General features: G+C 61.5%; 51 protein-coding genes, 1 tRNA gene and 1 pseudogene (2 of these 53 running past the window's edge). 21 read left to right on the plus strand and 32 right to left on the minus strand.

Features of this window, described 5'->3' with window-relative positions; all coding sequences use genetic code 11:
- On the plus strand, nt 1-948 hold the 3' portion of the coding sequence (locus WNY80_RS19715; protein WP_342889115.1) for a thiamine pyrophosphate-binding protein. It extends 717 nt beyond the left edge of the window; only the last 948 of its 1,665 coding nucleotides appear in the window; its start codon lies beyond the left edge, outside the window; it ends in the stop codon at nt 946-948.
- Nucleotides 949-1,004: 56 nt separating this feature from the next.
- Complete coding sequence (locus WNY80_RS19720; protein ID WP_342889116.1) at nt 1,005-1,400, plus strand: DUF393 domain-containing protein; 396 nt, start codon at nt 1,005-1,007, stop codon at nt 1,398-1,400.
- Between the two features lie 5 nt (nt 1,401-1,405).
- On the opposite strand, the gene WNY80_RS19725 is transcribed toward WNY80_RS19720, so the two are convergent.
- The 3 genes and pseudogenes from WNY80_RS19725 to WNY80_RS19735 form a co-directional block, all read right to left on the minus strand.
- Nucleotides 1,406-2,131, minus strand: coding sequence for an LssY C-terminal domain-containing protein (locus WNY80_RS19725; RefSeq protein ID WP_342889117.1), 726 nt, complete (start codon nt 2,129-2,131; stop codon nt 1,406-1,408).
- A gap of 98 nt (nt 2,132-2,229) precedes the next feature.
- On the minus strand, nt 2,230-2,568 hold the full coding sequence (locus tag WNY80_RS19730) for a TIGR01244 family sulfur transferase (protein WP_342889118.1): 339 nt from the start codon (nt 2,566-2,568) through the stop codon (nt 2,230-2,232).
- Nucleotides 2,569-2,716: 148 nt separating this feature from the next.
- Nucleotides 2,717-2,902 (minus strand): annotated as a pseudogene (locus WNY80_RS19735) ((2Fe-2S)-binding protein); the annotation flags it as partial.
- A 175-nt stretch (nt 2,903-3,077) separates the two neighbouring features.
- Here WNY80_RS19735 and WNY80_RS19740 point away from each other — a divergent pair.
- Entirely contained in the window at nt 3,078-4,763 is a 1,686-nt protein-coding gene (locus WNY80_RS19740; RefSeq protein ID WP_342889119.1) for an iron ABC transporter permease, read from the plus strand.
- Between the two features lie 23 nt (nt 4,764-4,786).
- On the opposite strand, the gene WNY80_RS19745 is transcribed toward WNY80_RS19740, so the two are convergent.
- The 3 genes from WNY80_RS19745 to WNY80_RS19755 all read right to left on the minus strand — a co-directional run bounded on the left by WNY80_RS19745 (nt 4,787) and on the right by WNY80_RS19755 (nt 7,766).
- Nucleotides 4,787-5,239: a MarR family transcriptional regulator gene (locus WNY80_RS19745; RefSeq protein WP_342889120.1), complete on the minus strand. Its 453-nt coding sequence runs from the start codon at nt 5,237-5,239 to the stop codon at nt 4,787-4,789.
- Nucleotides 5,236-6,396, minus strand: a complete 1,161-nt coding sequence (locus WNY80_RS19750; protein ID WP_342889121.1) for a twin-arginine translocation pathway signal protein — start codon at nt 6,394-6,396, stop codon at nt 5,236-5,238. The genes WNY80_RS19745 and WNY80_RS19750 overlap by 4 nt, the downstream gene beginning before the upstream one ends.
- Nucleotides 6,397-6,584: 188 nt before the next feature.
- A complete protein-coding gene (locus WNY80_RS19755; protein ID WP_342889122.1) occupies nt 6,585-7,766 on the minus strand; it encodes an MFS transporter in 1,182 nt (393 codons plus the stop codon).
- A 139-nt stretch (nt 7,767-7,905) separates the two neighbouring features.
- Between WNY80_RS19755 and WNY80_RS19760 the strand changes: the two genes are divergently transcribed.
- Nucleotides 7,906-8,781, plus strand: a complete 876-nt coding sequence (locus WNY80_RS19760) for a LysR substrate-binding domain-containing protein (protein WP_342889123.1) — start codon at nt 7,906-7,908, stop codon at nt 8,779-8,781.
- Between the two features lie 157 nt (nt 8,782-8,938).
- On the opposite strand, the gene WNY80_RS19765 is transcribed toward WNY80_RS19760, so the two are convergent.
- Nucleotides 8,939-9,970, minus strand: a complete 1,032-nt coding sequence (locus tag WNY80_RS19765; protein WP_342889124.1) for a Fe(3+) ABC transporter substrate-binding protein — start codon at nt 9,968-9,970, stop codon at nt 8,939-8,941.
- 369 nt (nt 9,971-10,339) lie between these two features.
- On the opposite strand from WNY80_RS19765, the gene WNY80_RS19770 reads away from it, so the two are divergent.
- Both WNY80_RS19770 and WNY80_RS19775 read left to right on the plus strand, forming a co-directional pair.
- The gene (locus WNY80_RS19770) at nt 10,340-10,927 is read left to right on the plus strand and encodes a TetR family transcriptional regulator C-terminal domain-containing protein (RefSeq protein WP_342889125.1); all 588 of its coding nucleotides are present in this window, start codon (nt 10,340-10,342) and stop codon (nt 10,925-10,927) included.
- Between the two features lie 63 nt (nt 10,928-10,990).
- The gene (locus tag WNY80_RS19775; protein WP_342889126.1) at nt 10,991-11,968 is read left to right on the plus strand and encodes a zinc-binding dehydrogenase; all 978 of its coding nucleotides are present in this window, start codon (nt 10,991-10,993) and stop codon (nt 11,966-11,968) included.
- A 93-nt stretch (nt 11,969-12,061) separates the two neighbouring features.
- Here the strand turns inward: WNY80_RS19775 and WNY80_RS19780 are convergent, their stop codons facing one another.
- Together WNY80_RS19780 and allE are read right to left on the minus strand one after the other, a co-directional pair.
- A complete protein-coding gene (locus WNY80_RS19780; protein WP_342889127.1) occupies nt 12,062-13,033 on the minus strand; it encodes an aldo/keto reductase in 972 nt (323 codons plus the stop codon).
- Between the two features lie 22 nt (nt 13,034-13,055).
- Complete coding sequence (gene allE, locus WNY80_RS19785; protein WP_342889128.1) at nt 13,056-13,802, minus strand: (S)-ureidoglycine aminohydrolase; 747 nt, start codon at nt 13,800-13,802, stop codon at nt 13,056-13,058.
- Between the two features lie 267 nt (nt 13,803-14,069).
- Between allE and WNY80_RS19790 the strand changes: the two genes are divergently transcribed.
- Complete coding sequence (locus WNY80_RS19790) at nt 14,070-14,963, plus strand: NAD(P)-dependent oxidoreductase (protein WP_342889129.1); 894 nt, start codon at nt 14,070-14,072, stop codon at nt 14,961-14,963.
- A 62-nt stretch (nt 14,964-15,025) separates the two neighbouring features.
- Here the strand turns inward: WNY80_RS19790 and WNY80_RS19795 are convergent, their stop codons facing one another.
- On the minus strand, nt 15,026-15,751 hold the full coding sequence (locus WNY80_RS19795; RefSeq protein WP_342889130.1) for an alpha/beta hydrolase: 726 nt from the start codon (nt 15,749-15,751) through the stop codon (nt 15,026-15,028).
- 60 nt (nt 15,752-15,811) lie between these two features.
- Between WNY80_RS19795 and WNY80_RS19800 the strand changes: the two genes are divergently transcribed.
- Nucleotides 15,812-16,849 carry a helix-turn-helix domain-containing protein gene (locus WNY80_RS19800; RefSeq protein WP_342889131.1) on the plus strand — a complete coding sequence of 346 codons (1,038 nt, stop codon included), beginning with the start codon at nt 15,812-15,814 and terminating at the stop codon, nt 16,847-16,849.
- Between the two features lie 182 nt (nt 16,850-17,031).
- Here WNY80_RS19800 and WNY80_RS19805 read toward each other — a convergent pair whose 3' ends face one another.
- Together WNY80_RS19805 and WNY80_RS19810 are read right to left on the minus strand one after the other, a co-directional pair.
- Nucleotides 17,032-17,448, minus strand: coding sequence for a hypothetical protein (locus WNY80_RS19805; RefSeq protein ID WP_342889132.1), 417 nt, complete (start codon nt 17,446-17,448; stop codon nt 17,032-17,034).
- Between the two features lie 364 nt (nt 17,449-17,812).
- Nucleotides 17,813-17,889 (minus strand) — tRNA-Ile (locus WNY80_RS19810).
- Nucleotides 17,890-18,213: 324 nt separating this feature from the next.
- Between WNY80_RS19810 and WNY80_RS19815 the strand changes: the two genes are divergently transcribed.
- Complete coding sequence (locus WNY80_RS19815; RefSeq protein ID WP_342889133.1) at nt 18,214-18,969, plus strand: SIMPL domain-containing protein; 756 nt, start codon at nt 18,214-18,216, stop codon at nt 18,967-18,969.
- A gap of 110 nt (nt 18,970-19,079) precedes the next feature.
- Here the strand turns inward: WNY80_RS19815 and WNY80_RS19820 are convergent, their stop codons facing one another.
- From WNY80_RS19820 to WNY80_RS19835, 4 genes are all read right to left on the minus strand, one after another.
- Nucleotides 19,080-19,454 carry a hypothetical protein gene (locus WNY80_RS19820; RefSeq protein ID WP_342889134.1) on the minus strand — a complete coding sequence of 125 codons (375 nt, stop codon included), beginning with the start codon at nt 19,452-19,454 and terminating at the stop codon, nt 19,080-19,082.
- A 215-nt stretch (nt 19,455-19,669) separates the two neighbouring features.
- Nucleotides 19,670-20,272, minus strand: coding sequence for a GNAT family N-acetyltransferase (locus WNY80_RS19825; RefSeq protein ID WP_342889135.1), 603 nt, complete (start codon nt 20,270-20,272; stop codon nt 19,670-19,672).
- Nucleotides 20,273-20,283: 11 nt separating this feature from the next.
- Entirely contained in the window at nt 20,284-20,697 is a 414-nt protein-coding gene (locus WNY80_RS19830) for a ketosteroid isomerase-related protein (protein WP_342889136.1), read from the minus strand.
- Between the two features lie 867 nt (nt 20,698-21,564).
- Nucleotides 21,565-22,683, minus strand: coding sequence for a DUF930 domain-containing protein (locus WNY80_RS19835; protein WP_342889137.1), 1,119 nt, complete (start codon nt 22,681-22,683; stop codon nt 21,565-21,567).
- A gap of 238 nt (nt 22,684-22,921) precedes the next feature.
- Here WNY80_RS19835 and WNY80_RS19840 point away from each other — a divergent pair, with 238 nt between their 5' ends.
- Together WNY80_RS19840 and WNY80_RS19845 are read left to right on the plus strand one after the other, a co-directional pair.
- Nucleotides 22,922-23,596 carry an SDR family oxidoreductase gene (locus WNY80_RS19840; RefSeq protein WP_342889138.1) on the plus strand — a complete coding sequence of 225 codons (675 nt, stop codon included), beginning with the start codon at nt 22,922-22,924 and terminating at the stop codon, nt 23,594-23,596.
- A 114-nt stretch (nt 23,597-23,710) separates the two neighbouring features.
- Complete coding sequence (locus tag WNY80_RS19845) at nt 23,711-24,343, plus strand: glutathione S-transferase family protein (protein WP_342889139.1); 633 nt, start codon at nt 23,711-23,713, stop codon at nt 24,341-24,343.
- 15 nt (nt 24,344-24,358) lie between these two features.
- Here WNY80_RS19845 and WNY80_RS19850 read toward each other — a convergent pair whose 3' ends face one another.
- Nucleotides 24,359-24,685, minus strand: coding sequence for a helix-turn-helix domain-containing protein (locus tag WNY80_RS19850; protein WP_342889140.1), 327 nt, complete (start codon nt 24,683-24,685; stop codon nt 24,359-24,361).
- A gap of 99 nt (nt 24,686-24,784) precedes the next feature.
- On the opposite strand from WNY80_RS19850, the gene WNY80_RS19855 reads away from it, so the two are divergent.
- Nucleotides 24,785-25,180, plus strand: coding sequence for a hypothetical protein (locus WNY80_RS19855; RefSeq protein ID WP_342889141.1), 396 nt, complete (start codon nt 24,785-24,787; stop codon nt 25,178-25,180).
- Between the two features lie 87 nt (nt 25,181-25,267).
- Here WNY80_RS19855 and WNY80_RS19860 read toward each other — a convergent pair whose 3' ends face one another.
- The 6 genes from WNY80_RS19860 to WNY80_RS19885 all read right to left on the minus strand — a co-directional run bounded on the left by WNY80_RS19860 (nt 25,268) and on the right by WNY80_RS19885 (nt 32,291).
- Nucleotides 25,268-25,501 (minus strand): hypothetical protein, encoded by a 234-nt coding sequence (locus WNY80_RS19860; protein ID WP_342889142.1) that lies wholly within the window; start codon nt 25,499-25,501, stop codon nt 25,268-25,270.
- A 186-nt stretch (nt 25,502-25,687) separates the two neighbouring features.
- On the minus strand, nt 25,688-27,730 hold the full coding sequence (gene rpoD / locus WNY80_RS19865) for an RNA polymerase sigma factor RpoD (RefSeq protein WP_342889143.1): 2,043 nt from the start codon (nt 27,728-27,730) through the stop codon (nt 25,688-25,690).
- 432 nt (nt 27,731-28,162) lie between these two features.
- Nucleotides 28,163-30,178 carry a DNA primase gene (dnaG, locus tag WNY80_RS19870; protein ID WP_342889144.1) on the minus strand — a complete coding sequence of 672 codons (2,016 nt, stop codon included), beginning with the start codon at nt 30,176-30,178 and terminating at the stop codon, nt 28,163-28,165.
- A gap of 251 nt (nt 30,179-30,429) precedes the next feature.
- On the minus strand, nt 30,430-31,170 hold the full coding sequence (locus tag WNY80_RS19875; RefSeq protein WP_342889145.1) for a LuxR family transcriptional regulator: 741 nt from the start codon (nt 31,168-31,170) through the stop codon (nt 30,430-30,432).
- A gap of 3 nt (nt 31,171-31,173) precedes the next feature.
- On the minus strand, nt 31,174-31,635 hold the full coding sequence (locus tag WNY80_RS19880; protein ID WP_342889146.1) for a hypothetical protein: 462 nt from the start codon (nt 31,633-31,635) through the stop codon (nt 31,174-31,176).
- Between the two features lie 206 nt (nt 31,636-31,841).
- Nucleotides 31,842-32,291: a GatB/YqeY domain-containing protein gene (locus tag WNY80_RS19885; protein ID WP_342889173.1), complete on the minus strand. Its 450-nt coding sequence runs from the start codon at nt 32,289-32,291 to the stop codon at nt 31,842-31,844.
- Nucleotides 32,292-32,598: 307 nt separating this feature from the next.
- Here WNY80_RS19885 and carA point away from each other — a divergent pair, with 307 nt between their 5' ends.
- Together carA and WNY80_RS19895 are read left to right on the plus strand one after the other, a co-directional pair.
- A complete protein-coding gene (carA, locus tag WNY80_RS19890; protein ID WP_342889147.1) occupies nt 32,599-33,795 on the plus strand; it encodes a glutamine-hydrolyzing carbamoyl-phosphate synthase small subunit in 1,197 nt (398 codons plus the stop codon).
- Between the two features lie 168 nt (nt 33,796-33,963).
- Nucleotides 33,964-34,494 carry an NADPH-dependent FMN reductase gene (locus tag WNY80_RS19895; protein WP_342889148.1) on the plus strand — a complete coding sequence of 177 codons (531 nt, stop codon included), beginning with the start codon at nt 33,964-33,966 and terminating at the stop codon, nt 34,492-34,494.
- 102 nt (nt 34,495-34,596) lie between these two features.
- On the opposite strand, the gene WNY80_RS19900 is transcribed toward WNY80_RS19895, so the two are convergent.
- Nucleotides 34,597-35,973 carry an MATE family efflux transporter gene (locus WNY80_RS19900; RefSeq protein WP_342889149.1) on the minus strand — a complete coding sequence of 459 codons (1,377 nt, stop codon included), beginning with the start codon at nt 35,971-35,973 and terminating at the stop codon, nt 34,597-34,599.
- A 235-nt stretch (nt 35,974-36,208) separates the two neighbouring features.
- Here WNY80_RS19900 and WNY80_RS19905 point away from each other — a divergent pair, with 235 nt between their 5' ends.
- On the plus strand, nt 36,209-37,522 hold the full coding sequence (locus WNY80_RS19905) for a mechanosensitive ion channel domain-containing protein (protein ID WP_342889174.1): 1,314 nt from the start codon (nt 36,209-36,211) through the stop codon (nt 37,520-37,522).
- Nucleotides 37,523-37,650: 128 nt separating this feature from the next.
- Here the strand turns inward: WNY80_RS19905 and WNY80_RS19910 are convergent, their stop codons facing one another.
- From WNY80_RS19910 to WNY80_RS19925, 4 genes are all read right to left on the minus strand, one after another.
- Nucleotides 37,651-40,098, minus strand: a complete 2,448-nt coding sequence (locus WNY80_RS19910; protein WP_342889150.1) for a methyl-accepting chemotaxis protein — start codon at nt 40,096-40,098, stop codon at nt 37,651-37,653.
- Nucleotides 40,099-40,181: 83 nt separating this feature from the next.
- Nucleotides 40,182-41,162 (minus strand): 6-bladed beta-propeller, encoded by a 981-nt coding sequence (locus WNY80_RS19915; RefSeq protein WP_342889151.1) that lies wholly within the window; start codon nt 41,160-41,162, stop codon nt 40,182-40,184.
- 451 nt (nt 41,163-41,613) lie between these two features.
- Nucleotides 41,614-42,525, minus strand: a complete 912-nt coding sequence (locus WNY80_RS19920; RefSeq protein WP_342889152.1) for a neutral zinc metallopeptidase — start codon at nt 42,523-42,525, stop codon at nt 41,614-41,616.
- Between the two features lie 56 nt (nt 42,526-42,581).
- Nucleotides 42,582-43,538, minus strand: coding sequence for a DUF6622 family protein (locus WNY80_RS19925; protein WP_342889153.1), 957 nt, complete (start codon nt 43,536-43,538; stop codon nt 42,582-42,584).
- 137 nt (nt 43,539-43,675) lie between these two features.
- Here WNY80_RS19925 and WNY80_RS19930 point away from each other — a divergent pair, with 137 nt between their 5' ends.
- The gene (locus WNY80_RS19930) at nt 43,676-44,557 is read left to right on the plus strand and encodes a LytTR family DNA-binding domain-containing protein (RefSeq protein ID WP_342889154.1); all 882 of its coding nucleotides are present in this window, start codon (nt 43,676-43,678) and stop codon (nt 44,555-44,557) included.
- A 77-nt stretch (nt 44,558-44,634) separates the two neighbouring features.
- A complete protein-coding gene (locus WNY80_RS19935) occupies nt 44,635-45,003 on the plus strand; it encodes a hypothetical protein (RefSeq protein ID WP_342889155.1) in 369 nt (122 codons plus the stop codon).
- A gap of 69 nt (nt 45,004-45,072) precedes the next feature.
- On the opposite strand, the gene WNY80_RS19940 is transcribed toward WNY80_RS19935, so the two are convergent.
- Both WNY80_RS19940 and WNY80_RS19945 read right to left on the minus strand, forming a co-directional pair.
- Entirely contained in the window at nt 45,073-46,248 is a 1,176-nt protein-coding gene (locus WNY80_RS19940; protein ID WP_342889156.1) for a glycosyltransferase family 87 protein, read from the minus strand.
- A gap of 256 nt (nt 46,249-46,504) precedes the next feature.
- Entirely contained in the window at nt 46,505-47,596 is a 1,092-nt protein-coding gene (locus tag WNY80_RS19945) for a phosphatase PAP2 family protein (protein WP_342889157.1), read from the minus strand.
- A gap of 545 nt (nt 47,597-48,141) precedes the next feature.
- Here WNY80_RS19945 and carB point away from each other — a divergent pair.
- Nucleotides 48,142-51,624: a carbamoyl-phosphate synthase large subunit gene (gene carB / locus WNY80_RS19950; protein WP_342889158.1), complete on the plus strand. Its 3,483-nt coding sequence runs from the start codon at nt 48,142-48,144 to the stop codon at nt 51,622-51,624.
- A 23-nt stretch (nt 51,625-51,647) separates the two neighbouring features.
- On the opposite strand, the gene WNY80_RS19955 is transcribed toward carB, so the two are convergent.
- The gene (locus WNY80_RS19955) at nt 51,648-54,389 is read right to left on the minus strand and encodes a hypothetical protein (protein WP_342889159.1); all 2,742 of its coding nucleotides are present in this window, start codon (nt 54,387-54,389) and stop codon (nt 51,648-51,650) included.
- Between the two features lie 125 nt (nt 54,390-54,514).
- Nucleotides 54,515-55,576, minus strand: coding sequence for an endonuclease/exonuclease/phosphatase family protein (locus WNY80_RS19960; RefSeq protein ID WP_342889160.1), 1,062 nt, complete (start codon nt 55,574-55,576; stop codon nt 54,515-54,517).
- Between the two features lie 260 nt (nt 55,577-55,836).
- On the opposite strand from WNY80_RS19960, the gene greA reads away from it, so the two are divergent.
- The 3 genes in view from greA to WNY80_RS19975 are tightly spaced (at most 37 nt apart) and all read left to right on the plus strand, a layout consistent with a single transcriptional unit that may run on beyond the window.
- Entirely contained in the window at nt 55,837-56,313 is a 477-nt protein-coding gene (greA, locus tag WNY80_RS19965) for a transcription elongation factor GreA (RefSeq protein ID WP_342889161.1), read from the plus strand.
- A 37-nt stretch (nt 56,314-56,350) separates the two neighbouring features.
- Complete coding sequence (locus WNY80_RS19970) at nt 56,351-57,421, plus strand: glycosyltransferase family 4 protein (RefSeq protein ID WP_342889162.1); 1,071 nt, start codon at nt 56,351-56,353, stop codon at nt 57,419-57,421.
- A protein-coding gene (locus WNY80_RS19975; protein WP_342889163.1) for a glycosyltransferase crosses the window boundary here: on the plus strand, nt 57,414-57,453 show its start. It continues 908 nt past the right edge of the window; 40 of the gene's 948 nt are visible here — the first part of the coding sequence; the start codon lies at nt 57,414-57,416; its stop codon lies off the right edge, out of view. The genes WNY80_RS19970 and WNY80_RS19975 overlap by 8 nt, the downstream gene beginning before the upstream one ends.

Here is a 57,453-nt window from a genome sequence, read left to right on the forward strand (position 1 = left end):
TTTGACCACACCCATGACTGCTACGCCGGCGATGTCGGCATCGGTATCAATCCGGCGCTGGCAGAAGAGATCAGGAAGTCCGATCTGGTGATGCTGATCGGCGGCCGCTTCTCCGAAATGCCGTCTTCGGGCTACACCCTTCTCGACGTGCCCTTCCCGGCCCAGCCGCTGGTTCATGTTCACGCCGATGCCGATGAACTCGGCCGGGTCTACCGCCCGTCGCTTGCCATCAACGCCGACCCCGCCTCTTTTGCCGAGGCCCTGTCCGCACTCGATGTCGAGACCACACCCGCGCGCGCCGAGCGGACAAGGCAGATGCATCAGGCCTATCTCGATTGGTCGACCCCGCCCGAAACAGGCCCCGGCGATGTGCACATGGGCCCGATCATCGACTGGCTGCGCGACGAGCTGCCCGACGACGCGATCCTGACCAATGGCGCGGGCAACTACGCCACCTGGGTGCACCGCTATGTCCGCTTCAGAAAATTCGCCACACAGGCCGCCCCTGCCTGCGGCTCAATGGGCTATGGCGTGCCCGCCGCCGTGGCCGCCAAGCAAGCCTACCCCGAGCGCCTGGTGGTCGCCTTTGCCGGCGACGGCTGTTTCATGATGCACGGACAGGAATTTGCCACCGCTGTGCAGCACAAGCTGCCGATCATCGTCATCGTCGTCAACAACTCGATGTACGGCACCATCCGGATGCATCAGGAGCGCGATTACCCCGGCCGCGTAAGTGCCACCGAACTGACCAACCCGGATTTCGCCGCCCTTGCCCGCGCCTATGGCGGCCATGGCGAGACGGTGGAGAAAACCGAAGACTTCGCTCCCGCCTTCAAGCGCGCCCGCGCCATCGGCAAGCCGGCAATCATCGAGGTCAAGCTCGACCAGCAGGCCATCACACCGACCCGGACATTGGACCAGATCTCGGGCACCGGCGTGAAGAAATAGCCCAAGGCGCGTTTCAAGGGCTTGCCGCGGCATCAGCGAACGCCACTTTGCTGGCTATGAACAGCTCACAGCCAGCAATTCCACTTTCTGTCTGGTACGACGGCGATTGTCCGGTCTGCCGTCAGGAAGTGGCGCTCTACAGCCGCATCGACCGGAACCGTGCGATCGAGTGGATCGATATTGTTGCCCTCGCCGACAGCGCGTTGCCCGCCGGCAAGACCCGTGACGATCTGCTTGGCCGGTTTCATGCGCGGCAGGCCAACGGCCCCTGGCGCACCGGTGTCGATGCCTTCACCGCCATATGGGATCAGCTCCCGGTGCTCAGACGCCTGGCCTTCCTCTTCCGCACCCCCGGCATCCGCCAACTGGTGGAGCTTGGCTATCGCGGCTTTCTCAAATGGCAGCGCCACCACCGCGCCCGGCGCAACCTTTCCAAGCTACCCGTCGCGTGATGCACTCAGGGCCGTTCGCCCAGAACCCCGACCCAGAGGCTGCCATCGGTTGACCATGGATCACCTCCACCATTGACGCCGCTGTGCACCGTGTGAAAATCGGGCATCATGTAGCTGTCTTTCAGCCGGCCGGCCTTTTTCAAATCTGCCCTGAGCTTGTCGCGCTCGAGATCCACGTCGGGCGCAATGTGGTGGGTCAATTGTCCGGTTTCGTGGCTGAGGCCAATGCCGCGGTCAAATGAAGCCGCGCCGATATAGAGTGGCGCCGGCAGCTCCGAACTGGTTGAAAGCAGCCACAGCCGCACGTGATGCCGGGTGTCGGGATCAGGACCTGCGGGCTTTTCGAAGGCCAGATCCTCGCTTCGCCCGAACAGAAACAACCGGCTGACCGGCGCGGTCACGTAGGTCCGGTCGAGCACGATGTCAGCGGCAATGTCCAGGCTGCTTCTCAAGCCCAGCGAATCGGCGGGAAACCAGCCCGCGGCTGCCATGGCCGATTTGACCGCGGCTTCGTCGCCGACCAGCGCCACATTGAGCGGATCGCCCGGTCGGTGCTCGGCAGCCTCGGTCAGGCGCGGTTCGCTGCCATCCAATGGCGCCCGCGGATCGAAGAACACGTCCCACGCCAGCGGCGCGATCAGATAGGCCAGCGCCGTGTAGACCACGGCGGCAGCGGCAACAACAACGGCTGTGCGCCGAAGCCGTCCGGCGTTTTTTCTGCTGCCTGGCACGTGCGGATGATCCTTGGCGTCACGGGAATTCTCTGCACATTACATGCCGCATGCCCGGACACTTGTCCACAGATCCCCAGCCCCTGGCCAGAGTGGTGTCAGCCGCGCAGGTGAGCCGTCTGCTGGAAAACCGCGGTTGAGCGCGCACCGGAACGGCAATAGCCGAGCATCGGCGACGGCAATTCCTCGATCGCATCGACCATTTCGCGCACCGCATCAGCCGTCACGCCCATCGGGCCGATCGGGATATGCCGCATCTCGAGACCCAGAGCTTCTGCCGCCTGCTTGATGCTGTCGAAGCTCGGCTGGTCCGGGGCTTCGCCATCGGGCCGGTGGCAGACGATCGAGCGGAAGCCCGCGGCCTTGATTTCGGCGAGATCCTCGACGGAAATCTGTCCTGCGACGGAATAGGTTGGGGTGACTTGGCGAAGATCCATGACGTCAATTGCCTTTGAAGTGAGGCGCGCATCTGAAAGGCACGCCAGAGTTCGGACTGCCCGAATGACTTAAGCAATGGCTGCGAAGCCGTCAATCGGCGCTGGTGCCGCAGGTTGCGGCCAATTGGCTGTTCCTGTTGTTTCTCGCCCGCTCGGAGACCTCGCCGATAATTTTCACCACATCGGGAAAACAGCCGCAGCAGCGGCCGCGGATCCGCATGAAATGATAGACCTTCGACGGCACGATCAGTTGCCAGGGATCTTCATCGAGCAGTTTTTCGACGGCAGCCTCGATCTCGCCTTGCGACAGAAGGTTGCACTGGCAGACAATCATGGAAGTTCTCAACACTCACGCGACGCTGCCAGTCCGGCTGCCAGTTGACGCTAAAACCTGTATGAATTACTCCACAATCTTTGACCGACCCGCCATCCGCTGTCAAACACCGGATGGTCAAGATGCCGGAAATATGGCCGACTTTCCACTCGCGGGATCAGGCCGGATGCAAAGGATGAACCCGCCAGTGGGCGAACGCGCACTCAAATCTGCCGCCTGGATCGTCTCCCTGCTTTGCCTCGCGCCGATTGTCGCGGTGGCTTTCGCAGCCGTATCGGGCACGCTTGATACTTGGAACAGCCTGATGGCAACGGTGCTGCCGCGCTATGCCTGGACCACGGTCGAACTGGTGGTTCTGGTCGGCATCGGTACCGCGATCGTCGGCACCTCGACGGCCTGGCTGGTCACCACCTGCAGCTTCCCCTTCCGCCGCACCTTCGAGATCGTGCTGGCGCTGCCGCTGGCCTTCCCGGCCTATGTGCTGGCTTATGCCTATACCGACCTGCTCGACCATCCCGGCGCGGTGCAGACGGCGCTGCGCAACATCACCGGCTGGGGCCCGAAGGATTACTGGTTCCCCGAAGTCCGCTCGCTCGGCGGAGCGGCAGCGATGCTGATCTTCGTGCTCTACCCCTATGTCTACCTGCTCGCTCGCGCGGCCTTCCTCAAGCAGTCGCCAACCGCCTATTTCGCCGCCCGCACGCTGGGCCACACGCCCTGGTCGGCCTTCTGGCGCGTCAGCCTGCCGATGGCCCGTCCGGCCATTGCCGGCGGGGTGATCCTGGCGCTGATGGAAACCATCGCGGATTTCGGCACCGTGGCGCATTTCGGCGTGCAGACCTTCGCCACCGGCATCTACTCGGCCTGGTTCTCGATGGGCGACCGCATGGCCGCCTCGCAACTGGCCCTTTGCCTGCTGGTTGTTGCCCTGACCTTCGCGCTGCTCGAACGCGCCCAGCGCGGTGCTGCCAAACGCTTTCCCGCCGGCTCCCGCGTCGAGACCATGGAGCGGCACCATCTCCGCGGCTGGCATGCCGCGGCTGCCTTCACCGCCTGCGTGCTGCCGGTCGCCATCGGCTTTGCCATTCCGCTTGCCGTGCTGACAGACATGGCGATCGGTGCGGGAAAATCACCCTTCTCGCCGCGCTATCTCGGCTATGTCGAGAACTCGCTGACGCTGGCCTCGATCACCGCCTTTGTTACCGTGACCGCCGCCATCATCATCGGCTTCTGCGCCCGCATCGCCCCGAGCCTGGCATCCCGCTTTTCCGCCGCAGCCGCCGGCATTGGCTACGCCGTGCCCGGCGGTGTCATCGCGGTCGGGCTGCTGGTGCCGTTTGCAGCCCTCGACAACGCGATCGACGCCTGGGCACGGGCGAATTTCGATGTCTCCACCGGCCTGTTCTTCACCGGTTCCATCGGGCTATTGATCGTGGCTTACATGGTGCGCTTCATCGCCGCCGCCCTTGGCGCCTTCGACACCGGCATCTCGGCGATCAAGCCCAATATCGATGCCGCAGCGCGCACGCTTGGCCGCACCTCGGGCCGCATGCTCATCGAAATCCACCTGCCTTTGCTGCGTCCCAGCCTGCTCACCGCACTGTTGATCGTCTTTGTCGACGTGATGAAGGAACTTCCCGCCACCCTGATCATGCGGCCATTCAACTATGACACGCTCGCCGTGCAGGCCTACCGGCTTGCCTCCGACGAGCGCCTCAACCAGGCCGCCCTGCCCTCGCTGATGATCGTCGGATTCGGGCTGCTGCCGGTGATCCTGCTTTGCCACACCATCGGCAAGTCTGGCCGCCAGCAAAACCGGGTGGTTAGCCCGAAAGTGGATGCGCTGCTGCCGAGCGCCTGACAGGCAGGGCCCGCACGCCCGTTTCAGGTGCGCCGTTCGTCAAGCCAGGCCCGCACTGCCGCAAGCACCGGCACGGTCTTTGCTATCTCTCCCGCCGGGAAATCCTGCTGCAATGCCTGCATCATCGGCGCTATTGTCGCGACGCAGGCGTCACACATGGCACGTCCCTCGTCGGTGATGTTGACGCGCTTGGCGCGGCCGTCGGTCGCGTCGGGGGTAATCACAACCAGCCCCTTGCCTTCCAGATGCTTCAGCGTGCCGGTCATGGCGCCCTTTGTCACCTGCATGGCCCGCGCAATCCGGTGCGGCGTCCAGCCATCGCCCACCCGGCCGAGGTGATTGAGCACCGAAAACTGCGCCAGCGTCATGCCTTCCGGCATCGCCTTTTCAAAGGCGTTGCCGGACAGCTGCGAGATGATGCCGATCTCGTTGAAGAAGCCGAAAAGGGCTTCCATGTCGTTGGGGTTTGCGCTCATGCACTCCGGATCCGGGTTTCCAGCGGCCAGCGCGGCGCCGGCTTGGTATCGGGACCATAGCCCAGCCTGACAAACATTTGCAGCGTCTCGTTTTCACCGATCCCCAGCGCAGTGCGCATGTCACCATATTTGCCGGTCATCTCGTCATATTCCTGCAGCGCCTGGCTGAACGGCTGCAGCGCAAGTCCGGCACCGGTGACAGCGAGATGCATGCGCACATGGTCACGCCCGGCGGCAATCTGGTCGGCCCTGGTATTGCCCGGTGTCGTCAGCCAGAGAAATGCCATCGCGGTGTCGAACTGGACCTTCTGTGCCGCCATGCTCCGGGAAAACATCGTCGAACTGGGGTCCAGCATCTCTTCCCTGTTCATCATGCCGAGAAGGCTCAACCCCTCCATCAGCGGCCCGCCCAGGCTTATGCCGTCGGGATTGGCTTCGATTTCGGCCTTGCCGATGCGCATCAGGTCAACGCTCTCCTTCATCGTGCGGCGGGTGCGCAACTCGATCTCCATCGCCGACCAGGAAAGCGCCCGGAGCGCGACCACGTCTTCGGCCCCGGTCGCATGGGCAATACGCGCGGTCCGCGCAGCACCGGCAATGCCGTCCAGCGTCTGGGCAGAAACCGGCCGGGCAATGTCATAGGCTTCACGGTTGGTGTGGCGCGCAAACACCTGCGCAAACAACGGATCACGCGGAACCGTATCGTCGGCCACCAGACGGATGCGCGCCACCGGACGGTCATCCAGAACCGGTTGCGGCTCGCCGTCCGGGAACAGTGTCACTTCAGCGCGATGGCCGATCTCCGCAGCCGCCATAGCAAGCACCTCGATGAAACAGCCAAGGCCGATCGTCAGTTGCCGGTCATAGGGATCGGTTTCCGGCAGCCGTCGCGCGGTGTCGAAATACAGCGTTATCTCCCCCGGCGTCGAAAGCTCCGCCACCCAGGGTTGGCGGTTGTGCGGATTGGGCGCAAGGATCGCATGCGACAGCGCAAAGATCCGCGGATCGCTGCTTGTACCTGCCTGCAGCGCTTTTGCTGCCTGCCAGGGCTCACGCCCGGCTGCGGGATCGCGGGTTGCGGCCCAGGCTCCAATTCCGCCCGCGGCGACAATTACCCCGCCACCAAGGATCGTCATGAATTTCCGTCTGCTGGTCATATCTGGCTCCATTTCGTTTAGCGTTAAACCATATAGTTTACCACTAAACGACATGTCAATCCCCAAGAACGGGGCTGCCCCGCAAGCCGCTCCTGATCACCCGCGCCGTACCCGGACCGGGCTGCAACTCACATACGCGTCGCACAACGGTGACAAAGCCGAATGGCGAAGAAGATGCGCCCCGCGTACTAATCGGTGTCCGGGAGGTGGAAGGTCAGCAATCCCAGGGCCAACAGGACAGGGAGAAAGTTGAACACCTGCTGTATTCCGACCTGGTCGGCCACAGCCCCCAGCGCTGCGGCCCCAAGAGCGCCAATTCCGAAGGCAAAACCGAAGACGAAACCGGACACCATCCCGATTTTCTGCGGCAGAAGTTCCTGCGCATAGACGACAATTGCCGAAAAGGCGGAGGCCAGGACCAGCCCGACAACAATGCTCAACGCGATTGTTCCCGGCAGGTTCGTGTACGGCAGCATGAGCGAGAAAGGCAAAGCGCCCAATATCGACCCCCAGATCACCTTCCTGCGCCCGATCCGGTCCCCGACGGGGCCGCCAACGAACGTGCCAACCGCAACGGCCGCCAGGAAGACAAACAGGATGGTCTGCGCGCTCCGGATCTCCAGCCCGAATTTCTCGATGAGGAAGAAAGTGTAGTAGCTCTTGAACGTCTCGATGTAGACGAATTTGCTCAACAGCAGCGCACCGATGATCGCGAATGAAATCATCAGCCGCTTTTTCGGCAATTGCGGGAAGGAAAGCTGCGGCGCGGCAACGGTGTTCATGATCCGCTGATGATTTGCAAACCACCGCGCAACCCAGGTGAGGATGACGACCGACAACACGGCCAAAAGCCCGAACCAGACCGTACTGAACTGCCCCAGGGGGAGAACGAACAAGGCAGCAGCAAGCGGCCCGAGGGCTGTCCCGGTGTTGCCGCCAACCTGAAAGCTCGACTGCGCAAAGCCCCGTTGGCCACCCGATGCCATGCGGCACACCCGCGATGCTTCCGGGTGAAACAGGGCCGAGCCCACCCCCAGAACAGTCGCGGCCGCCAGCAACAGCACGAACGAATTCGCCGTTGCGAGCATGACCACACCAAGCGCCACGACCGTCATAGAAACAGCAAGCGTGTAGGGCCTGGGTTTCAGGTCCCCGTAAAGTCCCATGATGGGCTGCAACAGGCAGGCCGTGATCTGTTGCGCAAGAGTAAGCAGACCCAGTTGAAAATAGTTGAGCGCATACTCTGACTTGAAAACCGGATAGAGCGCGGGCAGCAGGAACTGGATCAGGTCATTGATCAGATGGGCGCCACTGACGGCGAAGATAACCGAATACGACGTCGGCATCAGGGTTGTTTTCTGGATGGTCACTTATGGTCTCGTTGCTGGGGTGGAGTACCCGCGCGTGGGGTCTCCGCCGAAAGGGTTTGGAGGCCACAATGGCGCATTCGCAGTGGACTTTCTAACCAGAAGGGAATCTACTATCCTGTAGAAAATCTACAGGATAACAATGTCGACGCCGCGCCGCTCCCTCCCCCCGCTGAATGCATTGCGTGCTTTTGAAGTTGCCGGCCGGCAGCTGAATTTTCGCGCAGCATCCGAAGAACTCGGCGTCTCCCAAGGTGCCGTCGCGCAGCAGGTGCGGCTTCTCGAGGACCATCTGGGCATTTCTCTGTTTAAGCGCATGCCGCGAGGCGTCGCGCTTACGCCGCAGGGGGCGAACTATCTTTCCGAAATGACCCGCGCCTTTGACACGCTCTGCAAGGCAACAGCACAGCTTCACGATCGTGCCGATGCGGTGACCATCAGCGTCACGCCGACATTTGCGACAAAAATCCTGATCCCGCAGCTGTCCGAACTCAAATTGGCCTTGCCGTGGGTGGAGCTGCGTACGATCGCAACCGAGTCTGTCTCCGACTTTGATCGCGACCAGGTCGATATAGCCGTGCGCCAGACCCGGCCGCCCTTTGCCGCGTCTCAGGAAGCGCAACTGCTTTTCCGTCACGACCTCGTTCTGGTTGCCAGTCCGCATTTGCTGGGTAACGACAAACGGCCGCTGACGCGGGAACAGATCAGCCGCCTGCCGCTCCTGCATGATGCACAAAACCATTGGCCAAAGTTCTTTGGCAGCGTTGGAACGCTGCCAGGCGCGGTGTTCAACCAGACAACACTTGCGCTGGATGCGGCTCTTGCCGGACAGGGTGTTGCAATTGCCTGCCGCGCCCTGATGCAAGCCGATCTCGATGCTGCGCGTCTGGTCGAAATCTGCCCGGCGGGGTTCTCGGCCGGGTCTGATTTCTATCTCGTGCGAAAGCGCTCGCCGCATCCGCGAAACTCGGTTGATGCCGTCTGGTCATGGGCCCTGGACCATTGGGCGGTTGGCTGAAGGCCGGGAACTTCACTGGGCCTCGAAGCAGCCGATAGGCAGCACAGGGCCGAAACTTCGCCCCCTGAACGAAAAAGACCCGGACGCCAAATGTCCGGGCCTTTTCATAAGCCGGGGTAACGGTCATTGCCCCGGCGGTATGTGATGTCGGGTTGGCTTACTTGTAGCCGACCTCGTTGTAGATTTCCTGGGCACGGGCCTGGTTCTTGCCGAGCTCGTTGAGGTTGAGCGTGTCGGCCTTGAAGCTGCCTAGACCCTCGACCACCGACGATGCCGCAACGCCCTCAACCACCGGGTACTCGTTGTTGCCGTTGGCGAAATAGGCCTGGGCCTGATCCGAGGTGAAGTATTCGAGCAGCTTGACCGCGTTGTCGCGGTTGGGCGCATGCGCCGTCACGCCGGCGCCGGAGATGTTGACATGGGTGCCGTTGCCGTCCTGATCGGGGAACACGACGCCGATCTTGTCGATGCCCTCTGTCAGACCGTCAACCTGGCCGGCCAGGCCGCGGGCGAAGTAATAGGTGTTGGCAATGGCGATGCCGCATTCACCCGAAACGATGCCGCGGAGCTGATCGGTATCACCACCCTGCGGATCGCGCGCCAGATTGTCCTTGAGCCCCTGTGCCCAGGCCTTTGCAGCCTCGTCGCCATTGTGGGCGATATAGGCGCCGAGCAGCGACAGCATGTAGATGTTCGAGCTCGAGCGGGCGCACAGCAGGCCCTTGTATTTCGGATCGGCCAGCGCCGCATAGGTCATCGGCGGTTCGCTCACCTTGTCCTTGTCGTAGAAGATGACGCGGGCGCGCTTGGAAATGCCGAACCAGTGCCCTTCGGGATGGCGCAGGCTTTCGGGAACCCGTTCGTTGAGCACCTCGGAATCGACGGACGAGAACAGGCCTGCCTGATCGGCACGCCACAAACGGCCTGCATCGGCGGTGATGAACACGTCGGCCGGGCTGTTGGCGCCTTCTGCCTTCATCCGTTCGATCAGCTCGTCTTCCTTGCCTTCGATCAGGTTGATCTCGATGCCGGTGGCCTCGGTGAAATCGCTGTAGAGCCGCTCGTCGGTGTCATAATGGCGCGATGAATAGATGTTGACCTCGCCATCTGCATAAGCAGGTGCGGCGACGGCTGCAAAGGCAGCGACAGAGGCAAGAAGCGCGAGCACGCGAGGTGCGGAAATGGCCATTGGAGATCTCCATAGGGTTTGGATGAATAAACCTGACATTTGTAATCATGTTTATTCAGCAGCCGATTTGCTGTCAACCGGTCCGCCCGCAATAAGTTGAGCATTTGCCGAAGGTTTTTTTGAGATGGATTGGCCTGCGTTGAAACTCCACGCGCAGGTCTCGTCTCCGAATGCCCCCACCCTGATTTCAGGCCAGGCTTCAGCCTCGCCACCCTCCCCCGGCTTTCAAGCGTCAGTAGCCCGGACGGGCCGCCAGAACGCCCACCCATGAAGCCGGTTCAAAGCAGCCGGGGGCAGCGCAATCAGGCCATGGACCGTCTCACGGCTTTGTTACTAGACGACCGGTCTATTATTTTCTATATCGCCGTCATGACATCACCGAAGAAATCAGAACTGACCCGCTCCCGCATTCTCTGCGAAGGCCGCGCCCTTGTGCTGGCCCAGGGCTTTGGCGGCCTTGGATTGACCGAGCTGCTCACCGCCGCGGGGGTGCCGAAGGGCTCGTTCTATTACTACTTCGCCTCCAAGGAGGCCTTCGGCTGCGACATGCTCAATGCCTATGTCGGAGACTATATCGCCGCACTCGACGCCATCATCGCCCGGCCCCTGCCGGCCAATGAGCGCCTCGACAGTTTCTTCCGCGCCGCGCTTGAAGGCGATGCCGGGTCGATGGCCGACCGCTGCCTTGTGGTCAAGCTTGCCGCCGAAATCGCCGACCTGTCCGAAGATATGCGCCAGATCCTCGATGAGGGCGTGACTGCCGTGTGTGACCGCCTCGCGCGGTTGCTGCGGGAGGGCGCCGACGACGGCTCCATCGTTCCGCAAGACGACCCCGGCAGCGCCGCCGCCCTGCTCTATAGCCAATGGCTCGGAGCTGCGATCATCGCCAAACTGTCAAGGCGTCCGCAGCCTCTCGAACAGGCGCTTGCCGACACGCGGCGCCGGTTCTTCGCCTGACACTTCAACCCTTTCCGTCACCTCGAAATCCTGCGCATCGCAGGCACAACAAAGGACATCATTATGAAAGCTGCAACTTACACAAAATTCGGCGAACCCGCAGACGTGCTCGTCGTCAAGGACGTCCCCCGGCCCGAACCCAAGGCCGGTGAAGTCCTCATCCGCACCATCCTGTCGCCGATCCACAACCACGATCTCTGGACCATCCGCGGCACCTATGGCTACAAGCCCGAGCTCCCGGCCCTTGGCGGTTCCGAAGCCGTCGGCACCATCGAGGCGGTCGGCGAAGGCGTCGATGCCGCAATGGTCGGCAAGCGCGTCGTCAATGCCGGCAAGATCGGCACCTGGGCCGAGTATTTCACCGCCCCCGCCGCCGGCGTCCTGCCGCTTCCCGACGTGATTTCGGACGAAGCCGGCGCACAACTGGTCGCCATGCCGTTCAGCGCCATCTCGCTGCTCGAATTCCTCAACGTCAAGGAAGGCGACACGGTCATCCAGACCGCCGCCAATGGCGCTGTCGGCAAGATCTTCGCCGATCTCGCCCGGGCCCGCGGCATCAAGACCGTCAACCTCGTGCGCCGCGCCGAAGCCGTTGCCGAGCTTGAAGCGCTGGGCATGGAAAACGTGCTGTCGACCGACCAGGATGGCTGGCAGAAGCGTGCCCGCGAGATCGTCGGCAAGGACGGAGCACAAGCAGCCATCGATTCCGTCGGCGGCCCGATCGTCGCCGACATCGCCGACCTGCTCGGCCTCAACGGCCTGCTGGTCGTCTTCGGCACCGCAACCGGCGTACCGCTCGAACTGCGCGCCGGTTCGATGATCACCAACCACCTCACCGTCAAGGGCTTCTGGGGCTCGCGGGTCTCCAGCGAGATGGCAGCCGATGAAAAGGTCCGCCTGATCACCGAACTGGTCACGCTGGCAGCCCACGGCAAGCTCAAGCTGCCTTCGGGCGGTGAATTCAGCCTCGACAACGTCGCCGACGCGGTCAAGGCATCGCTGACGCCCGGCAAGTCAGGCAAGATCCTCATTCGTCCCTGACCCGGCCCTGACGCGGATTTAAGAGACAAACAGGCCCGCGCCGGATCACTCCGGCGCGGGCCGTTTCATGTCCGTTTCACGCACAAATTGCTTCTAGAGCTGGTCTTCCAGCCGGTCTGTCGCAGGAGCCGGGGTGCGCGACAATGCTGCGATCCGGGCATGCAGGTCCGGCGTCATATCGATCTTGATCGAATCCAGTGAAGGCTGCAATTGCTCGAGGTTGCGCGCACCGATGATCGGACAGGTGACAGCCGGATTGGCTGCAGCCCAGGCAACGGCCAGCGACACCGGGTGCACGCCCATCTCGCGGGCGAACTCGGTGAACGCCTCGGCGACATCGAACACCCAGTCCTCGCTGTAGCGCTTGGCATAGTCCGGATTGGCCATGATGCGGCCGCTGTCCGGGCGCGTGCCCTTGCCGTACTTGCCGCTGAGCAACCCGCCACCAACCGCCGAGTAACTGATCACGCCGAGATTTTCGGACAACGCCAGCGGGAAGATTTCGGATTCCGCCTGGCGTTTGACCAGCGAATACATCGGCTCGATCACATCGAACCGAGGCCAGCCGTGCCTTTCGGAAATGCCAAGTCCCTTGGCGATTTGCCAGGCCGAATAGTTGCTGGCGCCGAGATAGAGAACCTTGCCGTCGGCCACCAGCGTCTCCAGCGCCCGCAAGGTTTCCTCCAGCGGCACGGTCGCGTCCCAGCGGTGCATGAACAACACGTCGAGCCGGTCGGTGCCAAGCCGTCGCAAACTCGCTTCAACCGCCTGCAGGATGTGGCGGCGATTGCCGCCCCGCGCATTCACGTCATCCCGCATCGGAGAAAAGCATTTGGACGTGATGACCAGATCGTCACGTTCGCCCTTGATCAGTTTGCCGAGGATGGTTTCAGCCGCCCCCTTGCCGTAGCCGTCTGCGCAATCGAAGAAATTGATCCCGGCATCGCGGCAGGCTGAAAACATCCGCGCCGATTCCGCTTCATCGGCATCGCCGCCAAACGACATGGTGCCAAAGCACAATTCAGAGACCTGGACCCCGGTCTGGCCAAGTTGCTTGTATTTCATGATGGTTGTTTTCCTTTTCCGTTCAACCCGCCAGCGGGTCCCGGTTCCAGTTCTTGTAGATCAGATAGCGCGCCGGCGTAGCTCCCAGCGCTCCAAACCATTGCGGGCAATAGGGGCCCATCCAGATCACGTCCCCTTGCGCCACCGAGTACCAGTCATCGTCGAGCCGGTAGACCCCGCCACCATTTAGCATCAGCAACCCGTGCTCGACAAAATGCGTCTCGACATACGGCAGGCTGCCGCCGGGCTGAAACTCCATCACATTGACTTCACAGTCAAACCGTTCTTCCAGCGGAAGGAGCTTGCGCACCGCCAGCAACCCGTCATCCGACATCGGCCGCCGTGGTTGCGCTTCAACAGAGCCTACGACCGGTTCCGGATGCTCCGCGCCGTCAAGCGGCATGAACGCCTTCTCCAGCACCACCAGTCTTGATGCCTTCGTCGCCCTGATCTCGTGCGCCACCCCGGCAGGAACCAGCGCATAGCCCTCTGGCAACAGCTGATGCACCGCACCATCAAGATCCAGTGTAACAGCCCCTTCCAGCACGAGGACAAACCGTTCGATCACATCCGCCGGCGCCAGGGCCTTTGCACCTTCAGGCATCTCGGCAAGGAACTGCGAGAACCCCGCTCCCATCTGAGGCGAAATCACCACCACGATCCGCGAGCCCGGCCAGTTCGGCATCGGGGTAACCTCGTGACTGTCAGCCGAAATCAGCGCATGTCGCTGCGCAATCACCGAGCGTGTTTCACCAAACTGTCGTCTCATGGCATATCCTTTCGCGGGCAGCTGCGTTGACCGGGCACGGGTCAGTGCGCATTTGATCCGGGTCGCCCCGATACAATCATGGACCGGCTGAAATGGCGACATGCCGCCATGATACTCCCCCGGAATAATCGGCATTTGGCCAACACCGCTTTGCTGGCCAAAAACCACCGCTGCTTGCAACATCTCCACCAAGCTGCAAAAATCGGCGCCCGGGCCGGACCGGCAGGTTACACCCGGCCTTTCCCGCCCCCAATCCGGAGATCTGGCATGACGCAAGCGAATGAAACCGTGGGCTTTGTCGGCGTCGGCCTGATGGGGCACGGCATGGCCAGGAACATCGTCGAGAAGGGCTATCCGCTGACCGTGATCGCCCACCGCAACCGCGCTCCGGTCGAGGACCTGGTAACCCGCGGTGCGACCGAGGCCAAGTCGATGGAAGAGCTGGCAAGCGCCTGCTCCGTCATCTTCCTGTGCCTGACCGGCTCGCCGCAGGTCGAGGCCACGATCGCCGCCCTCAAGCCGGGTCTGGCCAAGGGAAGCGTCATCGTCGATTGCTCGACCAGCGACCCGACGGTGACCGAAAGAATTGCCACGGAGCTGGCCGAAATCGGCGTCGATTTTGCCGATGCACCGCTCAGCCGCACCCCGAAGGAAGCCTGGGAAGGCACGCTCGACTGCATGGTCGGCGCCAGTGAGACGGTGTTTGCCCGCATCGAACCGGTGATCGCCACCTGGGCCACCAAGATCGTCCATCTCGGCGGCGTCGGTGACGGCCACAAGATGAAACTGCTCAACAATTTCATCTCGCTCGGCTATGCGGCGCTCTATTCCGAAGCGCTTGCCATGTCGCGCAAGGTCGGCATTCCGGTCACCGCGTTCGACAAGGTGATCCGCGGCAGCCGGATGGATTGCGGCTTCTACCAGACCTTCATGGGCTATGCGCTCGAGGGCAATCGCGAATCGCACAAGTTCACCCTGACAAACGCCTACAAGGACATCCGTTACGTCGAATCCATGGCCAATGCCGCAACCGTCGCCACCCCGATGACCAGCGCCATCAAGAACTCCTTTGCCCTCGCCGTAAACACCGGCGGCAACGGACCCGAGGATTACCTGCCGCATGTCGCAGATTTTGTTGCCAGGGCAAACGGGATTGAGTGAGGGGGAGTTGCCTGATATCAGGGAGCGATTGCCCGCCCCCTGAATGACAGCCGGCTATCGCTTCAGTCGCGTCCGGCATTCATGATTGCCGCCGCCAGGGCTTTGGGATCGGTAAAGCAGAGTTCGTGGCTACCCGGGATCTGCACCAGCCGGAACAGGCCGAGTTTCTCCGACAGCCGCGGGTGCCAGCCGAGGCTTTGCGGCAGCGCCGTGTCCTCGGTGCAATTGATATAGGACTTAGCGATCTCCATCTCTGCCGGGCTTTTCGTGAGCCTGATCGGGTCGGTGAAGGTCGCATAGGGGTGCGGGTTGAGCTTGCTGAATGCAGCCTCGGCGGCTTCAACGCTGGCGTCATTCATGAACGCCTCGCGCCAGACCGGGAATGGCAGCATCACGCTGTTGTCACGGCTGCCGGAGCTGATCGCATCGAACAGGCCGACATAATGCGGCGGAACCATATCGTTGAGGCATTCGCCGTCATTGGGCACAAAGGCGTTCCAGTAGACCAGCCGGCGGATACGGCCGGCCACCCGGTCGGCAGCCCCGGTGATCACCATGCCGCCATAGGAATGGCCAAGCAGGATGATGTCGGTCAGGTCATTGTCCTCGAGATAGCTGACCAGCGACGCGATCGCAGCCTCAAGCCCGGTGCTGCGCGGATCGCTGGGGCGGTTTCCCGCAAGCGTCGGGCAATGCACGGTGTGGCCCTCGGCCCGGATCGGGGCTGCGACGTCCTCGAACAGCTCTCCGGTGTGCCACGCGCCATGAACAAGTACATATGTCGCCATTTTCAAATCCTCCCGTTGGCGTTAAGCTCGGAACGCTACCGGGGCGGGAAATTCTGAACAATGGATCAGGGTGAACAGACATGGTCTGAGGCTGCACAGGTGACCGGGCCGCGCATCTGGCGCACCACGGAAGTCGATCCCGGTGAAGCCTTCGACTATTACCACGAGGGCATCTGCTCGGCCTTCATGCCGTTGCGCCCCGAGCTTGAGCGCTCATTGAGGCGCGGGTTTCAGGCAACCCATTACGCCTATGGCATTGGCGCCAGCACGCTCAATATGGTCTCCGCACAATCCCACCTGGTCCAACGCGGACCGGCAGAGATCGCCGCCTCGTCGGAGGACTGCTACTACCTCAATTTCCAACTCGCCGGCGACTGCCACATCACCCAGAACGGCACTGACATTGTTCTGCTGCCCGGCGATGTCGGCCTGTTCGACAGCTCGCAAAACTTCGGTCTGCACCACGACACCTTCCCCGAATTGAAGGTCGCCTCGCTGATGCTGCCCAAGCACAGCATCGGCGCGAACGGCGCGGACCAGCCGGCACGGACACCGCAGCTATTGTCCCGTCACCCGGTCTATGGCCGGTTGATCACGGAGGCGATGCAGACGCTGGTCGAAACCATCACCGCCGGAAACCATGCCGACATTGCTGGCCTGCAATCGCTGGTCATCTCGCTGCTGGAATTGACCGGCCGGCCGGACCGCGGGCATTCAGATGCCGGCGCAAGCGCCCTCACAGACAGCGGCGCCATCACCACAGACAGCGCCCGCGGCGCGGCCCAGTTGCTCAGGGTCAAACGCATCATCCGCGCCCGCTGCACAACGCCGGGCTATTCGGTCGCCGCCTGCGCCCGTGAGACAGCTCTGTCCGAACGCTACATCCACCGCCTGTTCGAAGGTGATGAAGACAGCTTCGGCACGTTCCTGATCCGCGAACGTCTCACCGCCGCAACCCGAATGCTGCGCCACCCCAACACCGCCCACCTGCCAACCTCAACAATCGCCACCGAGTCAGGCTTCTCCGACCCCTCCCACTTCCACCGCGCCTTCCGCAGCCGCTACGGTATGACACCGGGATACTGGCGGCGACGGTAGGGGGCGGTCGTCAACGGGCTCTGTGGGTATTTTGAAAAATTTTGAGCGTCGCCCCAACAGGCGGATTCAGGCTCTTTGATTTTATTGGATAATTAGCCTGTTGCCTCATTTAGTTCCCGGACTCGTCGTCACATAAGTCCGGATTCAAGGTCCTCATCGTCAGATAAGTGCGGACTCTCCAATTATTTCCTTCTTCCAGATACCGATGAGCACGATGAGAAAAGTTCTTGGATTTCCGATGCTGAACCAGTGGCCGTCATAAAAACCCCTGTCTCCTGGATTCCCACGACGGAGATTTTTTGTGATGCAGTTGGATCAAACCAGCGGCCGACTTTCGCGACGTCGTTGGGGTCGAGGGGCGGTGTCACAATTGTGTCTGTTTCCCCGATATCCTCGTCAGCGAACAGCTGCTCGTACCATACTAGGTCACGACCTCTGTCAACGAGGTCCACGACGAGCGGCAATTCGTGTTCAATACCGTCAACGAAGAGCGAGACATGATCATCGCGCCCCTTGCGAACGGACCATCGCGGCGAGGGCAACCTGGTCGACAGCACGATATGCAGATTGCCATTTGCTGAACACAGCAGATACAACAAGGCTGGGCGCTTCCCTTCTGTATGACGGGCTACCTCCATGCCGCTTCGCACTTCGAATGGGATACCTCTGACTGATCGCCACGCGACTTCGGTGGCGGTACTCGGCGAAACAGAAAGAACGGTACACGCACTTCCAATGAGGAGCAGCCACAATCGATTCTTCAGTGTTGTCCCCATCCCATCCCGTCCATTCCGATGCCTCAATCCTGCGCTTTGTAGCATGATCCGCAATTGGCGCAGAAATGCGTTTACAGTCCCCAGCGGGAGTCTGGCTCTTCCCGTCACAAATCGAGTCCGAACTTATGTGACGACAAGTCCGGACTTATGCTGTCTGAATCCGCCCTGTTGTGACGATGAACAAATTTGGTGGGCCCGGAGGGACTCGAACCCCCAACCAATCCGTTATGAGCGGACGGCTCTAACCAGTTGAGCTACAGGCCCGGAGGGTCACGGCAGCGCCTGGTGCTGCCCGTTGGCCGCAATTCTGAAATTGCCAGCCATCTCCCCGGCCGGACTGGACGTCCGGACGTTGGCGGTTTAGCCCAAAATATCTGCCTTCACAAGCCGTTGCCGTGGCGCCTTCAAAGCGGCGGTGGCCAATCAAACCGGGTTCCCGGGCACGTCGGCCAGAGACGCGGCGAAATGCAATCTGGCGGCTTGCGCAGCTGCTGCCTGGCTGGCACATCTGTGCGCGCCGCAATGCCTCCACATTCGCGCGCCAGACAGGGCGCATAGGGACAATCGACCTCTTACCGGAGACTTTTCATGACCTCAGCTTTCACCGCCCGCCGCCGCATGATCCTTGCCGGAGCGCTGTCCGCCCTCATGTTTTCCGCGGCCGCACCGGCCTTTGCCGATGACGCCAAGCGGCCCGAACCGGGCGTGATTTCCGTGTCCGGCGAAGGCGTGTCCGCGGTCGCACCCGACATGGCGGTGATCTCGCTCACCGTGTTGCGCCAGGCCGAGACCGCGCGCGAGGCACTCGACGCCAACAACGAGGCGATGGCCGATGTTCTCGCCGCGATGAAGGCCGAAGGCATTGCCGAGCGCGACCTGCAGACCGGCGCCTTCTCGGTGCAGCCGCGCTGGGTCTACCCGAAGAACGACGACAGCGAGAACCGGGAGCCGCGGATTGTCGGCTACACCGTCAACAACACGCTGACCGTGCGCATCCGCGATTTGAGCCGGCTCGGCGACATTCTCGACACCTCCGTCAGCCTCGGCGTCAACCAGGGCGGCAACATCGTCTTCACCAATGACGACCAAGACAAGATCCGCGAGGCAGCCCGCCTCGATGCCGTCGCCCAGGCCAAAGCCAAGGCCGAAGCCATGACCGGCGCGCTGGGCGTCTCGCTTGGCCGGATCACCCAGATATCGGAGAATTCCTACTCCGCCCCGCCGGCGCCGATGGCGCGCGCCGAAATGGTGATGATGGCCAAATCGGCCGATTCGGTTCCGGTCGCCTCCGGCGAGAACGAGTACCGCGTCACCGTCAACGTCACCTGGGAAATCGCCCAGTAGGCTGAGGCTACCCTCTATCCGCTGTCCGGGGACAAACCGGATCGCAGACAGCACAAAACCCCGGGAGGGAGGCGCCCCCGGGGTTTTGCGTGTCCGGATATGTGCCCGGACTAGCGACGGTAGCTGATCACCGGGCAGTTGCGCTGATTGGCAAAGACCACCCGGACAGTGCGGTGATGGCGCACGCCCTGGACGACAACCCGCCGGTTGTTGGCACGAACGACATCGGCGCGGCGGACGCCCATGTGGCGGGCTTTCTGTACCGCGCGCTGCGGCTTGCAGGCGCTGCGGCCATGGCCACGATGGCCTTCAAACCGGTTCCAGCCGCCGCGACGGTCATGATCGCGGATGACGATGCCGCCGCCATGGCCGCCGATCGAGAGTTCAAATCCGACGCCGCCGGCATTGGCGGCAGGAGCGGAAGCGGCGACGCCGGCAGTGGCGACAACGAGGGCGGCGAGGGCATTGCGAATGAAAGTGTTCATGACTGTTCTCCAGATTTGGTGGCGCTTTGCGCCTTGAGTGGGTGTCCCTGACTTCAATCTTGTCTCGACCGGTTGTCCCGTTCGATTGACCCCACACTAGCCCCGCCTGCCTGAACCGAATTGGAACCGGCCGTTCATCTCGCGTTCATGAAAGATTGCCCCGCCCGGCAGCCGCAATCAGCGGTCAAATGGCCGGATTGCCATGCACCGGATGCTCACAGATCCCGGCCCCAGACCTGCAGCCGCTTGACGCTCTCGTCCGTCTCGCCAAGGTCGCGCCAGGAAAATTCTGCCTGCAAGCCGTCGAGCGGCCGGTAGCCGAGCCGCCGCCAGAAACTCTCAAGCGGCACATAATCACGAGGCTTGGCCGGATGATCGGCAGGCCGGATCACCGAGGCGAAGACCGCGTGCGCAAACCCTTGCGCCCTGCCCGCCGCCTCGCGCATTTCGAAGAATTTCCGGCCCGCACCCTGCCCGCGAAAGCCAGGCAGCAGCACCGACTCGGCCAGGTAGAAGAAGTTCTTCGGATCGAGCCCGGCGCGGGCGAACGGCGCGGCGAACTCGTCGGCGTGATCGGCCAGCGGTGCGGCTGTCGCCGCCCCCACCATCCGCCCATTCGTATCCCGCGCCGCCACCACCAAGGCACCCGGCGAAGCGGCAAAGCGGCTCAGATAGCCCGCCTCGTAGGCCGCATCGCCGTCATAGAGATAGGGCCAGCCGGCAAACACCGCGATCCGCAGCCGGGCCAGGTCATCAAGCGCCAGCGCGATATCGTCAGCTGAAAGAACCGAGAAGCCAAGATCAGGTTTTGACGCCACCACCGGACACCTCAGCCGGCGGTGACCTGCGCGATCCAGTCGGTCAGGTTGTAGCTCATCGTCACCCGGCTGATGAGGCCGTCGTCGATCTCGAAGAAGATACCCGCGGGCAGCGTGTAGCGCTGGCCATTGGCTTCGGGCAGGCCCTCGTCGGTGGCCAGATAGGTGCCGCGAACGGTAAATTCCGCGGCGGCATGGGTTCCGCTCTCGTCGGCCATGATGACGATATCGCCAAGCTGCTCGTCGTAATGCCGGCTCATCTTCGCGTTGAACCAGCGGAATTTTTCCTTGCCGATCTCGCGTTCGCCCTGGTTGATGTCATGCGCCACGTCATCCGACAGGCACTCCAGCATGGCTTCCGAGCTCTTGGCGTTGAAAGCGTCGAGATAGCGGCGAATCAGGGCGATGGTGGTGTCTCTGCTCATGATGATCTCCAAGGGTAAAAGCGGGTTGCACACAGGTGCCACAGGCAAGCGGGATGGGGCAAGGGCAAGTGAGACGACCGGTTCATCCGCTCCCGGACTTAACGCCGTAACCGCTTCCCCGGTTCCACTGCTTCGGCGCCGCCGCGTCCGGGCACGCCAAATCCCCCGCGCGCGTCAACGCCGGAGTTTGAACAGGCTGGAGTCCGGAGGGCCGCACGCAGGCTGTGCCGTTCGGAATTGGGTTTGGTGGGCATGTCCCGCCTGAAGCGGAGACATGCGGGGTGGCGCAGCTTGCGCGCGGCCCGAGCTTCGCCGGATGGTGTCCACACCCGGCAGGCAGTTGCTTGCCGCTTTTTCGCCGCCCGGACACGGGCGACCGTAAGCGACGGGTGGCTTCGTCCGGCACGGGCTGGGCCTTGCGTTGACGATCCGGGCACGCCAGGGCGACGGCGATTGAACGCCACGCCTATCCCGCATCCGCAAGACGGCCCGCCACAGGCCCGTCTCCACCCTCACCCTGACAGCCGGCCGGCGCTGGCCGGGCACAAGGGGCAAGGATGACTCCGGTGGCTGGCTTGGCCGATCATCCCGTTCGGGGGTAACCCGTCCAGGCTGATCCTGCTGCCAGCGGAACCCGCCGGTGCACCGCCTCCTCCCTCGTCCCGCCGCACGTTACCGCAGGCTTCCGGAGGCCTTCCTCCCGCCTGGACCGACACGTTCGCGGGTCCATCCGGCAGCGGGAGCGGCATGAGTGTGACACGAGGTTTGGAGGGTGTGGACAAAATGGGGGGATTTTTGGTTTGTACTACCCGGTTATCGTCATCCCGGGCCGATCCACTCGTCATCCTCGCCACCGGTCCGAGGCCCTCAAAACTCCGGAAAGCCCCTTTGCCGCCACTGGGTACGCGGGACTGGCGTGCCGACCTTGAAGGTGAATGCGGTGACGCGGAGCGCGTCGGCGTCGACGGTGCAGCGGAAGCTCAGATTGTACCAGGCGCCGCCGGCGCGGAAGGCGGCGTTGGGCACGTTGAGCACAGTACCGCCGGGCAGCCGGTAGTTTGGCAGCAGTTCGACGCGGTAGGATTCGGGCGCGCGGCGCAGCTGCTCGCGCAACTCGGATGTGCAGAGCTGGCTGCCGCGAGCGTCGCGCGGCAGCGCCCCCATGGCCGTGGTCGCGACTGCATGACCGGTGTCGACGCTTGAAGACAGCGCCCGCACCCCGGGCAGGCCGTTGTCGACGGCAGGCGCGGCGTCCTGGGAACGCGGCGGCTCGGCCCTGGGCGGATCAGGCTTCCGCGGCGATGGCGCCGGGACGGCAGGCTTTTCCGGCAGCAGCGCGGTTTCGGTCTGTTCGGCCGTTTCCGGCTGGTCGGCAGGCAGGTCGCCTGACTGCTCCGCGTCGGCCACGGCGTTCTCGGCCGGCAGTGCCGGCGCCGGTTGCTCCACGGGCGCTTCGGCCGGATCTTCGGCCACGGTTTCCGGAGGGCTCTCGGCCACAGGCTCTACCGGTTCTTCAACCGGGGCGTCGGCCTCCGGCGGGACCTCGGCGGCAGTTTCGGGCTCAGGCTCCGGCTCGGACTCCGGCTCTGCGGCGGGCTCATCCGGTTGCGTCTCCGCCGGCTCTGCGGCAGGCGCTTGCGCCGCGCCGCCATCGAGCGCGATCTCCGGCCCCCCGTCCTCCTCGCCGAACTGGAACACCGGGCGCAGCACCGGGATCGGCACGCCCTCTCCCTCGTCTTCCGGCTCTCCCGGTGCAGGCAGGGCTTCGGCGGCCTGCTCTGGCTCCGGCTCTTCAGCGGGTTCGGGCGGGGCTTCGGCTTGCGGCTCAGGCGCGGGCTCGGGTTCCGGTGCAGGCTCCGGTTCCGGCGGCGGCACGATCGTCACCGCCACCACCTCTTCCTCGGGTTCGGCAGCCTCCATCGGATCGGGCAGGTCAAACAGCAGAACGGCCACGATCAGCGCGTGCAGAAACAGCGACAGCGCCAAGCCCCCGCCCAAACCGTTCAACCTGATTTCACGCCACCGCATCATGGAGCGAGCAATAGCAGAAAATCAGGCGAAACAAGGGACATGACAGGGCGGGTCACCAAATTGTGTGCAAGCGGCGACTGTCTTCCCGGATGCCTGGCGCCAAGGCCTCGGCCCGAGAGAAGCGCGGCGATGGAACGGCTCGGGGGCCTGTGCGTTGGCAAACCGACACGATTGCGATCAAGGAGCCTGTTTCATGACCACAAAGACCCTCTTCATCACCGGCGCATCCAGCGGCATCGGCGCCGCCACCGCCCGGGCGGCACGGCTGGCGGGCTGGAATGTCGGGCTGTTTGCCCGCTCTGAGGACAAGCTCGACGCGCTGGTCGAGGAACTCGGCGACCGCGCCATGGCCCTGCCCGGCGACGTAACCAGCCTGGACGAGCTGAACCAGGCGATGGCCAGGTTGCGGCACACCTATGGTGGCGTCGACGCGGCCTTTGCCAATGCCGGGATGGGAGTCGAAGCCGCAGGCACCGAGAACGGCGACCCCGACGAATGGGACACTCTGGTGGACGTCAACATCAAGGGCCTGCTCTACACCGCCAAGGCGGCAATGCCGCATCTGCGCCTGCGCAAGGGCCACATGGTGATGACCGGATCGGCCGCCGGACGGGTGCATATTTCCGGCTCCGTCTACGGCGCCTCGAAATGGTTCGTGCACGGCTATGCCGGCAACCTGGCCGAGGAGATGAAAGAGTGGGGCGGCCGCTGCACCGTGGTGGCGCCCGGCATGGTCAACACCGCCTTCTTCGACGAGGAAAAACCCGACAAGCTGCAGCCCGAAGACGTGGCCGACGCGGTGATCTTCGCGCTCGACGCCAATCCTCGCAACACGGTGCGCGAAGTCTTCCTGATGCCCTCGGACTGACCTTGCTGCTGCCGGGCCCCGCCGCCCGGCAGGCCACCGGCTTGTCCGTTTCCCCCGAACCTGCCATGACAAACGCCATCACAGGCACATGAGAGACAGACGGGAGAGAGCGAGATGAGCGGATATACGCTGTACTGGAAACCGGGATCGGGCTCGATGGTGGTCGAGGCGGCGCTGCGCATGGTCGGCGTGGCCTTTGACAGCGTCAGGATCAACGATGCCGCCGAGCTCGACACGCCGGCGTTCCGGGCGCTCAATCCGGCCGGCAAGGTGCCGGTGCTGGCCTGCGCCTCCGGCCCGGTGATTGCCGAAAGTGCGGCGATCCTGCTGGCGCTCGACGACCTGTTTCCCGAAGCCCGGCTGTTGCCGCCGCATGGCACGCCCGCGCACACCACCGCCGTGCAATGGCTGATCTTCATGGCGACCAACATCTATCCCGCAGCACTGCGCTATTATTATCCCGCCCGCCACACCACCGACACCAGCCCGCAAGCCGCAGACGCCATCCGGCAGCAGGCGGCACGCGACATGGACCGCGATTTCGCCCGGCTGGCATCGGCCTTCCAGGGGCCTTTCCTTGCCGGCCAGACCATGAGTGTCACCGATGTCTATGCGGCGATGCTGGCCGACTGGTACGAGCCGGCCAAGACCATGCCGGAGATTTCCATGCTGGTAAGCCGTGTGCTGGAAAACCCCGCCGTCAGCGACGCCTGGCGCCATCACGGGTTTGGCAAACAGGCTGGCTGACAGCGCTCACCTGCACTATTGCACCGGCGCAAGCCCTGCCCCGAAAGCAGCCATCGCGGCAATCACCGGCTCGACCCGCCGTCCTTCGGCAGTCAGCTCATACTCGGTCTTCGGCGGCACGGTGGGATAGATCGTCTTGGCGATCAGCCCGGCCTGCTCAAGCATGGAAAGACGCGCCGCCAGCATCCGCGGGCTGATGCCTGAGAGCGAGCGCTGCAACTCGCTGTAGCGCTTCTTGCCCGACAGCAGGTCACGCACGATCAGCGTCGTCCATTTTCCAGACAGCACGTCCGAAGCTTTCGCCACCGGGCATTCCTCGTCACAAACAATGTTTGTTTTCATGTGCTTATCCGAATTTTCAAGCTATACTTTTGGTAACTACTTCCTTTTGTATAGCTCTCTGAATAGGCTTTTGCAATCATCTGCAAAAGGAGAAACCTGATGACCCGATTGAAAACACTGCTCTGGATCGTTGCCGTCTCGCAACTCGTGCTCGGCGCGCTCACCCTGCTGGCGCCGGGCCCGTTCTTCGCCTGGATGGGACTGAGCGTTCCGCCGGCCGACAACCAGTACATGCTCGGCATGCTCGCCGCCCGCTTCCTGGCCTACGGCCTCGGCATGGCGGCTCTTGCCCGTGCCGAAAACCCCGACCCGTTCTGGATCCGCAACATGGTACTGATCCAGGTGATCGATTTCGGCGCCGGGCTCTATTACATCGCCACCGGCGTCATCGGCCTCGAGGTCGCGGCCTTCCCGATGCTCAATGCCGCGATCTTCGGCACGCTGTTGTGGCTGTGGACGCCGGGCCGCGCGTCAATGCGGGCGCAGGCCGTCTGAACGGTGCGCCGTCACCCGAATGCATGCCCGTCAAAGGCCCCGGCATCAACGCCGGGGTCAACCGTTTCCGACATCAGCTGTCTTGACCTACTTCGCCGGCAAAACCGTCAGCGCAAGCTTCAGCCCGGCGATCAGGAACGGCGTCGCGTGCATCAGCAGGTCAAAGATGTCGATCGGCTTGCTGAGCGTACCATTCGCCAGCATCTTCAGCTTTTCCCAGATATGCGGCTCGGGAACAAACGGCGCCAGCCCCAGCGTCAGGCACAAAATGATGACGATCGGCCAGGAAAACTGGTTGAGAAGGTTTGCAAGAAATTCCATCGGCACACGGCTCCGGCATGAGGCGGCCACCGGCGTAATGCGGCGGCGTTTGTACGCATATCATGCGGATGGGCGGGGAGTTCCAGAGGGATACATGCGATTGGGCGAATATGTCGCGGCAGCCAAGGAATGAAAAAGGGCGCGTCCGATGGACACGCCCTTGCCTGTTCAGCATTGCACTGTCGTTTAGCTATCCAGGAAGCTCCGCAGCTTCCGCGAACGGCTCGGGTGCTTGAGTTTCCTCAGCGCCTTGGCTTCGATCTGGCGGATACGCTCGCGGGTGACCGAGAACTGCTGGCCGACTTCTTCGAGCGTGTGGTCGGTGTTCATGCCGATGCCGAAGCGCATCCTGAGCACGCGTTCTTCACGCGGCGTCAGCGAGGCCAGCACGCGGGTGGTGGTCTCGCGCAGGTTGGCCTGGATCGCCGCGTCGATCGGCAGGATCGCGTTCTTGTCCTCGATGAAATCACCCAGGTGCGAATCTTCCTCGTCGCCGACAGGCGTTTCGAGGCTGATCGGCTCCTTGGCGATCTTCAGCACCTTGCGGACCTTTTCGAGCGGCATGGCGAGCTTTTCGGCCAGTTCTTCCGGCGTCGGCTCGCGGCCGATCTCGTGCAGCATCTGGCGCGAGGTACGGACGATCTTGTTGATCGTCTCGATCATGTGCACCGGAATACGGATGGTGCGGGCCTGGTCGGCGATCGAGCGGGTGATTGCCTGACGGATCCACCAGGTGGCGTAGGTCGAGAACTTGTAGCCGCGGCGGTATTCGAACTTGTCCACCGCCTTCATCAGGCCGATATTGCCTTCCTGGATCAGATCGAGGAACTGCAGGCCGCGGTTGGTGTATTTCTTGGCGATCGAGATCACCAGGCGAAGGTTGGCCTCGACCATTTCCTTCTTGGCGATGCGGGCCTCGCGCTCGCCCTTCTGCACCATCTGCACGATGCGGCGGAACTCGGAGATAGAGATGCCGGTTTCGGTCGCCAGGAACTGAATCTCGGCCCGGATTTCGCGAATATTGTTGGCTTCGGACTTGGCAAAGTCCTTCCAGCCCTTGGCCGACAGGTTGGCAATCGACTTCATCCAGTTCGGATCAAGCTCGGCGCCGGAGTACTGCGTCAGGAAGTCGTCACGCTTGACACCATAGCTCTCGGCCAGGCGCAGCAGGCGGCCTTCGTTGGAGACCAGGCGCTTGTTGATGTCGTAGAGCTGCTCGACAAGGCTGTCGATGCGGTTCTGGTTCAGCGACAGCGATTTGACCGCGGTGATCAGCGCGTCCTTCAGTTCCTTGTAGCGGCGCTCCTGCGCCGGCGACAATGTGCCGGTGGCGGCAAGGCGGGCTTCAACCTGCTGGTCCTGGAGCTTGCGCAACTTCTTGTAGGTTTCGGCGATGGTGTCGAGCGTTTCCATCACCTGCGGGCGAAGCTCGGCCTCCATGGCGGCGAGCGAGAGATTGTTCTCGTCGTCGTCGTCCTCTTCCTCTTCATACTGGCCTTCACCGCCGACATTGGTGACGTCGTCGGACTTGGCCTTCTCGGCCCGGGCCTTTTCCTTTTCCTCGGCCACCTTGCGGTCGGCCTCGATCTTCTCGGGGCTCTGGAACTGCGGCGCAGCCTTCGCCTCGGGACCGGAATAGGTTGTTTCCAGATCGATGATCTCGCGCAGCAGCGTGGCGCCCTCGTTGAGCTCCTCGCGCCAGATGATGATCGCCTGGAAGGTCAGCGGGCTTTCGCAAAGCCCCGCGATCATGGTTTCGCGGCCGGCCTCTATGCGCTTGGCAATGGCGATTTCGCCCTCGCGGGAGAGAAGCTCCACCGAGCCCATTTCGCGCAGGTACATGCGAACCGGATCGTCGGTGCGGTCCGTCGGCTCTTTCTTCTTGGTCGCGGTAACGGCAGAACCCGACGCGGTGGCGACTTCGCCGCCTTCGCTTTCGGTTTCAGTGTCGTCTTCGGCTTCCTTGTCTTCGCTGGCCTCGTCTTCCTCGACCACATTGATGCCCATATCGGAGAGCATCGACAGGATGTCCTCGATCTGCTCGGAGGTGACCTCCTCCGACGGCAGCACGGCATTGAGCTCGTCCATGGTCACGTAACCCCGTTTTTTCGAGGTCTTGATCATTTTCTTGACGGCATCATCCGACAGGTCGAGCAACGGCCCGTCGGGCGTAGCGCCTTCGCGCTCGTTGTCTGTGTCGTCTGCTGCTTCTTTTACCTTGGTTGCCATGGGCAGTCACTTTCCCCGGATTTCATTCGGTTGATATCTGCTGCGCCTGCCGAGAGGCGCGTACCTTCCGCCCTTCGGGCAGACGGCACTTTGCGAATCATCCGGATTGTTGTGGCGTACGCATGCTTAATTCCCTATTAACCATGCCGATCATTCAACTTTGCGGTCGTTGGCTCTGCGGTCATTCGAACCCCGGAAAACACGATATCGCAGCAAGCCCTTCGAGCTGCCTGATCCCGCGCGTTATTCATCCAACAGGTGATTCCCACAAAAATCCTATCCGTCAAGGCTTTACGGGCAAAAAGCGCTCGGATCGGGCGATTCGTGCGAATTTGCCTGCATTTTTGGTTTCATCGCCAGAATACCTATTTAGGAGGCCGGTTTGATTCCACAAGTGCGGCGCAGGCGAATTGCGACACACCGGCGCAGGCTTCACGCGCCGCGGCCCCCCTTGATCCGGCCAGAGAGAACGCCGAAGCCATCGATAATGGCTTCCTGGTTCTCGAGCCGCGCCACTTCCAGCTGAACCTCGCGCAGCGCCAGCATCAATCCCGGAATGGCCTCGCCGTCGCCGGCTTCCGTCGCCTCGGCGATATCGCGCTCGAGTTCGGCCTTCTGCCATTTCAGTGCGCGGGTGCGCTTGTGCAGCGACAGCGCCTGCTGGTAGCCCTCGCGCGCATCTTCCGAGGCTGCCTCCACGGTGGCCGTCCAGATCCGCGCGTTGCGGATCTGGCTTTCAAGCCGGGCGATGAACTCGCCCTGCCCGGCAGCCTCTAGTGCTTCAAACAGCCGCTCGCGGTCAAACCGGCCGCCAATGGCGGCAGCATCGAGCATCACCTGCCAGACCCGCATCAGCCCCTTGTCGTCAAACTCCAGCGCCGCCAGCTCGTCAAATTCGTCATGCAACATCTGCGGGTGATTGGCCACCGTCATCACCAGCACGGTCTCGCGCAATGACGGCATTGCACTGTGGCCGCGCACCAGCCCCGACTGCGACAGCCGCTCGGACACCGCCAGCCCGCGCGATGACTGTGCGCTTGCACCGCCGCGCCCGTCGCCGCGCCCGTTGCCGCGCTTGCCGTCACGCCCGCCGCCGCCGAAATTGCCGCCGCCGTAGGAACCGCCGCCGGACTTGCCCTGCCCGCGGTTGCCGTAGCCGGTGCCGGTGCCGAAAAACGCCTGCATGCGCTCGCGCATGTCCTGCTGGTAATGCCGGCGCAGGTTTTCATCGGCGATCAGCGAGGTGGTCTGCCTCAGTTTCAGCTCAAGCTCCGCCCGGCTTTCCGGCGTTTCGAACACGCCGCTGCCCGCCTCGCGCGACCACACCACATCGGCCAGCGGACGTGCCGAAGCAATCACCTGGTCAAACGGCTCACGCCCGTCATGGCGTACAAGATCATCGGGATCCTTGCCCGGCGGCAGCACCGCGATCCTGAGCGTCCGTCCCGGGCCGATATGCGGCAGGGCAAGATCGACCGTCCGGTTGGCGGCGCGCTGGCCCGCCTCGTCGCCATCGAAACAAAGCACCGGCTGTTGCGTCACCCGCCAGAGCAGCTTGAGCTGGTTTTCGCCCAGCGCGGTGCCCAGTGGCGCAACCACGTTGTCGATGCCCGCCTGCGCCAGCGCGATGACATCCATATAGCCCTCGACCACGATCAACGTGCCGTCCTGGCCGCAGGCACGCCGGGCGCGGGCATAATTGTAAAGCACGTTGCCCTTGTGAAAGAGCTCTGTCTCGTTGGAATTGAGATACTTGGCCGGTGCGGTCGGTGACAGCGCGCGGCCGCCAAAGGCAATCACCCGCTCGCGCGACGACAGGATCGGGAACATGATGCGGTCGCGGAAGCGGTCATAGGAAACCGCGATCTCGGGCCCGTGCACCACGAGTCCGCAAGCCTCGATCTGGTCCTTGTCGACGCCGCGCGCGGCCAGATGTTCTTTCAGCGCACTGCGGTTGTCATTGCTGTAGCCGAGCCGGAAAGCCGCGATCGTCCGGCCCGAAAGGCCACGGTCACGCAGATAGGCCCGTGCCTTGGCGCCCTGCGGCCCCTGAAGCTCGGCCTCGAAATAGGATGCCGCCATTTCCATGACGTCTTCGAGCGTGGCCCGCTGGCGCTCGCGCCGTGCCTCCTGCGGGTCCTGTACCGGCAGCGCGATTCCCGCCATATCGGCGACACGCTGCACCGCTTCGGGGAAATTCAGGCTTTCAAGCTCGGTGAGAAACTTGAAATGGTCGCCCGACACGCCGCAGCCGAAGCAATGATAGCGGCCCTTGCGGTCCTCGCAGTGAAAACTCGGGGATTTCTCGCCATGGAACGGGCAGCAGGCCCACCAGTCGCCGCGCGAGGTGTTGGTTTTCTTCCTGTCCCAGGTCACATGCCGGCCAATCACGTCCGAGATCGGAACGCGTTCACGGATGTCATCAAGAAAGGACGGTGAAAACCGCAATATCGGAGCGCCTCCGGGCGCAAGCAGGAACAGGTTGAAGATCCCGCCTATATAGGCATGGCAGCCGGTGCTGGCAAAGGCCCTGACACCTCACTCCCCGTTATGCACACCGCCGGGTTCCACGGGATCGACACCCAACGCCGGTCAGCAATTTGCGGCAGGAAGAGTGCGGGCAGTGTTGATGTGGCTATCGAAGCATCGCCAGGCGCGAAATCAGGATGCGGCAAGGCAGAGCGCCCACGGGCACAGGCTTACTTGAACAGACCCAGACGTATCGCGTAGACCACCGCCTGTGTCCGGTTGGAACATCCAAGCTTCTTGGTCGCAATCGTCGCGTAGTGATTGACCGTGTGCTCGGACAGCCCGGTAATGCGCGCGATCTCGGGGCTGGTCTTGCCTTCAGCGGTCCATTTGAGAATTTCGACTTCGCGGTCATTGAGAACCGATTTCGCCGCATGATCGGCGACACTTATCCTGGAAATCTGCTCGACCAGCATGGTCGAGAACAGCGACAGCGTCGACAATTCTTCCACCGGCAGCGGATCCCGGTCTCCGACGAAGGAAACCGCGTGGCGCAGGCCGTGATTGTCATGGACCGGAAAATACACGCCCATTGTCAGATCGAAGCTGGAAAACAGCTCGTTGGCGTCTTGCGGCTCTTCTCCCGGGCGCCTTCTGGTGATGTCCTCGATATCGAACACCAGCGGGGTGATCTGCTTGCGCAACCGGTCAAGCACGGGACTGTTTTTGGCAAGGCCGAGCCTGTCGTACCCCGCGATCAGTTCCGGCGGCCAGCTCGAAATCGTCGCCAGGCTGGCAATCGAGGTATCATCGCCCGAGATCGCCGAAGGCAGCGTGATCACCGAAAAATAACGGAACCCGTGGCTCAGGCAGGTCTTTCGCAGCACCTGCATGGCATCGAAAATGGTCCGGATTGTTTCGATCATCGCGAATGAGCCGGAGGAATCGGGCGGAGTTGGGAAATCGCTCACGAGTCACTCACCGCTCAAGATCACTGCGCGCACCATGTCCTGATACTCGTGGCAATAGCCGATCAGCTCGCCGCCATTGTCCTCGCGGTAACGGCCGGCGGTTGCGACAAGCCGGTAAGATCCCTTGCCGTCCTCGACCCTCAGGACCATGCGGAAGCTGTTGTGCTCCGTGGTGACTTTGCCCAGCACCTGCTCGACGAGGATGGCGTCTTCCGGGTGATACCGTGCAAGAACCTGGGCCAGGCTGACCGGGTCGCTGGAAGCTTCCATCAGATGAATGCTGGCGCAGTCCTCGGACCAGTAAATAAGCCCGGTCTCGATCTCCAGTCGCCAGACGCCCAGCGGAACCATCGAGCCAAGCAACTCGACGATTTCGTCGGAAGACACACCCACATGATCCCGCTGCTGCTTCAGAAAATGACGATCGACCTGATCGAAATGTATTTGAGATGCAGCATTGAGCATGATCGGGGATTTCCTTTGCGTCGTTCCGATTCAGCAATTCCAGCGAATCGGACGATTGCCAACAAGCCGCCGGGTATGAGCAGTCATGCCGTCAAACCATTCCAAGATCAAGGGCTTAACAATACCCGGTAGCGGCACGTTTGGCCGGGTTCCGGCAAGGCAGGCTGTTGACAAATACAGCCTTCACCCGCCTTCCGGAGATGCCATTATTGCAAAAGGCCTTTGACCATGCCGCAGGCCTTGGAAAAGTCCATCTGCCCCGGATAGCGCTCCTTGAGCACATTCATGCATTTGCCCATGTCGCGCAGACCGGAGGCACCGGTTTCCGAGACCACCGACTTGCACAGCTCGCGCACTTCCTCTTCCGGCAGCTGCTGTGGCAGGAACTGGCGGATGATGGCAATTTCATCGCGCTCCTGCTGGGCAAGCTCGAGACGTGCATTTTCCTCGTAGATCGCAGCCGATTCCTCGCGCTGCTTGATCATCTTGGTCAGGATCTGGAGGATATCGTCATCGCTGACGGGATCCTTGCCTGTGCCGCGATTGGCGATATCACGATCCTTGATCGCCGCCTGGATGAGCCGCAGCGTCGACATACGGCGCGTATCCTTGGCGCGAATCGCATCTTTGAGCGTTTCGCTAAAACGTTCACGCATCATGTAACTTTCTCCGGCAGTTCCTTCTCAGCCCTTTCGGGCCTACACATGCAGAAGCAGAGGATTACCCCCATGGCTGCATCCTGTTCAAGCTAATTATTGAGAAGCTCACACCACGGTGCTGATTGACCGCAGCCTGCACCTTCTCTATTTACCGGCAATTGAAAGACCGGACCAAGATCCATTCTTCGCGGGAACTGCTGACCGCGGCTGGTATCCGGCCATCTTAAATGGCGATGCCCCGATCAAACATCAAGGGGCCTCAGCCCGGTGAACTGCCGGCTTATCAGCTGTGAACGGAGTTGACATGACCACGAGCCCCTGGACCGAGACGAAACCAACCGCCGTCCTGGTTTTCGCCGATGGCACCGTTATCAAAGGCCACGGCGTCGGCGCCACCGGCCAGGCCCGCGCGGAGGTCTGTTTCAACACCGCGCTGACGGGCTACCAGGAGATCCTGACCGATCCTTCCTACCTGGGGCAGATCGTCACCTTCACCTTTCCCCACATCGGCAACATCGGCGCCAATGACGAGGACATCGAGGATCTCACACCCGCCGCGCACATCGGCGCGGTCGGCGCGGTCTTCAAGGCCAGCATCACCGATCCTTCCAATTACCGTTCGGCCGGGCATTTCGACACCTGGCTAAAGGCCCGCGGCATCATCGGCCTGTCCGGCGTCGACACCCGCGCACTGACCGCCTGGATCCGCGAGAACGGTGCTCCCAATGCCGTCATCGCCCACGATCCATCGGGTAATTTCGACATTCCCGCACTGGTGGCCCAGGCCGCTGAATGGAGCGGGCTCGAAGGCCTCGATCTCGCCAAGGACGCCACGTCGGGCCAGTCTTCAAGCTGGACCCAGGGCCCCTGGGTCTGGAACGAGGGCTTTCCCGAGACCGGCGAGCCGGTAGCTCACATCGTCGCTGTTGATTATGGCGTCAAGCGCAACATCCTGCGCCTGTTCACCGGGCTCGGCTGCAAGGTCACCGTGGTTCCTGCAACCATGAGCGCCGAGGACATTCTCGCCATGGCGCCCGACGGGGTGTTCCTGTCCAACGGCCCCGGCGACCCGGCTGCAACCGGCAAGTACGCCGTGCCTGTGATCCGGAAGCTGATCGACAGCGGCCTTCCTATCTTCGGCATCTGCCTTGGTCACCAGATCCTGGCGCTGGCGCTGGGCGGCTCCACCGTGAAGATGCATCAGGGTCATCACGGCGCCAACCACCCGGTCAAGGACTACACCACCGGCAAGGTCGAGATCGTCTCGATGAACCACGGCTTTGCAGTGGATGCGAAAAGCTTTCCCGAAGGCGTCGAGGAAACCCACGTCTCGCTGTTTGACGGCTCCAACTGCGGTCTGCGGCTGGTCGGCAAGCCGGTGTTCTCGGTGCAGCATCATCCTGAAGCCTCCCCCGGCCCGCAGGACAGCCACTATCTATTCCGCCGTTTCATGAACATGGTCGCCGAACGCAAGGGCCTTGAGGCTGTCGCAGAACGCTGAGTTCCTGAAACAGACGATTGATCGCCGAAACATGAGGCCGGCATCGGCCTTTTGAGGCGCTGCGGGATGAAAGCAAGCCCGCGGCGTTCGCTCACTGCACCTTGCCAGCTCTGCTGTGCGGAAAGAGTGGCCGTTGCACGCTGCACAGGCCTGTTCTAGGTATCCGGCATGAAAATCCTCGCCATATCCGGCAGTGGCCGTGGTGCATCGACCAACACCGCCATGCTCAATGCCGTCTCGGACATAGCGCGCCCGCATCACGAGGTGACCGTATTCTCCGGTGTCGCCCGCCTGCCGGTTTTCTCCCCGGATGCCGAACGCAGGCCGCTACCGCAATCGGTGCAGGATTTTATCGGCATGATCCGGGAAGCCGACGGGCTGATCATCTCCAGCCCGGAATATGTCAGGGCGATACCTGGCGGGTTGAAGAATGCAATCGACTGGCTCGTCTCGCGCGAGGAAATCATAGGCAAGCCAATTGCGTTGATGCACGCGTCGCACCGTGGCGACGATGCGCTTGCTCAGCTGCGACTGGTTCTTTCCACCGTCAGCGCAGGGTTTACCGATGAGCCGTTTCTCAGGATCGGGCTCATGAAACTCCCGCCTGAAGAGATATCCCGGCTGATGCTGGAGCCTTCACACAAAGCCGAAGTCACGGATTTCCTCCGGCGCTTTGTTAACTATTGCGGCCTGACCTGAACCCGCAGCCAATGGCCAAGCCCTCTGCCGGGCGGCAGGCGGTGTTGACTGCCCTCATCAGCCTGGCGTCGCCGCATACCCCGGTTCTGGTCTTGCTGTGCCCTACGCCTTGACCACGTCGAGGAACCGGTGCCGGTTGGCAAAGCGAAGGTTGAGCAGCACCGCCGCCACCCCGAGGCCGATCGCCAGCCCGGCCCAGATGCCCGGGCCGCCAAATCCGAGCCCGAAGCCAAGCCCGTAGGCTGCCGACAGGCCGATCGGCCAGTAGCTGATCACCGCCAGGAACATCGGAATGCGGGTGTCCTTGATGCCGCGCAAAAGCCCCGCGGCAATCGCCTGAATGGCATCGACAAGCTGGAAACAGGCCGCCACCAGCAACAGCGGCACCGCAACCGCGAGAAGTTCCACCGCATCCACATTGCTCTCGTCGAGAAACAGGCTGACGAGCGTTTCGGGAATCAGCCAGAACAGGGCACCCGAAGCGAGCGCGATCACCACCGCAAGCGCCATCACCGTGTGCGCCGCCCGCGCCAGCCCGGCTTCGTCGCCACGGCCATAGGCCTGGCCGATGCGCACGGTGGCCGCGTTGGAGAGACCGAGCGGGATCATGAAACTGATCGAGGCAAGCTGGATGGCAATGCCGTGGGCCGCCAGCTGAACCGTGCCGAGCCATCCCATCATCACCGAGGCCGCCAGAAACAGCCCGACCTCTGCCAGAATGGTGAAACCGATCGGCAGGCCGAGCCGGAACACCTCGAAAAACGCCGGCCATTCGGGCCGCCAGAAGCGCTGAAACAGACGGTATTCCCGGTGCCTGGGATGCAGCACCGCCCACCCGGCCATGATCAGGAAGATCACGCTCGAACTGACAACCGAGGCCACCGCGGCGCCACGCACCCCCATTTCCGGGGCGCCAAAATAGCCGAAGATCAGCGCGTAGTTGAGGATGCCGTTGACCACGGTGCCGATCAGCGCCGACCACAACACGATGCCCGCGCGTGACCGCGCCGCAAAGAACGAGCGCAGCGCCATCATCATCAGCCCCGGGAACATGGCCCATTGCGCGATCCGGATATAGTCACTGGCCAGCGCGGCAAGTTCCGGCTTCTGGCCAAGCGCGATCAGCGCTGGCTCCAGGTTCCACAGGACCGGCATGACCACCGCTGCGTAGAGAAGCAGGATCCACATGCCCATGCGCACCGAGCGCCGCACATGGGTGGGATCGTTGCGGCCTTCCGCCTGCGCCGCCAGCGGCAGGATCGCATTGGCAAAGCCGGAGCCGAAGATATAGACGACGAAAAAGGCCTGTGAGCCGAGCACGGTGGACGCCAGTTCCTCGGTGCCGTACCAGCCAAGCATGACCACGTCGGTGGTGGCGATCGCGATCTGGGCGATCTGGGTGCCGACCAGCGGCAGGCCGAGCGCCAGCGTCGCCCAGATGTGCGCCCCCCAGCCTTGCCCGCTTTTCATACCCGTCATTGACACGCCCATTGCAGGCTCCCTTGTTGGAACCGCGCTTATGCCCGCGCTCCAAATACTTGACAAGACACATCCAACGAACGTTGGCCTGAACTGGCAAGCCCGAAAACGCACCGTACAGTTCTTTCCACAAAGACAGCGCCGGAACGCGGCAAATATCCGCGCTTCTCAAGATGGCCGTTCGCTTCCATAATGGGGGATGGAAACCACAGCTGTGTCTGGCCTTTCACAAACCATACTGGCGCTGCTCGATACCGGCAGATCCTATTTCGCCCAGCCGTGGACGTTCTATCAGATTGCCATCATTGCGGCCTGCTACGTCGCCGCCTGGCTGATTTCGCTCAAGCTCGAACCCTGGCTTGAAGAGCGGGCCCGGACGATCAAGGGCAATCCGGGGCTGCTGCGGGTCATCGTCTCGTTCATGCGCCGGATCAACTGGGTGATCTTCCTGCTGTTCCTGGCCATCTCCCGGCAGGCCATTCTCGAGCTGACATGGCCGTCGCGCACCTATCTGCTGGCGCTGACCCTGGCGCTGGGCTCGGCCTGGCTGGCAATCAGGGTGTCGAGCCGGATCATTCACAACAAGACCACCGCCCGGCTGATTTCGCTGGCGATCTTCTCCTACGTGGCGCTCGGCATTCTCGATTTGCGGCCCGAAGCGGCGGCCTTTCTCGACCAGATGGCATTCCAGGTTGGCAACCTGCGCATCTCGATCCTGTTCGTTCTGCGCACGATCCTCGTCACAGCCGGCTTGCTGTGGATCGCCAGCCTGATGGGCAATTTCCTCGACAACCGGATCCACACGGTTGAGGACCTGTCACCATCGTTCAAGGTTCTTGCAGGCAAGGTCGTCAAGATCGGGCTTATCGTGGCTGCCGGAATGATGGCGCTATCGTCGACCGGCATCGACCTGACCGCGTTCACGGTGTTCTCCGGTGCCGTCGGCGTTGGCCTCGGCTTCGGCCTGCAGAAGGTCGTCTCCAACTTCATCTCCGGTGTCATCATACTGGTTGACCGCTCGATCAAGCCCGGAGACACCATTGCGCTGGGCGAAACCTTCGGCTGGATCAGGGAACTGCGCGCCCGCTTTGTCTCGGTGATCACCCGCGACGGGCGCGAATACCTCATTCCAAACGAGGATTTCATCACCCAGCAGGTGGTCAACTGGTCATTCTCCGACAAGCTTGTCCGGCTCGATGTCGAATTCGGCGTGTCTTACGACAGCGATCCGCACGAGGTCACCAGGCTGGCGATCAGCGCCGCCGGCACCATCGACCGGGTGCTGGGCAATCCCTCGCCGGTATGCTGGATGACCGCTTTCGGCGCATCGTCGCTGGATTTCAAACTGCGGTTCTGGATCTCCGATCCGCAGGCCGGGCTGACCAATGTCCGCGGCAAGGTGCTGCTCGCGCTGTGGGACGTGTTCAAGGAGAACGGCGTCAACATTCCCTTCCCCCACCGCGAGATCATCATGCGCACCCCGGTTGAAGTGGTGCGCAGGGATCCACCCGAGGCTCCAGTCGGCCAATCCCCCGAAGGCGAAGCGTAACCGCATCAGAACCAGAACTGGCAACACGCAGCTTCCGGGCCACCGGTAGAGCCGCAACACAAAAAAAGGCCGGGGACCCATGAGGCCCCCGGCAAGTTAAGCTGAAAACGATCCGGATACCGGTGTGATCAGAACTCGGACCATTCCTGCTCGATCGCTGCCGAGCCGTTGGTGGCAAAGCTCTGCCTGACCTTGTTGACCATCGCGTTTGCCGGCGACGGATACGCCTTTGCGGCATAACCGGCAACGGCAGGCGCCGGATTTCTGCGGGCCTCTGTCTCGGCCAGATGGAAGCGCTGTACCAGAGACGTCAGCTGAGTGGTTTCGCCCGACAAGCGGTGCGTCAGCGCCGTGGTTTCTTCAACCATTGCCGCATTCTGCTGGGTCACCTGGTCCATCTGGCTGACCGCCGCGCTGACTTCCTGCAGACCGGTCGCCTGCTCGCGCGATGCGGTGGCGATCGAATTGATGTGCTCATTGATATCGACAACATGGCTGGCAATCGTCGCCAGCGCCTCGCCGGTGGCCTTGACCAATCCGACACCGCTCTCGACCGCGACCGAGGATTTGCCGATCAGTGTCTTGATCTCCTTGGCCGCATTGGCCGAACGCTGGGCCAGTTCGCGCACTTCCTGGGCGACGACGGCAAATCCCCTGCCGGCTTCACCGGCACGTGCCGCCTCGACGCCGGCATTGAGCGCCAGAAGGTTGGTCTGGAAGGCGATCTCGTCGATCACGCCGATGATCTTGGCGATCTCGTCGGACGCCCCCTTGATGCTGCCCATGGCCTCAACCGCATCCGTGACAACCCTGGTTGAGGAATCACTTGCAGTCTTGGCCTCGGCGACCTTCTGGTTCGCTGCCTGGGCACGGTTGGCGGAACTTTCCACCGTCGAGGTGATCTCTGCCAGCGCCGCCGAACTTTCCTCGAGCGCTGCGGCCTGACGTTCGGTGCGGTTCGACAATTCACCGACAGCCGATCGCATCTCTTCCGAATTGGAGTGGATGCCATCGGTGCTGATCTTAACTTCAGACAGGGTCTCGGCCAGTTTCTCGACAGAGGTGTTGAAGTCGACCCGCAGCCGGTCGAGGGTTCCGGTGAACGGTGTTGCGATATTGGCCGTGAGATTGCCATCGGACAATTTCTGCAGCCCCTGGGCCAGAGATTCGATGGCTTCATTGAGGCTCGCGGCTTCGGCGAGCTTCGCCGCTTCGCGCTCTGCGCGTTCCTTTTCGCTCAGGCTGCGGTTTTCTTCCGCTTCCTGTTCCATGCGCTGCTTTTCGACAGCAGCGTCACGGAAGACCAGAACCGACTTGGCCATCTCGCCGATTTCGTCTCCACGGCCCTGATACGGCACATCGACCGTGTTTTCGCCCGCCGCCAGCGTGCGCATGACCTGCGTGATCGACCGTATCGGCGTTGAAAGCGACCTGACCAGCAGAAAACCGATCACAATGGATGAGGCCAGCGCGAACAGCACGAACAGCCCGACCATCCAGAAGGCGTTCGCCGTCGAAGCATCCGCCCGTACGCCGCCATCTGCCTTCCTGGCCTGGGCATCCGCGACGAGTTGGTTTATCTCGCCCTCGAAGTTTTCAATCAGGCCGGCAAAGCTCTGGCGCAGCACTTCCGCCCCGGCAATAGCCTCCAGTGCCTGCTGGTGCGCGGCGACCAGTCCCTGCTCACCGAAAACCAGTTCTGTCCGGCGGGCGCTTGCGTCTTGAAAGCTGACCAGGTTTGGCTTCAGTTCCTCGGGCATGCGCTGGGCGAGCTTCTTGCCCTCGCGATCCAGCGCCTTGCCAAGTCCGGCTGCCTTCTTCGCAGCCCCTTCGAGGATCTCGACGGTCCCCGCCGTCATCGCGCCGGAAACAGCTTCGCCCTGGAGCTGATAAATTGTCTGCAGCGCATAGGCGCCGCGCAACACCGGGTAAACCTCGCCGGTGAGAGTATCGACCTGCTTGCCAAGTTGGCGCACGGATATGTTGCCTGCGGATGCAGCAGCGCGCATCTCATCGCCCTTGCCGTTCATCTCCGCTTCCGACTTTGTTGTCAGTTGGCGAAGTGCGCCCAGCGCTTCGGCATCGACCGCATGCAGCCTGGCTTCGATGTCTGCCTGGGCTTCCTCTGCCGAGACCTCATCGCGAACAGCCAGCAACAGGCTCCGGGCATCGGTGAAAACACCGTCGAGCAAGGCGCCCTTCGACTGCAAAAGCTCCCGCTCGGCCTGGGTATCGGCAAGTTTTGTCAATTCTTCCAGGCTGCCGGGAATGACCGCCAGCGCACTTTCCAGCGCTGCCTCACCCTCGGCAATCGTCTTGGCGCTGGACGATCCCAGCGCAATCGAAATCGCCGCACTCATCTGCTCGGCTGCCGTGCCCATGGCGATGGCGTGCGTCATCATCGGGTCGAGGCGTTCGCTGTTCTCGCGCCGGATCGAATCGACTCCGGAAAGCGAATAGAGTCCGATAACGCCGGAAAAAATGGTGAATAGGCAAAACAGCGTTGCCGCACCGGCGAGCCGGAAACCGATCGACGGCGTCTTGCGAAGGAAAGCGAGGGAGGAGGGAAAGCGCATCAATTACAACCCGATCTTGCATGAGAATCTCATGTGCGCCGCCTCTCGCGACGCACATGATGGCCATTGGCTGGCGATGGTGATTAACCAGCGACCAGCGTGGTCGGATCCTTGGGCTTGAACACCTGGATACGGTTGTTCTTTGTATCCGCAACATAGATGTAGCCGGTTTCGGCATCGACGGTGAGACCGTGCAAATTGCCGAATTCCATCACGCCGGTGCCGGCCTTGCCGAACATGGTGATGAAATCGCCGGTCTTGGAGAACACCTGGACGCGGTCATTGCCGATTTCCGACACATAGACGTTGTCGTTTGCATCGAAGCCGATGCCGGCAGGCGACTTCATCTGGCCTTCGCCGGAACCGGTTTCGCCAAACCCGAACAGGAAGTTGCCGTCCGCATCATAAACCTGGACGCGGTCGTTCTTCAGGTCGGCCACGAACAGCTTGTCTTCGGAGTTGAACTTGGCCGATTCCGGGTTGTTGAGCAGGCCTTCTTCAGCGTTCGGCTCAGTGTCGCCGCCGTCGCCGAAAGCCTTGATGAAGTTGCCGTCGAGATCGAAGATGTTGACGCGATGGTTGCCTGCTTCAGGCATGTAGTACTTGCCGTCACGAATATCGGTGAATTCCGACTTGAAGTTCTGGCCGAGCTCGGAACCGTACTCGCTGAAGGTCTGCAGCCAGGTGTACGAGGCATCGTAGATCTTCACGTCGCCGGTGTCGTAGTCGGCAACAAAGATGCGACCGTCGGGAGCGACAGAAACGCCTTCCGGCTTTGTCAGGTTGGCATCTTCATACCCCTTGCCGCCAAAGCGGGCGACGAATTCACCGGTGGTCTTGTTGAAGACCTGCATGAAGGCATGAGCCGCGTCGGAAACGATGATGTTGCCCTTGCCGTCAAATGCAAAGTCTTCAACATACTTGAACTGGCCTTCGCCTTCGCCTTCAGAACCGATGGTCATGACATGCTCGAACATGTCGTCCGCTGCGAAAGCCGGCAGAGCGAACGCCGTGCTTGCCAGTAGTGCGGAAACGGCGATGCCCCGTGTGAAAAGAGTTTTCATGTATTCTCCTGCAGATGATGCCACCACACGCAGGCGTCAGGTTTGACGCTAGGGCGAATTCCAGGTGACTTTGACGATGAATTTCACATGTGGAGGCCGGATGGTCGGGCCGTCTTCATGACAGCTGGAGATTCCACATTTCGTCTTTTGACTGCGATCTTGGAACAATTCATAAAATACCGGGTACAAGTTTTTTACGTATTTTCTAATTTTCTAATATATCGTTTTATGTAAATATACGAAGGGCTTATGGTTAAAGAATTCGCCCTACCATACCAGATGCGCCGCCATTTCAGGGAATTTCCCGATAGCTTCCCCGGAAGACGCCCAGGCCAGGGATCGCAGCCCGGACCGACCTTTCGGGCTGGTCAGATAACAAAACAGGCCACGCCCGACCGGCGCAGCCCGTTTTATACATGGCCCGGGGTTGCCCCAAGGTCGAATGTTGCGTTTACACCGGGTTGCTGAAGGTATCGCAGGCTTCCAGCCGGCCGCTGTCGAAACCACGGGCGAACCATTCCTTGCGCTGTGCCGAGGTGCCGTGGTTGAAGCTCTCGGGTACCACATAGCCTTGCGTCCGGCGCTGCAGCGTATCGTCGCCGATCTGCTTGGCGGCGTTGAGCGCCTCTTCCAGGTCGCCACGCTCGAGAAGACCCTTCTGCGCGGTGTAGTGGCCCCAGATGCCGGCAAAACAGTCGGCCTGCAATTCGACCCGGATCGACATCTTGTTCTGATCGGTCTGGCTCATCGAGCGGCGCATCTGGTTGAACTTCGGCAACACCCCGATCAGGTTCTGAACATGGTGCCCGACCTCGTGGGCCAGCACATAGGCCTGGGCAAAATCGCCCGACGCCTTGAAGCGCTGCGCCATCTCGTCAAAGAACGTCAGATCGATGTAAACCTTCTGGTCGCCGGGGCAATAAAACGGCCCCGACGCGGAGCTGGCATTGCCGCAGGCGGAATCGACCGCGTTCGAAAACAGCACCAGCTTGGGCTCCGGATAATCCAGTCCCTGCGATTTCATCACGCCGTTCCAAACGTCTTCGGTTTCGGCCAGCACCGTGGCGACGAATTGCGTCATCTCGTCCTGCCGCGCTGGCGTCACCTGCCGTTCGGCTTGGCTTTGTCCGCCCGTCAGTCCACCGGAATTACCGCCAAGCAATTGCAACGGGTCGATGCCGATGAGTTTGAGCCCCAGATAGATTACCCCGATGATCACGATGGTCTTGAAGCTCATGCCCGAACGGCGGATGCCGCCAGACGGGAGCCGGATGCCGCCGCGCCCGAACGGATTGCCGCCACGCGACGACGTTCCGCGCCGGTCCTCGATATTGTCGCTCTGGCGACGGCCTTTCCAATCCATGCTTCAATTCTCCTGACGGCATTAGATGTTGCTTGTATGCGCCGCCAGCAGCAGTTTCAACACTTGGCTTGCCCGGTCAACCGCTGGCGTGCGGCGCCAAGGGGATTGTATCCCGCCTGTGCAAGCGCACGCGCAGCCATCAGCGCAGCACAGAAAGCCGGCAACAGCACGAAAAGTTCCGCCAGCCCCTGCATTTTCAGCATCCCGGGCGCGGTGGCCGCAACGGCGCCGGCCGCAAAGCGGGTGGCAAAGATTCCCAGGATGGCAACCAGCGAAACCAACTCGCCCTTTACCCGGATCCGGTTTCCGGAAAGCCGGACAACCGCGGCGGAGCGCATCGACCACCACCCGGCAAGCAGCCCGGCCAGCACTCCCGCCAGCGCGGCGCTGAGTTGCGTACCGCTGGCCTGGCCGCTTGCGAGGCTGAACATGGAGACCGCGACCAGGACAGCCGGCAGCAGCAGCAACCGCCAGACCGGCATCTCGCGCTCACGCATGCGGCTTGCACCGAGTGCGATCAGCGCCACCAGCAGCGGCCAGACCCAGATCGGGGCGCCACTTGCCACCTGCCCCGCAACCGGCGCGGACACCGGCGCCGCATCACCAGCAGGCGCAGAAGAACCGAACACCACGGCATGCATGATCCGGTCCGGCAGCAGCGTAAACAGGCCGGCAATGCCGATGCCGCCGAAATAGAGCGATTTGACCAGGCGCTTGTGACGGACAAAATTGCGCTGCCGCGCCGAGCGGACAACCTCGACCGCGCTCACCAGCACCACGATCGAAAGAACGTGGATCGGCGAGAAGCCGAAAAACAGGTCGATCTCGTGAATCAAGAACGTCGACAGCGCGGTCAGCACCATCAGCGCGATCCAGACCCGGCCGGCCATCCGGTGAGCGTAAGTGCCTTTCCGCATCATCAGCATGGTACCGCCGATCAGCGCCGCGGGCACGACGGTGAGAACGTGAAACTGGATCGCCGGGCTGGCATTGAGAAGGGGGTCAAGCGTCATGATATCGGTTCCGTTGTTGTGGACCGCTGTTTCCCAAAAATCCGAAAAGCCTGCGGTTCGATTGCCAAACTTGTCCCCATCGGCCATGGTCGCCGCCGATCCTCAACGCCTGATGCGTCTGTAACCCGGAGAACTTCGTGAGCGACACGTTGCTGCAATCCACGCTTCGTGAACTGCGCACGCTGCTGTCCCGGCCCCGGCTCTGGCTGGTGTTTGCGCTGGTGGTTGCACTGTTCGTGCTGACCGGTCCGTTCGGCACCTATGAACGGCTCGCCTTTCCCACGCGGCTTGGCTACTGGCTGGTGCTGCACGCCGCCACCTGGGCCTGCGCGCTTGCCAGCATCTCGTTTTTCGATGCTGCACTGAGCACGCGCACGGCTTCGCGCATGATCCGGATGCTGGTCGGCGCCGCAGTCGCCGCCCTACCGGTGGGACTGGCGATCACCGTGATCAATCTCGCGCTGCTGATGCGGCCGCTCAATCTCGCCATGATCTCGGGCAACATTCTCATCGCGCTGCCGATCTCCATCGCCTTTTCGCTGCTGACCTGGCTCAGCCTCAGCGCTGTGGAAAAATCGGACGCCGCGTTAGAGCCCGGTACCGGCAGCGCAGCCGCGCCGACCCCGCCCGCCCCATCCGCAGGCAATGTGGCGCAGGCGCTGCCCGCCTCCCCGGCCCAGGCTGACCGCCCGGCCCTGCTTGATCGTTTGCCGGTAGCAAAGCGCGGAAGCCTCATCCGGCTCGAGGTGCAGGACCACTATGTGCTGGTTGTCACCACCAGCGGTACCGAATTGCTGCTGATGCGGCTCGGCGACGCCATTGCCGAAACCGGCAGTGATGCCGGCCGGCAGATCCACCGTTCGCACTGGGTATCCGATGCCGGTGTAAAATCCGTCATCCGCGAGGGCGGCAAGAACCCGCGGCTCACCGTGGAAACCGCCGACGGCCAGCTGTTGCCGGTCAGCCGCAGCCATATGCAAGGCGTGCGAACCCGCTGGGGCGACAGGATGAGAAGCTGAACGCTTGATCCCGATCATGGCGCGGGCGATCCGCCTGGGCCAGCATCACCCAAGGACAAACACAGCGAGCACGACCAATGACAATCAGCCGATCTTCAAGCAGAGCAGCATTCATCGGTTTTGCCGGTGCCCGCACCCTCATGCTCGCGGCCCTGCTCCTGCCGATGGCGCCAACCAATGCCCTGGCAGACACCGCGGCCGTCAAGCGTGGTCAGAAGGTGGTCGATGAATGGTGCCGCGACTGCCATGTCCGCGAAGGCCAGAAACTCACCGCCGACATGGCGCCGCCTTACTCGGCAATTGTTGCGATTGAAGGCCGCGACCGCGCCTGGTTCGAAGCCTTCCTCGAAGCCGACCACTTTCCCATGACCACCTTCCGCCTGTTCGATCACGAGAAGGCCGACGTGGTGGAATGGCTACTGGACTTGCAGAAAAAGCAGAAATAGCACGGCCGTACAAACCGGCCTGGCAGCCGCGTCATTGACGCGCTTGCGGTCTCTGCACAGCCTGAAGGTTCAGGTCGAAGGGCTTGCGGATTGCCGGGTCCGGAATTCAAACAGCAACAGGCCCAATCCGATGCTCAGGAGTATCGGCGTCACCGACAGTCCGAGGTTCGCGGCCAGCGACCATTGCAGCAACGGCAACATCGCAATCAGGTAGAAAAGCAATTGCTGCGGCCCCATGGACGACGTAGGCCGCCGCAGCCGCCAGGCCCACAAGGCGGCCAGCGCCGATAGCGCGCCAAGATCATAGGACAGCGAATAGGGCGTGATCAGCAGGCTGGCGATGACAAGGCAGAGCGAGCGCGCGTCCTTGTCCGGCGCGAGAAAAAGACTGAGGCCATAGGCGGCCAGCACGACAATTGCGAAACCGATGTGAATGGGCAGAGCCACGGCCGCATCCACTCCCTCCAGACGCAGCGCCCCGTAGAGAGAAAGCAACAGTTGCAGGAAGCTGCCTCCGAGTTCGCGCATGACAAAGGCCTGATACGGGATGGTCTCGGTGATGTATCCCGTCCAGGCCTCAATCCCGAACACAAGTGACGAGATCAGCACAAGTGCTGCAGCCGTCATACTGGCGCTGAGGATCACAATCCAGCGGCGTTCGTAAAGCAGCAGCAGCGGCAGCAACAGCCCCAGTTGCGGCTTGATCGTCAGAAGCCCGATGGCAAGCCCCGCCAGCCAGGGACGGCTGTCTCGCAGGCCGAGCCCGTAAAGCATCAGCGCTCCGATCAGGAACCCGTTCTGGGCGTAGATGATGTTGGCGCAGATGAATGGAACGAGGAATAGCGCCACATTTGCCTCGACCCGCCCGGCAACGACCGATACCGCATGCAGATAGACGATCAATGTGACCACCAGAAACACCGCAAGCGACAGGCTGTAGGGCATCAGCCCCAGCGGCCACATCAACAAAAGGTAGCTTGGCGGGTAACTCCAGCTGCGCCAGGGCGCATCCGGACCGAACACCGCCTGCATCTGGGCAAAATACACCTCGTGCCCGCGAAACAGGTCCAGCACATCGCCGCTGAGTATCAGCCGGGACGCAATCCAGTAGTTTGCGAAATCACGGTCCGTGGAGATGATCCAGTCCCCCCCGGACGGGCCGAGCCAATTGAGCAGCAGCGCCGCAAGGACAACACAACCGGCACCGGCGCCGACAAGCAAAAGCGGAGCGTTGCGCGTAAGCACTGGTCTGACCGGATTGTTGCCCAACGTTGCTTCATCCCCGAATCATCCCGTGTCCGGCAGCAAGCCTAGCCACTCGGTGACAAAGGCAAAAGCTCGTTTCGAGACTTCGCCAGCGGCAACACGCCAACAAGCCTCGATTGCCATGAACGCGAGGGCAAGCCCCTCACCCATCGAAATGGCCAACGCTACCCGATGAGCGGCAGCATCGAAGGCCGCGACCGTAAAAGGCCGGCTCGGCCGGCAGGAACATGCCGGTTCAGACCGTCGCAGTAAATGGAGGGGTGTAGGTTTTGTCCGTCCGGGTATCGGCGGCCTGCCGTCGGAACAGCTTTGCCGACAGGTAATAGGCCAGCGTAACGACGATGATCGAGACATAGCCGTCGACCGCGTAGTGCCAGCCAAGATAGACCGAGCTCGCCTGCACGAAACCGACATAGGCAAACGCCAGGATCCCGAGCCGCCGCGAATAGCTGGTCAGGAAGCAGGCATTCATGGTGATCAGCCCGACATGGACACTCGGGAACGCAGAGATGCCGCCGCCTATACCCGGCTGGCGCAGCTTGTAGAGCTCCCACAGGTGATCCTGAAACATGGCAGCGGAGTTGACCCAGTCGCTTTGCCCCAGGAATGCCAGCATCCCGGCGAAGCGGGCGTCATCGCCCGTCACACCGCCGTAGAAAGCCGGCCCGGCAGACAGAAAGAGACCTGCCAGCAGATTGCCGAGAACGATCCAGACGAACAGGAACATGGTCAGGTACTGCGCCCGCACCCTGTCGGCGCGCGGCGATGTCGCCACAAAGAACAGCGAGCCGAAACAGACGAGATGCCACAACACGTTGTAATTCACCTCAACGATGGTCCGCACCATCGGCTGCTGGGCAAACGCGTAGAGATAACGCCAGGGCGCGATGCCGAAATGCAGGAACTCGTCCAGGTCCGCCAGATAGCGGTCATAGGGGAAACCGCCCTGAATGTTGGCAAAGGATATCTTGATCGAGGTGAAGGTACCCTGAAACAAGGTGACCCCGACCATCAGCATCAGGCCCGATGCCAGCGCGGCAATGCGGGCACTGGAGTACGTCCGCTTGAACGCCAGCATCCGCCGGCTGTTGAAGCGAAACACGATGCGCGCCGCATCAAGCATGATCGCGGTTGCAGGCATCCAGCACAGAAACACCACGAACGAAGGTTCGATATAATCCGCATGCGCCGTCCGACCCAATTGGCCGAACTCAAAAAGATAAACGAGACCGACCGCGGTATAGCCAATGACCACGGCGTAAAACCAGCTATCTTCACGCAGCCGACGCCAGACACCTGCACTGAAACTCTTCAGCATGGCAATCATCGGAGATTCTTAACTTTACATACAATAGGTTGTGCATGGAAATTGCTACACCAGATTTAAAAAAGTGTTACGGAAGTGGAAATTCCGAGGTCCGGCCGGACCGGATGCGGCAAACCGTCAGCTCAGGATCAGGGTGGCAGACAACCCTAAGGAAAGCCGGTTTTGCGAACCTCTTCCCCTGACGCCGGAAAAGCGATGGTGCGCATTTGGGTTGGCTCCACGGACCGTGGAAACGGGCAAGGCGGAAATGTCCGGGAACGTCCCGCATCACCGAATCTGCAGGCCGATCGTGCGCCGGTGATTTGCGCGCGCTGTCTTGTTTTCGGTCAGCCATCCAAACCTCGCCGTTTGATGCGCTCATTGCACCGGGCATGCGTCCCGAAGAGAACACTTTCCCCCAAACAATCCCGCTTTTGGGGTTTCGCGTTGCGCAACATTTCCCTATAAGCCGCGTCTAGCCTCAGATTTTGCGCATGGCCTCTCCCGACCGGTGGTATCCGACGGGGAATTTTTTGCGCGAAGCCCGCACAACAGGGACCCGGACCATGCCAAAACGTACCGATATCAAGTCGATTCTCATCATTGGCGCCGGGCCGATTGTCATCGGTCAGGCCTGCGAATTCGACTATTCCGGCACGCAGGCCGTCAAGGCGCTGAAGGAAGAGGGCTACCGGGTCATCCTGGTCAACTCCAACCCGGCCACCATCATGACCGATCCGGGCCTTGCCGACGCGACCTATATCGAGCCGATCACCCCGGAAGTCGTGGCCAAGATCATCGCCCGCGAGCGCCCCGACGCGCTGCTGCCGACCATGGGCGGCCAGACCGCGCTCAACACCGCACTCTCGCTCAAGCGCATGGGCGTGCTCGAGCGCTACAATGTCGAGATGATCGGCGCCAAGCCGGCTGCCATCGACATGGCCGAGGACCGGGCCCTGTTCCGCGAGGCAATGGCCCGCATCGGGCTTGAGACACCGCGCTCGTTTCTCGCCAACGCCACCGAGATCAAGGACACCGACCGCAAGCTGCACGAGACCGAACGGGCCGAACTGCGCGCCAGGCTGACAGGCGACGAACTCGACACCGCGCTCGACGCGCTGGAAAACACCTGGAACCTCGGCGAGTCCGACCGCAAGCAGCGCTACATGAGCCATGCCATGGCCCAGGCTGCCCAGGCGCTGGATCTGATCGGCCTGCCCGCCATCATCCGCCCCTCCTTCACCATGGGCGGCACCGGCGGCGGCATTGCCTACAACCGCTCGGAATTCTTCGACATCATCGAGCGCGGCCTCGATGCCTCGCCGACCACCGAAGTGCTGATCGAGGAATCGGTGCTCGGCTGGAAGGAATACGAGATGGAGGTGGTGCGCGACACCGCCGACAACTGCATCATCATCTGCTCGATCGAGAACATCGACCCGATGGGCGTGCACACCGGTGACAGTATCACCGTGGCCCCGGCGCTGACCTTGACCGACAAGGAATACCAGATCATGCGCAACGCCTCGATCGCGGTGCTGCGCGAGATCGGCGTCGAGACCGGCGGCTCCAACGTCCAGTTCGCCGTCAACCCGGCCGATGGCCGGCTGGTGGTGATCGAGATGAACCCGCGTGTTTCGCGCTCCTCGGCGCTGGCCTCAAAAGCCACTGGCTTCCCGATCGCCAAGGTCGCGGCCAAGCTCGCCGTCGGCTACACGCTCGACGAGCTGGAAAACGACATTACCCATGGCGCCACGCCGGCTTCGTTCGAGCCGTCGATCGATTATGTCGTCACCAAGATCCCGCGTTTCGCCTTCGAGAAATTCCCCGGCGCCGAGCCACTCTTGACCACCGCGATGAAATCGGTCGGTGAAGTCATGGCAATCGGCCGCACATTTGCAGAAAGCCTGCAGAAGGCGCTGCGCGGTCTTGAAACCGGGCTTACCGGTCTCGACGAGATCGAAATCCCCGGTCTTGGCGAAGGCGACGATGAAAACGCCATCAAGGCCGCCATCGGCACCCCGACACCGGACCGGCTCAGGATGGTGGCACAGGCCCTGCGACTTGGCATGAGCGCCGAAGAAGTACATTCGATCTGCAGGATCGACCCGTGGTTCCTGGCCCAGATCGAGGAAATCCTCGCCATGGAAGCCCGCATCCGCGAGCACGGCCTGCCGACCGACGCCGAAAACCTGCGGCTGATCAAATCGATGGGCTTTTCCGATGCGCGGCTCGGTTCGCTCACCGGCAAGCACGGTCATGAAGTCGCCAAGCTGCGCCGCGACATGGGCGTGCGCCCGGTCTACAAGCGCATCGACACATGCGCCGCCGAATTCGCCTCGCCGACCGCCTACATGTATTCAAGCTACGAAACCCAGTTTGCAGGCAGGCTCGCCTGCGAGGCGCGGGTTTCCGACCGCACCAAGGTGGTCATCCTCGGCGGCGGCCCCAACCGCATCGGCCAGGGCATCGAGTTCGACTATTGCTGCTGCCACGCCGCCTTCGCGCTGAAGGATGCCGGCTATGAGGCGATCATGGTCAACTGCAACCCTGAAACCGTGTCGACCGACTACGACACTTCCGACCGGCTCTATTTCGATCCGCTGACCGACGAGGACGTGCTCGAAATCCTGACCAAGGAACAGGAAGCCGGCAAGCTCCTGGGCGTCATCGTCCAGCTTGGCGGCCAGACCCCGCTGAAGCTCGCAGAAGCCCTGGAAAAGGCCGGCATCCCGATCCTGGGCACCGCGCCCGACATGATCGACCTGGCCGAGGACCGCGACCGCTTCCAGAAGCTGTTGCACAAGCTCGACCTGATCCAGCCCAACAACGGCATCGCCTATTCCGTCGAACAGGCACGGCTGGTCGCCACCGACATCGGCTTCCCGCTGGTCGTGCGCCCGTCCTACGTGCTTGGCGGCCGCGCCATGCAGATCATCCGCGACGAGGCCAACCTGTCCAACTACCTGCTCGGCACCGTGCCTGAACTGGTGCCCGAGGACATCAAGGCGCGCTATCCCAACGACAAGACCGGCCAGATCAACACCCTGCTCGGTACCAATCCGCTGCTGTTTGACACCTACCTGACCAACGCCATCGAGGTTGATGTCGATTGCATCTGCGACGGCACCGACGTCAATGTCACCGGCATCATGGAGCACATCGAGGAAGCCGGCATTCATTCGGGCGATTCCGCCTGCTCGTTGCCGGTCCACACGCTGTCGCCCGAAATGGTCGACCGGCTAGAGGTGCAAACCATTGCGCTGGCCAAGGCACTCAATGTCGGCGGATTGATGAACGTGCAATACGCCATCAAGGACGACGTCATCTACGTGCTCGAGGTCAATCCGCGCGCCTCGCGCACGGTGCCGTTCGTGGCCAAGACCGTCGGCTCGCCAATCGCCAAGGTGGCAACACGGGTGATGGCTGGCGAGAGCCTTGCCGAGGCCTTCGCGGCTTACGGCGCTGTGCCCAACCATCGCACCTTGACCCATATCGCGGTCAAGGAAGCCGTGTTCCCATTCGCAAAGTTCCCCGGCGTCGACACGCTGCTCGGTCCGGAAATGCGCTCGACCGGCGAGGTCATGGGGCTCGACCGCGACTACGCGCTGGCCTTCGCCAAGGCGCAGCTCGGCGCCGGCGTCGACCTGCCGCGCTCGGGCCGGGTGTTTGTCTCCGTCCGCGACGAGGACAAGCCGCGCGTGCTTGAAGCCATCCGCATCCTGGTCGGCAACGGCTTCAAGGTGATGGCGACATCCGGCACCGCCGATTATCTCGGCCAGCAGGGTCTCGAGGTCGAGCACGTCAACAAGGTGCTCGAAGGCCGCCCGCACATCGAGGACGCGATCCGCAACCGTCAGGTCCAGCTGGTGATCAACACCACCGAGGGCGCCAAGACCATCTCGGATTCAAAATCGCTGCGCCGCGCCGCCCTGATGCAGAAAGTGCCCTACTTCACCACCATGGCCGGCAGCCTGTCGGCCGCCCAGGCCATCGCCGCACTGAAGGCCGGCAACCTCGAAGTCCACCCGCTGCAGAGCTATTTCTGAGGCGGGTTGAGGGGAGTTGGGCATTAACTTCCAAGCAGAGTGAGCACACCAACAAGAATGGTAGCTAGGGCAAAGCCGAGAATTTTCTGCATATGAAACAAGGCTTCTGCAAACGAATTCTGGTGCTCAATCAGTTTGTGGCACTCTTTGAATTCGATCAGTGGAAATGTGTTTTCTACGGAATACCATAGCTTGGCCTGAAATCCGGCAAGTTCCGGGGCCCTGCTGACCCGCGCCACCAACACCCCTGCCATCACGAGGCCACCAAACCACCAAAGGACCCTGACCGGTTTGTAACCATGGCCTATCACAAGGTTTGATGCGAAGAGCAGAATTTTCTCGGACACCGGCGTCGTATCCGCGCGTCGCCGATATTCGTAGCGAGCATGGCGGACATAATGAGCAGAGTTCTCGGCTCCAGAATTCTCCAATGCGTCGGCGAGTTGCTTGTAGGGCTGTGGATCATAGCGCTTGTCATGATCTCTTTGCGAATTCTCGATCCACTCCACTAGTAAGCGTGGATCTGCATCGGCCATATTGGTGCTATCCCCTTCCATTTCAGCATACAAACCGCCAAGTCGATCATAGCGTAATCCCGTCAGATCCGTATTGACCCAACTGCCATCTTCGCGCTGCCATGCATGCAATTCTGCCTGCAACGCCTGCACTCTTGTATTCCGGAATATGAGATCCGCCTCATCACCCCATGTCGGTCGTCCGTGGGCCTCGGCTGGAGATGATATCAGAATTTCGTCGCCGACACTTGCGTCAGTAAGATCGATAGTACCGTCAAATCGACTTGCACCAAATTGCAAGTGGCTGCCAATCCGGCTGGATATCAGGTTGATACGTTTCATAAAGTGAGAGTTTCCACGCAGGAAAAAACTCTGTCCCACGTTGACACCATCGGCGATGATCTCACCTTCAAAAATTGAACCGCTAGCTGTTAGATTTCCACCAATTCTCGAATTACGCAGATTGATATTCTTTCTGAACTTTGCTCCAGCGCGCAAAAAAAGGTTGCTCCCCAAATTTGCGTAGTTACCAACAAATTCATCTTCGAAAGTCGAACCGTCAGCTTCCAAATTGACATCGATTTTAGCATAGCCAAAATTGACCCTGCCCTTGAAAATCGCGCCGCCGCGAAGAAATACACTGCGACCAACATCCAAGGCATCGCAATCAAACTCACCTTCGAAAGTCGAACCCGTAGCTTCCAGATTGACCCCAATCCGTGCCCTGCCGAAGTTAACCCTGTCCTTGAAAGTTGCGCCGCCGCGAAGAAATACACCGCCATGGACTCTTAAAGCATCGGCACTAAATTCACCTTCGAAAGTCGACCCTGTTGCATCCAAATTGATATCAATCGTAGCATTTCCGAAGTTAACCCTATCCTTGAAAGTTGCGCCGTTGCGGAGAAATACACTGCCATGGACTCTTAAAGCATCGCCATTAAACTCACCTTCAAAAGTCGACCCAGTCGCTTCCAAATTGACGTCAACCTCAGCATTGCCAAAGTTGACCCTGCCTTTGAAGGTTGTGCCGCCGCGAAGAAATACACTGCCCTGTACTTTTAGAGTGTCGCCTTTTAGTTCACCTTCGAATGTCGATCCAATAGCATCCAGAATACCACCAATTTTGGCACCCCTTAGGATGACGGCACTTTTGAACACCGCGCCTCCACGCAGAAAAAGACTGCCGTCAACACTCAAGCCGTTACCATTAAACTCATCTTCAAACCTCGATCCATCAGCTTCTAGATTCAAACCAATATTCGCATTGATCAAATTGATCTTGTCCTTAAATGTCGCACCACCACGCAGAAAAAGACTGCCCCCAACATCCATGGCACCGCCATCAAGCGTACCTTCGAATCTAGATCCGTCAGCTTCCAAATTGCCGTCAATTTTAGCCCCCCTTAGGAGGACGGTGTTTTTAAAGACCCCGCCACCACGCAGAAAAAGACTGCCCCCAACACTCAAGCCGTTACCTTTAAACTCATCTTCGAACCTCGATCCATCAGCTTCTAGATTCAAACCAATATTCGCATTGATCAAATTGATCTTATCCTTAAATGTCGCACCACCACGCAGAAAAAGACTGCCCCCAACATTCAAGCCGTTACCATTAATCTCATTTTCGAAAGTCGATCCGGTCGCTTCCAAATTACTACCAATATGGGCCCTACCCAGGTCGACCTTACCAATGAACTTCGCACCACCGCGAAGGAAGAGATAATCCTCGACATTCAAATTATCGCCATTAAAGGCGCCTTCAATTCTTGAACCACTCAATCCAAAACTGCGATTAAATCTCGCGGATTGCGCATTGATACCATCCAGAAAATGCACATTATTGAAGAAAACAGCCGGATGTATCTTGCGATAGCTAAGATTCAGTTGGCTTGTTATCTGAGCGCAACTGATGGAGAATCTTGGGCGCACCATATAAGCGCCAGAAGCAAGAGCGCCGAGGATGCGCTCCAGAAACTCGCCTCCGACTTTCCTGTGTTCGGGCACCTCCCCTTCAATCTCAGCTGGGTTGCAAGGCAAATCCTCACTATCCCACCAGCTCAGGTCGATGTTGATCACATGCTCATCGCAGATCTGGGCCGAGATGAACTGCTCAGCCTCAGTTTCGACCATCAGTCCTGGTAAAAATGATTTGCAGTCCAGGACCGCACCTTCTTGAGCCGCTGCTGGAGACAAAAATAGCGAAGCGGTTGCCAATGACATGAGAAAGAAGAATGCAAATACTCGATTCATGTGTGATCCCCCCACGATTCATGAAATAGAATCGAAGGAAATCACGCAAGCTGAAATTGTACTCACACGAATATTCGCCTTTTCGAATGATCAACACCAACACCAATACATGTCACTGAAATCGGTCACAAAGGCCCGTACGTTTCCCCCACGCTCATCCCCTCGATCGTCGTCACCACCGGCGCATGGTCCGACGAGCGGTCCTTCGGCAGGCCGGCTTCGAAATGCGCGTCCAGCACCTCGGTCTTGATCACTGTTCCGCGGCGGCGCGGGTTTTTCGGGTTGAGCCCGTTGGAGACCACGCAATAATCCAGCACCGAGCCGGAAATGATGCCGCCATGGGTGTTGGGCCGGGACAGCCCCTGCATCACCACTAGGTTGAAGCTGTCATAGAGCTTGTAGACATGCTTAAGATAGGCGAACGCCTCGGGGATCGCATCGGCCGCAACGCTGCCCCAGGACCAGACCCGGTCGGCCTGGGTCAGGATCGAGATCGTGTGCGAGCCCGGTGCCTCGTTGAGATCGCCCAGCAGGATCACCGGCGCATCCGGATCGGCGTCGATCGATTGCCGGAACATGCGATAGATCGTGCCCGCTTCGGCGGCCCGCTTGGCCACCTGGTTCACGCCCGACATGGCCCGCGCCATGTAGGCGGCACGGATCTTGGCGTCCCAGTCTGAAAGCGCATCGATCTCGTCGTCATCGACAAAGGCGCCCTGCGATTTGAAGTGGCAGACAAAGAACCTCGTCTCGCCGATTCCCGGCAGGTCGATCACCGCATCGACCGGGGTACGGGAGAAATTGAAGTCATCATCGATCACCGTGTCGGCAGGCAGGCCGGCAACGCCAGAGAGCGGACGGACACTGACTAAGGGATGCCGCGAGGCGATTGCCACCGAGGCGTTGACATAGACCGCCGGGTCTTCCGGATCGAACAACGGGTGCCCGGTGCAGAAGAAATGCGGATACCCGTTCGCCGCCATCAGCTCTGCCAGTTCCTCATGCGAGACCACTTCCTGGAAGCCGATCACATCCGCATTCATCCGGGCCACGACGCCGGCGATCCAGTCCTTCTTCTCCGTCCATTGCGCTGGCGAATAGGTCGCCGAGAGCTTTCGCTCATGCCAGAAAATGCCCGGCGCGGCGAAATGGTAAAGGTTGAATGTCGCAACTTTGACAGGGGCCATGCCGCTCTCCGCTAAATCAGCACTTGTAATGCACCATCATGACACCGAAGTAGAACCGGGCAAATTACCGCGTTTCGCACCCCGCCCGGAACAGCGGTTTGCCACCTCTTTTTTCAGGTGAATTTTGTTACCAAATTTGATAAGCCTGAAAAAAGAAACTCTGGAACGGCTCCGAAGCATCCGCCTCGGGGTGCGTTTTATTTTTGTGTCCTGCCGCCGGTGATACTGGCGTCAGGACGAAATAGACAAGGAAAAGACTGATGGTTGAGAAGGTTCCGATGACGCAAGGAGGCTACGCCAAGCTGCAAGAAGAACTGCGCTGGCGTCAGCAATCCGAACGGCCGCGGATCATCGAGGCGATCTCCGAAGCACGTGCCCATGGCGACCTTTCGGAAAACGCCGAATATCACGCCGCCAAGGAAGCCCAGAGTCACAATGAAGGCCGCATCGGCGAGCTGGAGGACTACACGTCCCGCGCCGAGATCATCGACGTGTCCAAGATGTCCGGCGACACGATCAAGTTCGGCGCCACCGTCAGACTGGTTGACGAGGACACCGAGGAAGAGCGGACCTACCAGATTGTCGGTGACCAGGAAGCCGATGTGAAGGCGGGCCGGATCTCGATTTCCTCGCCGATCTCGCGTGCCCTGATCGGCAAGTCGGTGGGCGATTCCATCGAGGTCGTCGCGCCGGGCGGTTCCAAGGCCTATGAAATCCTTGAGGTGAAGTGGGGCTGATCCCCCGCTTCCGCAACCAGGTTCAGGGTGCGATCCCATGCTTGCCGATCCATCCTCGACCCTTGTCATCGCCCCTAATCTGAAGCGGCGTCTGTCCGGCGTGACCACGTCGATCATTCAGCTGATTCCGGTGCAAAACCGGCTTGGGCAGAAGATCGCCGTTTTCGGCCCCGGCCTGCCCGGTCACTTGCCAGTGCTGCGCCTTGTCGACCTGCCGCGCCTGTGGCGCGCGCCCGCGGGCCGGCCATCGCGGATCTGGCATGCAAGGCGCAATGTCGAAATGCTGATGGGCCTGGTCATGCGCGACATCCTGCGCATGCCGCTCGGGCTGGTGTTCACCTCCGCCTCGCAGCGGGTGCATTCGCGCTGGACCCGGTTCCTGATTTCCCGCATGGACGGGGTGATCGCCACCAGCCACAAGACCGCGTCCTACCTGAAGGTACCGCACCGCGTCAGCCTGCACGGGATCAACGCCGAGCGGTTTTCGCCATCGGCTGACCGGGCTGAAGTGCGGCGTGCGCTGGCCCTGCCGCCGGGCCAGAAGCTGGCCGGCTGCTTCGGCCGGATCCGCCGCCAGAAGGGCACCGATCTGTTTGTCGACGCGATGATCCGGCTGCTGCCGTCGCGGCCGGGCTGGAGCGCCATCGTCGCCGGCCGCGCCACCGCCAGTCACGCATCCTTTCTCGCCGGGCTCAAGGCCCGCGTTGCCGCGGCAAACCTCGAAGACCGGATCCTGTTTGTCGGCGAGCACCCCGAAATCAATGAATGGTATCGCGCGCTCGATCTCTTTGTCGCCCCGCAGCGCTGGGAAGGCTTTGGCCTGACCCCGCTCGAGGCACAGGCCAGCGGCGTGCCGGTGGTCGCCACCGATGTCGGCGCGTTTCAGGAAATCATCGCCCAGGGCGCCGCGGAAACCGGCGTGGTGGTGGCCAAAGACGATCTCGACGCGCTCGCCGCATCGGCGGCTGACTTCATGGATGACGATTCCCGGCGCGATGCCGCCGCGCAACGGGCGCGGCCGCACGTGCTGGCCAACTTCACCATCGAGGGCGAGGCAAAACGGCTTTCCGAGACCTATGAAGAGGTTTGGCAGAAAGCCCATGCTTGATATCCTGATCATCGGCAAGGACTCGAAATACG

Source organism: Hoeflea sp. AS16 (assembly GCF_038900095.1).
Taxonomy (GTDB): domain Bacteria; phylum Pseudomonadota; class Alphaproteobacteria; order Rhizobiales; family Rhizobiaceae; genus Hoeflea.

Coding starts and splice junctions, on each gene's coding strand:
- WNY80_RS19720 (WP_342889116.1), top strand. CDS start 1,005: ATGAACAGCTCACAGCCAGCAATTCCACTTTCTGTCTGGTACGACGGC.
- WNY80_RS19730 (WP_342889118.1), bottom strand. CDS start 2,568: ATGGATCTTCGCCAAGTCACCCCAACCTATTCCGTCGCAGGACAGATT.
- WNY80_RS19740 (WP_342889119.1), top strand. CDS start 3,078: ATGAACCCGCCAGTGGGCGAACGCGCACTCAAATCTGCCGCCTGGATC.
- WNY80_RS19745 (WP_342889120.1), bottom strand. CDS start 5,239: ATGAGCGCAAACCCCAACGACATGGAAGCCCTTTTCGGCTTCTTCAAC.
- WNY80_RS19750 (WP_342889121.1), bottom strand. CDS start 6,396: ATGACCAGCAGACGGAAATTCATGACGATCCTTGGTGGCGGGGTAATT.
- WNY80_RS19760 (WP_342889123.1), top strand. CDS start 7,906: ATGTCGACGCCGCGCCGCTCCCTCCCCCCGCTGAATGCATTGCGTGCT.
- WNY80_RS19765 (WP_342889124.1), bottom strand. CDS start 9,970: ATGGCCATTTCCGCACCTCGCGTGCTCGCGCTTCTTGCCTCTGTCGCT.
- WNY80_RS19770 (WP_342889125.1), top strand. CDS start 10,340: ATGACATCACCGAAGAAATCAGAACTGACCCGCTCCCGCATTCTCTGC.
- WNY80_RS19775 (WP_342889126.1), top strand. CDS start 10,991: ATGAAAGCTGCAACTTACACAAAATTCGGCGAACCCGCAGACGTGCTC.
- WNY80_RS19780 (WP_342889127.1), bottom strand. CDS start 13,033: ATGAAATACAAGCAACTTGGCCAGACCGGGGTCCAGGTCTCTGAATTG.
- allE (WP_342889128.1), bottom strand. CDS start 13,802: ATGAGACGACAGTTTGGTGAAACACGCTCGGTGATTGCGCAGCGACAT.
- WNY80_RS19790 (WP_342889129.1), top strand. CDS start 14,070: ATGACGCAAGCGAATGAAACCGTGGGCTTTGTCGGCGTCGGCCTGATG.
- WNY80_RS19795 (WP_342889130.1), bottom strand. CDS start 15,751: ATGGCGACATATGTACTTGTTCATGGCGCGTGGCACACCGGAGAGCTG.
- WNY80_RS19800 (WP_342889131.1), top strand. CDS start 15,812: ATGGATCAGGGTGAACAGACATGGTCTGAGGCTGCACAGGTGACCGGG.
- WNY80_RS19815 (WP_342889133.1), top strand. CDS start 18,214: ATGACCTCAGCTTTCACCGCCCGCCGCCGCATGATCCTTGCCGGAGCG.
- WNY80_RS19820 (WP_342889134.1), bottom strand. CDS start 19,454: ATGAACACTTTCATTCGCAATGCCCTCGCCGCCCTCGTTGTCGCCACT.
- WNY80_RS19830 (WP_342889136.1), bottom strand. CDS start 20,697: ATGAGCAGAGACACCACCATCGCCCTGATTCGCCGCTATCTCGACGCT.
- WNY80_RS19840 (WP_342889138.1), top strand. CDS start 22,922: ATGACCACAAAGACCCTCTTCATCACCGGCGCATCCAGCGGCATCGGC.
- WNY80_RS19845 (WP_342889139.1), top strand. CDS start 23,711: ATGAGCGGATATACGCTGTACTGGAAACCGGGATCGGGCTCGATGGTG.
- WNY80_RS19850 (WP_342889140.1), bottom strand. CDS start 24,685: ATGAAAACAAACATTGTTTGTGACGAGGAATGCCCGGTGGCGAAAGCT.
- WNY80_RS19855 (WP_342889141.1), top strand. CDS start 24,785: ATGACCCGATTGAAAACACTGCTCTGGATCGTTGCCGTCTCGCAACTC.
- WNY80_RS19860 (WP_342889142.1), bottom strand. CDS start 25,501: ATGGAATTTCTTGCAAACCTTCTCAACCAGTTTTCCTGGCCGATCGTC.
- rpoD (WP_342889143.1), bottom strand. CDS start 27,730: ATGGCAACCAAGGTAAAAGAAGCAGCAGACGACACAGACAACGAGCGC.
- WNY80_RS19880 (WP_342889146.1), bottom strand. CDS start 31,635: ATGCTCAATGCTGCATCTCAAATACATTTCGATCAGGTCGATCGTCAT.
- WNY80_RS19885 (WP_342889173.1), bottom strand. CDS start 32,291: ATGCGTGAACGTTTTAGCGAAACGCTCAAAGATGCGATTCGCGCCAAG.
- carA (WP_342889147.1), top strand. CDS start 32,599: ATGACCACGAGCCCCTGGACCGAGACGAAACCAACCGCCGTCCTGGTT.
- WNY80_RS19895 (WP_342889148.1), top strand. CDS start 33,964: ATGAAAATCCTCGCCATATCCGGCAGTGGCCGTGGTGCATCGACCAAC.
- WNY80_RS19900 (WP_342889149.1), bottom strand. CDS start 35,973: ATGACGGGTATGAAAAGCGGGCAAGGCTGGGGGGCGCACATCTGGGCG.
- WNY80_RS19910 (WP_342889150.1), bottom strand. CDS start 40,098: ATGCGCTTTCCCTCCTCCCTCGCTTTCCTTCGCAAGACGCCGTCGATC.
- WNY80_RS19915 (WP_342889151.1), bottom strand. CDS start 41,162: ATGAAAACTCTTTTCACACGGGGCATCGCCGTTTCCGCACTACTGGCA.
- WNY80_RS19920 (WP_342889152.1), bottom strand. CDS start 42,525: ATGGATTGGAAAGGCCGTCGCCAGAGCGACAATATCGAGGACCGGCGC.
- WNY80_RS19925 (WP_342889153.1), bottom strand. CDS start 43,538: ATGACGCTTGACCCCCTTCTCAATGCCAGCCCGGCGATCCAGTTTCAC.
- WNY80_RS19935 (WP_342889155.1), top strand. CDS start 44,635: ATGACAATCAGCCGATCTTCAAGCAGAGCAGCATTCATCGGTTTTGCC.
- WNY80_RS19945 (WP_342889157.1), bottom strand. CDS start 47,596: ATGATTGCCATGCTGAAGAGTTTCAGTGCAGGTGTCTGGCGTCGGCTG.
- carB (WP_342889158.1), top strand. CDS start 48,142: ATGCCAAAACGTACCGATATCAAGTCGATTCTCATCATTGGCGCCGGG.
- WNY80_RS19955 (WP_342889159.1), bottom strand. CDS start 54,389: ATGAATCGAGTATTTGCATTCTTCTTTCTCATGTCATTGGCAACCGCT.
- WNY80_RS19960 (WP_342889160.1), bottom strand. CDS start 55,576: ATGGCCCCTGTCAAAGTTGCGACATTCAACCTTTACCATTTCGCCGCG.
- greA (WP_342889161.1), top strand. CDS start 55,837: ATGGTTGAGAAGGTTCCGATGACGCAAGGAGGCTACGCCAAGCTGCAA.
- WNY80_RS19970 (WP_342889162.1), top strand. CDS start 56,351: ATGCTTGCCGATCCATCCTCGACCCTTGTCATCGCCCCTAATCTGAAG.